The 53,800-nt window shown below is 68.2% G+C and carries 52 protein-coding genes (1 of these 52 cut by a window edge); 37 read left to right on the forward strand and 15 right to left on the reverse strand.

The window, feature by feature from the left end:
• Positions 1-173: the final stretch of a 3-hydroxyacyl-CoA dehydrogenase NAD-binding domain-containing protein gene (locus AB0K08_RS12295; protein ID WP_363354838.1), read on the forward strand. The gene continues 754 nt to the left of window position 1, outside the view; the window shows 173 of its 927 coding nt (coding positions 755-927); its start codon lies beyond the left edge, outside the window; its stop codon occupies positions 171-173.
• A gap of 65 nt (positions 174-238) precedes the next feature.
• Here AB0K08_RS12295 and AB0K08_RS12300 read toward each other — a convergent pair whose 3' ends face one another.
• The 3 genes from AB0K08_RS12300 to AB0K08_RS12310 all read right to left on the reverse strand — a co-directional run bounded on the left by AB0K08_RS12300 (position 239) and on the right by AB0K08_RS12310 (position 5,076).
• Positions 239-1,435 carry an MFS transporter gene (locus AB0K08_RS12300; protein WP_363354840.1) on the reverse strand — a complete coding sequence of 399 codons (1,197 nt, stop codon included), beginning with the start codon at positions 1,433-1,435 and terminating at the stop codon, positions 239-241.
• A 116-nt stretch (positions 1,436-1,551) separates the two neighbouring features.
• Positions 1,552-4,059, reverse strand: a complete 2,508-nt coding sequence (locus AB0K08_RS12305) for an S-layer homology domain-containing protein (protein WP_363354842.1) — start codon at positions 4,057-4,059, stop codon at positions 1,552-1,554.
• Positions 4,060-4,305: 246 nt separating this feature from the next.
• A complete protein-coding gene (locus AB0K08_RS12310) occupies positions 4,306-5,076 on the reverse strand; it encodes an IclR family transcriptional regulator (protein WP_363354844.1) in 771 nt (256 codons plus the stop codon).
• A 90-nt stretch (positions 5,077-5,166) separates the two neighbouring features.
• On the opposite strand from AB0K08_RS12310, the gene AB0K08_RS12315 reads away from it, so the two are divergent.
• Both AB0K08_RS12315 and AB0K08_RS12320 read left to right on the forward strand, forming a co-directional pair.
• Positions 5,167-6,177, forward strand: a complete 1,011-nt coding sequence (locus tag AB0K08_RS12315; protein ID WP_363354846.1) for an ABC transporter substrate-binding protein — start codon at positions 5,167-5,169, stop codon at positions 6,175-6,177.
• A gap of 14 nt (positions 6,178-6,191) precedes the next feature.
• Positions 6,192-7,478, forward strand: coding sequence for a cytochrome P450 (locus AB0K08_RS12320; protein ID WP_363354848.1), 1,287 nt, complete (start codon positions 6,192-6,194; stop codon positions 7,476-7,478).
• Between the two features lie 107 nt (positions 7,479-7,585).
• Here AB0K08_RS12320 and AB0K08_RS12325 read toward each other — a convergent pair whose 3' ends face one another.
• Together AB0K08_RS12325 and AB0K08_RS12330 are read right to left on the reverse strand one after the other, a co-directional pair.
• Complete coding sequence (locus AB0K08_RS12325; protein ID WP_363354850.1) at positions 7,586-8,617, reverse strand: ABC transporter substrate-binding protein; 1,032 nt, start codon at positions 8,615-8,617, stop codon at positions 7,586-7,588.
• A gap of 122 nt (positions 8,618-8,739) precedes the next feature.
• Positions 8,740-9,249, reverse strand: a complete 510-nt coding sequence (locus AB0K08_RS12330; RefSeq protein ID WP_363354852.1) for a MarR family winged helix-turn-helix transcriptional regulator — start codon at positions 9,247-9,249, stop codon at positions 8,740-8,742.
• 50 nt (positions 9,250-9,299) lie between these two features.
• Between AB0K08_RS12330 and AB0K08_RS12335 the strand changes: the two genes are divergently transcribed.
• Positions 9,300-10,985, forward strand: a complete 1,686-nt coding sequence (locus AB0K08_RS12335) for a dihydroxyacetone kinase family protein (RefSeq protein ID WP_363354854.1) — start codon at positions 9,300-9,302, stop codon at positions 10,983-10,985.
• A gap of 36 nt (positions 10,986-11,021) precedes the next feature.
• Here AB0K08_RS12335 and AB0K08_RS12340 read toward each other — a convergent pair whose 3' ends face one another.
• The 3 genes from AB0K08_RS12340 to AB0K08_RS12350 all read right to left on the reverse strand — a co-directional run bounded on the left by AB0K08_RS12340 (position 11,022) and on the right by AB0K08_RS12350 (position 14,990).
• Positions 11,022-12,236 (reverse strand): cytochrome P450, encoded by a 1,215-nt coding sequence (locus AB0K08_RS12340; protein ID WP_363354856.1) that lies wholly within the window; start codon positions 12,234-12,236, stop codon positions 11,022-11,024.
• A 179-nt stretch (positions 12,237-12,415) separates the two neighbouring features.
• The gene (locus AB0K08_RS12345) at positions 12,416-13,756 is read right to left on the reverse strand and encodes an MFS transporter (protein ID WP_363354858.1); all 1,341 of its coding nucleotides are present in this window, start codon (positions 13,754-13,756) and stop codon (positions 12,416-12,418) included.
• Positions 13,757-13,799: 43 nt separating this feature from the next.
• Entirely contained in the window at positions 13,800-14,990 is a 1,191-nt protein-coding gene (locus tag AB0K08_RS12350) for a cytochrome P450 (RefSeq protein ID WP_363354860.1), read from the reverse strand.
• Positions 14,991-15,087: 97 nt separating this feature from the next.
• Here AB0K08_RS12350 and AB0K08_RS12355 point away from each other — a divergent pair, with 97 nt between their 5' ends.
• Complete coding sequence (locus AB0K08_RS12355; protein WP_363354862.1) at positions 15,088-15,855, forward strand: helix-turn-helix domain-containing protein; 768 nt, start codon at positions 15,088-15,090, stop codon at positions 15,853-15,855.
• Here the strand turns inward: AB0K08_RS12355 and AB0K08_RS12360 are convergent.
• Entirely contained in the window at positions 15,852-16,820 is a 969-nt protein-coding gene (locus AB0K08_RS12360; RefSeq protein WP_363354864.1) for a LysR substrate-binding domain-containing protein, read from the reverse strand. The two genes, AB0K08_RS12355 and AB0K08_RS12360, sit on opposite strands and share 4 nt — an antisense overlap.
• A gap of 120 nt (positions 16,821-16,940) precedes the next feature.
• Between AB0K08_RS12360 and AB0K08_RS12365 the strand changes: the two genes are divergently transcribed.
• Entirely contained in the window at positions 16,941-17,270 is a 330-nt protein-coding gene (locus tag AB0K08_RS12365; RefSeq protein WP_363354866.1) for a 2Fe-2S iron-sulfur cluster-binding protein, read from the forward strand.
• Between the two features lie 3 nt (positions 17,271-17,273).
• Entirely contained in the window at positions 17,274-18,545 is a 1,272-nt protein-coding gene (locus AB0K08_RS12370) for an FAD-dependent oxidoreductase (protein WP_363354868.1), read from the forward strand.
• Between the two features lie 101 nt (positions 18,546-18,646).
• On the opposite strand, the gene AB0K08_RS12375 is transcribed toward AB0K08_RS12370, so the two are convergent.
• Positions 18,647-20,137, reverse strand: a complete 1,491-nt coding sequence (locus AB0K08_RS12375) for an aldehyde dehydrogenase family protein (RefSeq protein WP_363354870.1) — start codon at positions 20,135-20,137, stop codon at positions 18,647-18,649.
• A 430-nt stretch (positions 20,138-20,567) separates the two neighbouring features.
• Between AB0K08_RS12375 and AB0K08_RS12380 the strand changes: the two genes are divergently transcribed.
• The 10 genes from AB0K08_RS12380 (at position 20,568) to AB0K08_RS12425 (ending at position 30,312) form a co-directional block, all read left to right on the forward strand.
• Positions 20,568-21,389: a transketolase gene (locus AB0K08_RS12380; RefSeq protein ID WP_363354872.1), complete on the forward strand. Its 822-nt coding sequence runs from the start codon at positions 20,568-20,570 to the stop codon at positions 21,387-21,389.
• Position 21,390: 1 nt separating this feature from the next.
• A complete protein-coding gene (locus AB0K08_RS12385) occupies positions 21,391-22,383 on the forward strand; it encodes a transketolase C-terminal domain-containing protein (RefSeq protein ID WP_363354874.1) in 993 nt (330 codons plus the stop codon).
• On the forward strand, positions 22,380-23,483 hold the full coding sequence (locus AB0K08_RS12390; RefSeq protein WP_363354876.1) for a zinc-binding dehydrogenase: 1,104 nt from the start codon (positions 22,380-22,382) through the stop codon (positions 23,481-23,483). The genes AB0K08_RS12385 and AB0K08_RS12390 overlap by 4 nt, the downstream gene beginning before the upstream one ends.
• Positions 23,480-25,012: a sugar ABC transporter ATP-binding protein gene (locus AB0K08_RS12395; RefSeq protein ID WP_363354878.1), complete on the forward strand. Its 1,533-nt coding sequence runs from the start codon at positions 23,480-23,482 to the stop codon at positions 25,010-25,012. Before AB0K08_RS12390 ends, AB0K08_RS12395 begins: the two co-directional genes overlap by 4 nt.
• 1 nt (position 25,013) lies before the next feature.
• A complete protein-coding gene (locus tag AB0K08_RS12400) occupies positions 25,014-26,006 on the forward strand; it encodes an ABC transporter permease (RefSeq protein WP_363354880.1) in 993 nt (330 codons plus the stop codon).
• Positions 26,007-26,085: 79 nt separating this feature from the next.
• Positions 26,086-27,057: a sugar ABC transporter substrate-binding protein gene (locus tag AB0K08_RS12405; protein WP_363354882.1), complete on the forward strand. Its 972-nt coding sequence runs from the start codon at positions 26,086-26,088 to the stop codon at positions 27,055-27,057.
• 5 nt (positions 27,058-27,062) lie between these two features.
• The gene (locus AB0K08_RS12410; protein WP_363354884.1) at positions 27,063-27,896 is read left to right on the forward strand and encodes an SDR family NAD(P)-dependent oxidoreductase; all 834 of its coding nucleotides are present in this window, start codon (positions 27,063-27,065) and stop codon (positions 27,894-27,896) included.
• Positions 27,897-27,925: 29 nt separating this feature from the next.
• Positions 27,926-28,705: an SDR family oxidoreductase gene (locus AB0K08_RS12415; protein WP_363354886.1), complete on the forward strand. Its 780-nt coding sequence runs from the start codon at positions 27,926-27,928 to the stop codon at positions 28,703-28,705.
• Position 28,706: 1 nt separating this feature from the next.
• Complete coding sequence (locus tag AB0K08_RS12420; protein ID WP_363354888.1) at positions 28,707-29,564, forward strand: sugar phosphate isomerase/epimerase; 858 nt, start codon at positions 28,707-28,709, stop codon at positions 29,562-29,564.
• A gap of 61 nt (positions 29,565-29,625) precedes the next feature.
• Complete coding sequence (locus AB0K08_RS12425; protein ID WP_363354890.1) at positions 29,626-30,312, forward strand: NUDIX hydrolase; 687 nt, start codon at positions 29,626-29,628, stop codon at positions 30,310-30,312.
• A 96-nt stretch (positions 30,313-30,408) separates the two neighbouring features.
• Here the strand turns inward: AB0K08_RS12425 and AB0K08_RS12430 are convergent, their stop codons facing one another.
• Positions 30,409-30,795, reverse strand: a complete 387-nt coding sequence (locus AB0K08_RS12430) for a hypothetical protein (protein WP_363354892.1) — start codon at positions 30,793-30,795, stop codon at positions 30,409-30,411.
• 161 nt (positions 30,796-30,956) lie between these two features.
• On the opposite strand from AB0K08_RS12430, the gene AB0K08_RS12435 reads away from it, so the two are divergent.
• The 11 genes from AB0K08_RS12435 (at position 30,957) to AB0K08_RS12485 (ending at position 42,927) form a co-directional block, all read left to right on the forward strand.
• Positions 30,957-31,331, forward strand: a complete 375-nt coding sequence (locus AB0K08_RS12435) for a DUF6507 family protein (protein ID WP_363354894.1) — start codon at positions 30,957-30,959, stop codon at positions 31,329-31,331.
• Positions 31,332-31,333: 2 nt separating this feature from the next.
• A complete protein-coding gene (locus AB0K08_RS12440; RefSeq protein ID WP_363354896.1) occupies positions 31,334-32,758 on the forward strand; it encodes a hypothetical protein in 1,425 nt (474 codons plus the stop codon).
• Positions 32,759-32,836: 78 nt separating this feature from the next.
• On the forward strand, positions 32,837-34,159 hold the full coding sequence (locus tag AB0K08_RS12445; protein WP_363354898.1) for a hypothetical protein: 1,323 nt from the start codon (positions 32,837-32,839) through the stop codon (positions 34,157-34,159).
• Between the two features lie 136 nt (positions 34,160-34,295).
• Complete coding sequence (locus AB0K08_RS12450) at positions 34,296-35,408, forward strand: NAD(P)-dependent alcohol dehydrogenase (RefSeq protein ID WP_363354900.1); 1,113 nt, start codon at positions 34,296-34,298, stop codon at positions 35,406-35,408.
• A 120-nt stretch (positions 35,409-35,528) separates the two neighbouring features.
• Positions 35,529-36,782 carry an aminotransferase class I/II-fold pyridoxal phosphate-dependent enzyme gene (locus tag AB0K08_RS12455; protein WP_363354902.1) on the forward strand — a complete coding sequence of 418 codons (1,254 nt, stop codon included), beginning with the start codon at positions 35,529-35,531 and terminating at the stop codon, positions 36,780-36,782.
• Between the two features lie 40 nt (positions 36,783-36,822).
• Positions 36,823-39,939, forward strand: coding sequence for a DUF4040 family protein (locus AB0K08_RS12460; RefSeq protein WP_363354904.1), 3,117 nt, complete (start codon positions 36,823-36,825; stop codon positions 39,937-39,939).
• A gap of 1 nt (position 39,940) precedes the next feature.
• Positions 39,941-40,273, forward strand: a complete 333-nt coding sequence (locus AB0K08_RS12465) for a sodium:proton antiporter (RefSeq protein ID WP_363354906.1) — start codon at positions 39,941-39,943, stop codon at positions 40,271-40,273.
• Positions 40,270-41,868, forward strand: coding sequence for a proton-conducting transporter membrane subunit (locus AB0K08_RS12470; protein ID WP_363354908.1), 1,599 nt, complete (start codon positions 40,270-40,272; stop codon positions 41,866-41,868). The genes AB0K08_RS12465 and AB0K08_RS12470 overlap by 4 nt, the downstream gene beginning before the upstream one ends.
• On the forward strand, positions 41,865-42,293 hold the full coding sequence (locus AB0K08_RS12475) for a Na+/H+ antiporter subunit E (protein WP_363354910.1): 429 nt from the start codon (positions 41,865-41,867) through the stop codon (positions 42,291-42,293). Before AB0K08_RS12470 ends, AB0K08_RS12475 begins: the two co-directional genes overlap by 4 nt.
• Positions 42,290-42,568: a monovalent cation/H+ antiporter complex subunit F gene (locus tag AB0K08_RS12480; protein ID WP_363354912.1), complete on the forward strand. Its 279-nt coding sequence runs from the start codon at positions 42,290-42,292 to the stop codon at positions 42,566-42,568. Before AB0K08_RS12475 ends, AB0K08_RS12480 begins: the two co-directional genes overlap by 4 nt.
• On the forward strand, positions 42,568-42,927 hold the full coding sequence (locus AB0K08_RS12485) for a monovalent cation/H(+) antiporter subunit G (RefSeq protein ID WP_363354914.1): 360 nt from the start codon (positions 42,568-42,570) through the stop codon (positions 42,925-42,927). The genes AB0K08_RS12480 and AB0K08_RS12485 overlap by 1 nt, the downstream gene beginning before the upstream one ends.
• Before the next feature lie 156 nt (positions 42,928-43,083).
• On the opposite strand, the gene AB0K08_RS12490 is transcribed toward AB0K08_RS12485, so the two are convergent.
• The 4 genes from AB0K08_RS12490 to AB0K08_RS12505 form a co-directional block, all read right to left on the reverse strand.
• Positions 43,084-44,175, reverse strand: coding sequence for an MBL fold metallo-hydrolase (locus tag AB0K08_RS12490; protein WP_363354916.1), 1,092 nt, complete (start codon positions 44,173-44,175; stop codon positions 43,084-43,086).
• A gap of 171 nt (positions 44,176-44,346) precedes the next feature.
• On the reverse strand, positions 44,347-44,793 hold the full coding sequence (locus AB0K08_RS12495; RefSeq protein WP_363354918.1) for a hypothetical protein: 447 nt from the start codon (positions 44,791-44,793) through the stop codon (positions 44,347-44,349).
• Positions 44,794-44,803: 10 nt separating this feature from the next.
• On the reverse strand, positions 44,804-44,980 hold the full coding sequence (locus tag AB0K08_RS12500; protein WP_363354920.1) for a hypothetical protein: 177 nt from the start codon (positions 44,978-44,980) through the stop codon (positions 44,804-44,806).
• A gap of 128 nt (positions 44,981-45,108) precedes the next feature.
• A complete protein-coding gene (locus tag AB0K08_RS12505) occupies positions 45,109-45,498 on the reverse strand; it encodes a hypothetical protein (protein WP_363354922.1) in 390 nt (129 codons plus the stop codon).
• A 31-nt stretch (positions 45,499-45,529) separates the two neighbouring features.
• Between AB0K08_RS12505 and AB0K08_RS12510 the strand changes: the two genes are divergently transcribed.
• From AB0K08_RS12510 to AB0K08_RS12550, 9 genes are all read left to right on the forward strand, one after another.
• Positions 45,530-45,652 carry a hypothetical protein gene (locus AB0K08_RS12510; RefSeq protein WP_363354924.1) on the forward strand — a complete coding sequence of 41 codons (123 nt, stop codon included), beginning with the start codon at positions 45,530-45,532 and terminating at the stop codon, positions 45,650-45,652.
• Positions 45,653-46,053: 401 nt separating this feature from the next.
• Positions 46,054-46,164, forward strand: coding sequence for a type II toxin-antitoxin system YoeB family toxin (locus tag AB0K08_RS12515; protein ID WP_363354952.1), 111 nt, complete (start codon positions 46,054-46,056; stop codon positions 46,162-46,164).
• A 345-nt stretch (positions 46,165-46,509) separates the two neighbouring features.
• The gene (locus AB0K08_RS12520; RefSeq protein ID WP_363354926.1) at positions 46,510-48,501 is read left to right on the forward strand and encodes an MFS transporter; all 1,992 of its coding nucleotides are present in this window, start codon (positions 46,510-46,512) and stop codon (positions 48,499-48,501) included.
• 136 nt (positions 48,502-48,637) lie between these two features.
• Positions 48,638-49,495 (forward strand): N-acyl homoserine lactonase family protein, encoded by an 858-nt coding sequence (locus AB0K08_RS12525; protein ID WP_363354928.1) that lies wholly within the window; start codon positions 48,638-48,640, stop codon positions 49,493-49,495.
• Positions 49,492-50,463 (forward strand): zinc-binding dehydrogenase, encoded by a 972-nt coding sequence (locus tag AB0K08_RS12530; RefSeq protein ID WP_363354930.1) that lies wholly within the window; start codon positions 49,492-49,494, stop codon positions 50,461-50,463. The genes AB0K08_RS12525 and AB0K08_RS12530 overlap by 4 nt, the downstream gene beginning before the upstream one ends.
• Positions 50,464-50,514: 51 nt before the next feature.
• Complete coding sequence (locus AB0K08_RS12535) at positions 50,515-51,420, forward strand: aldolase/citrate lyase family protein (RefSeq protein ID WP_363354932.1); 906 nt, start codon at positions 50,515-50,517, stop codon at positions 51,418-51,420.
• Positions 51,421-52,209: an enoyl-CoA hydratase-related protein gene (locus AB0K08_RS12540; protein WP_363354934.1), complete on the forward strand. Its 789-nt coding sequence runs from the start codon at positions 51,421-51,423 to the stop codon at positions 52,207-52,209. It begins immediately after the preceding gene.
• A 62-nt stretch (positions 52,210-52,271) separates the two neighbouring features.
• Complete coding sequence (locus AB0K08_RS12545; protein ID WP_363354936.1) at positions 52,272-53,438, forward strand: acyl-CoA dehydrogenase family protein; 1,167 nt, start codon at positions 52,272-52,274, stop codon at positions 53,436-53,438.
• Positions 53,439-53,588: 150 nt separating this feature from the next.
• Positions 53,589-53,800, forward strand: a 212-nt coding sequence (locus tag AB0K08_RS12550; protein WP_363354938.1) for a hypothetical protein, incomplete at its 3' end; no start/stop codon positions are given.

The raw sequence follows: 53,800 nt of genomic DNA on the forward strand, positions 1-53,800 counted from the left end.
CCTCCTTCGCCGCGATCGACCTCCACGAACCGGACCTCTCGGCCGAGGGGATGGAACCCGTGTTCCAACAGGTCGAGGAGGCGTACGGGCCCCGCGGCTCAGCAGAGTCGGCCGAGCGCCGGGACGGCATCCAAGCCGACATCCTCGAACGACGCCCGACCCGGTCCAACTAGCGGTCGATGGGTGACCCAGATTCGCGAATTCCCCGCGATTCGAGTCATCCTTCGACCCCCAGTTGTCAGGGGTGGCGGCGGTGGTAGGCCCGCCGCAGCGCGTAGGCCAGCACCGCCACCAGCCCGGCCACCGCGGCGGTGACGCCGAACAGCGCGGCCCAGCGGCCGGCGTCGGCCAGCGGGCCTGCCACCAGGGCGCCCACCGAGCTGCCGGCGAAGAGCGCGGCGGCGAAGAGGGACACGGCCGTGCCCCGCAGCTGCGGCAGCACCACGGTGGCCCAGGACTGCAGGGCGGTGTGCATCAGCGCCCACGTCCACCCCAGTCCCGCGGCGGCGAACACCACGGTGCCGATCGAGACCTGGAGCGCGACGGCGGCGTACCCGGCCACCATGCCCAGCCCACCGAGCGCGATGAGCCGGTGGGCGGGCCAGCGCCGCGCCAGCGGCTTCACGAGCCGGCTCGCCACCAGGGTGGCGGCACCGTAGGCCGCCACGGCCAGGCCCGCCGTGGCCGCGTCCAGTCCCTGGTCCTGCAGGGCGGGGGCCAGCAGGGTGAGCAGGCCCAGCACCACGGCGCCCTCCACGAACGCCAGGGCGATGATCGCGAGCATCCACCCGTGGGACAGCGTGCGCGCGAGCGAGCGCCACAGCCCCTGGGCGGTGCCGCGCTCGGGCTCGGCCAGGGGGCGCAGGGCGAGCAGGCAGGCCACGGCCAGGAGCACGGGCAGGGCGAACATCACCCGCCAGCCCAGGGTGCTGCCCACCACGCCGGCCACGGCCGTGGCCAGCGCCGTCCCCACGGCGGTGGCGGCCATGTTGTCCGCCAGGGCCGACTGCCGGTGGCGGCCCGGGACGGTGTCCCCGATGAAGGTGATGGCCGTGGGGATGATGCCGCCGAAGAGCGCACCGGTCAGGCCCCGCAGCAAGATGAGCCATCCCAGACCCGGGGCCACGGCGGATGCCGCACCCGCCAGCCCGGCCCCCACCAGGGCGAGGCGCATGACCCGCAGCCGGCCGTAGCGGTCGGAGAGCATGCCCCACAGCGGCTGGGTGAAGCCGTAGGCCAGGAAGTACACGCCGGCCACGGCCACGCTCTGGGCCAGGGACACCCCGAGGTCCAGGGCCAGGAACACCAGCAGCGGGCTGACGGCGAAACGGTCGAAGCTCGAGGTGAAGGAGGCCAAGCCGATGGCGAGCGGCGCGCGGGAGGGGCCCGGGCCGGCGTCGTGGTTCTGCTGGTCTCCCTGGTCCGCTGTGCTCACAACAGGCCAAGCTACGCCACGCAACCCCCGCACCCCTCAAAACACGAGAGCGCCACCTGTCGATGACACCGGCGTTTCTCGACAGGTAGCGCTCTCGTGATGGGGTGGGGCGGGGATCAGTCCAGCATGAACACGTCCAGGACTTCCGGGACCGCGGCCGGGTCCGTGGTGTCCAGGATGAAGGACGTGACCGAGCCGGCTTGGGTGTCCAGGTTGGTGAAGATGCTGTAGTCGTTCGAGGCCACGTACGGGGCCTCGGCGGAGGGGTCCACCAGGGACATGAACGGCCGCTCGGACGGGGCAATCGGCTCCAGGCCGCCCGGGCTGCCCTGCGCCACGTAGTTCTCGGCGTTCCACGGTGCGCCCGGGACTGGGCGGGAATCCCCGGAGAGCTCGTGGAAGGCGCCGTAGGAGTTGCCCACGTTGGAGGTCTCCAGGTAGTTCACGCCGTGCTCGGACTCGAAGCGGTTCCACAGGTGGGAGTGGCCGTTGAAGACCAGGTCCACGGCGGTGCCCTCGGCGTCGATCAGCGGGGTGAGGTCGGTGAGCAGCTTGTTGTTCCGCTCCTCGTACTCGTAGCGGATGCCGGTGACGTTGCCCTCGGCGTCCTTCTCCTCGATCCGGGTGGGCTCGGCGAAGTGCGGGGCCACGTTGTCACCCAGGCCCTGCGGTCCCTCGTGCATCATGACGACCACGTTCTCGGCTTCCGTGGTGGCATCGGAGGACAGCTCGGCCTGCAGCCAGTTGTACTGGTCCGAGTCCACGGCCAGGGTCTCGAAGGGGAAGGAGCCGTGGCCCTGGGCCAGCGGGTCGTCCAGGTTGTCCTGCGCCTCCTGGTACCGCGTGTTCGCCTGGCGGGCGGCCGGGTCCTCGTTGTTGATGTCGGAGCGCCAGATGCGGGTCGAGTACAGGGAGATCAGGCGGGTGTTGCCCACCGTGGCGGCGTAGTACTGCTCGCCGCCGGCCTCGGACTCGGGCAGGGTGAAGAGCTCCTCGTAGGTGGTGGTGGAGAAGGAGTTGTCCTCGATCCACTGCTGCTTGACCTGCTCGTCCCCGGACGGGTTGACCTCGCCGGCCACCTTCTCGTACTCGGCCTCGGCCACCTCGCGCGGCACCGGGGAGTTGAAGGAGTCGTCCAGGGAGTCCATGCCGTCGATCCGGCCCTGGACCTCGTGGTTGCCGATGACCGTGTAGAGCGGGGCGTGCTGGATGATCTCGCCGCCGTCATAGGTCTCGCCGTTCGGGGCCTCGAAGCCGGCGTTGCCCTGCAGGCCGGGGAAGAAGGCCAGGCCGTTCTCGGAGTCGAACCACTCGGAGGCGCGGTCCGGCACGTTGGCCAGGTCGCCGGCCATGAACACGGCGTCGATGCCGCCGGGGCCGAACATGGTCTCGGCCCACTGCAGGTTGGCCGGGGTGTTGTCCTTGGCCTGGTGGTCCGAGGTCAGCAGGATGTTGGCATCCTCCTCGGCGGTCTTGGCGTCCTCGAGGGTGAAGGTGTCCGAGAGCACGGGCGTGCCGCCGAAGACCGAGACCACGCGGTAGTCCACCTCGCCGGACTCCTCGAGGCCGGTCACGGTGGCCTCGTGGCGGAAGATGTCCCGGGCGACGATCCCGTCCTTTTCGGCCGGGGCGTCGGCGAGGACGGAGTCGGCGTCCTCCGCGGTCCGGGACATCTGTGCCGACTCGGCCAGGGTCACGGTGAACTGCACGTTCTGCGCCTCGGACTGGAACACGCCGTTGGTGGAGGCCTCGGCCTTCTTCACCGCGGGGGCCAGGTCCTCGGCGGTCAGTCCGTAGACGTCCCCGGTGACCACGTAGTGGCGCTGGCCCGCCAGCTCGGTGAACCAGGCGACGGTGGTCTGGCCCGCCTGCGGGTCCTGCAGGAAGGGGTCCGTCAGCAGGACGGGCTCACCGGCCGGCATCTCCGGCTCCGGGACCTCCGGGACCTCGGGCTCGCCCGGCTCCTCGCGGGGGTGGTCCTCGTTGTAGCCGTACATCAGCTTGGCGACCTCGCCACGGGTGATGGACCGGTCCGGGCGGAAGGAACCGTCCTCGTAGCCCACGCTGTAGCCCTCGGCGGCCAGCCACGCGATGGCGTCATGATGGGCGTTGGACTCCGGGACGTCCGGGAACTCCAGCTTGGCGTCCTCCAGCGCGGGGTCGAGCGCGCGGTACAGGAAGGAGGCGAACTCGCCGCGGCTGACGTCACGGGCGGGCTTGAACTCGCCGTCCACGTAGCCGGTGGTGATCTCCTCGGCCACGCCCCAGTTGATGGCGTCGAAGTGGGCGTTGTCCTCGGGCACGTCCGGGAAGGACTGGTCGGCGGACTCGAACTCCGGCGCCACGTAGCGGTACACCAGGGACAGCGACTCGCCACGGGTGATGTCCGTGAAGGTGCCGAAGGTGTTGTTGCTGAAGCCCTCGGCCAGGCCGGTGCACTGCATCCAGCGCACGAAGTCGTAGTAGTGGTTGCCCGGCTGGTTGTCCGCGAAGTCCTGCGCGGCGCACTCGGCGGCGGTCGGGCTGGGGGCGGGTTCCCCGGTGTTCGTGGCGGTGGCCGGCGTGGCCAGGAAGCCGATGGTCATGAGTCCGGCCAGGGCGGCCGCGGGAAGCTTGCGCTGCATGTGGGGCTCCGATTTGAGGCGCGAGTGGTGATCGGTGGGGGTTCTCCCACCGTGACCGGTCCAGTCCACCGGGCGCCGTCAACGTCCAGGGGGGCGTTGGGTGAACTCCATGCCAAGAACGGGGGACATCGCCGGAAAGGCCGGGGCACGACGCCGGCCGGGCGGCTCCACGGTCGGCGGCGCCTGCCGCTGTGGTGGGGCTTGGGGGCGGCTTTGGGCCTGCGACACCCCCGCGTCGGGCTCGCGTCAGGCGGGGCGGCCGCGGGTCAGCGCCGCGTAGTCCCGGGCGATCGCCGCGGCGGCGTTCTGCAGCAGGGTCACATAGGGGCGGACGGGGGCGGCGTCGTTGGGGACGATGACGGACAGGGCCCCGAGCAGGTCGTCCTGGTGGCCCCGCAGCGGGACGGCGATGCCGCGGGCCGCGGTGTGGATGAAACCGTCATTGGCCACGAATCCGGCGCGGCGGATCTCGGCGAGCCGCTGCCGGATCTTCTCCGGCTTGGTCACCGTCAGCGGCGTGTAGTGGCGAACCCCGGCGGCGATGGCGGCGTCCTGCTCCGCCTCCGGCAGCCAGGCCAGCTGGACCAGTCCGGACGAGGAGGCCAGTGCGGGCAGGCGCTGGCCGATCACGGAGTAGTTCACCACGGCGTCCGGTGCGGTGAGCCGCTCGATGAACAGGACGTCGTGGCCCACGAGGATCCCGATCTGGGCGTGCTGGCGCACGGCGTGGTGGACCTTCTGCAGGTGGGGCAGCGCCGCGGCCCGCAGGCCGGCCGCCCCCGGCGAGCGGGCCGACCACTCCCAGATCCTCGCCCCGATCCGGTACGTCCGGTCTTCGGACCGCTCCACCAGGCCCAGGGCGGTCAGCTCACCGAGCAGCCGGTGCGTGGTGGAGACGGGGCTGCCGGCGCGGGCCGCCAACTCCGTGGCCGTGAGGTACACGGAGCCGGAGTCGAAGGCGTCCAACAGGTCCACGGCCCGGGACAGGGAGGACCGGCCCGCCGAGGTTCTGGCCACAAGAATCCCTTTCAGAGAGAAGCAGCGTGTGGAACCAGTGTGACACGACTCATAGTGGTCTCTGTCCACCTCGACACCTAGGAGCCACCGATGACGCCACGCCTGACCTCCACCCGCCGGACCCTGACCTCGGCCGGCCTGCTCTCGATCGCGGCCCTGGCCCTGACCGCCTGTGGCTCCGGCTCGCCCAGCGACGCCGGCAGCGCATCCGAGGGCTCCTCCGCCCCGGCGCAGGCCGCCTCCGGGGAGCTGCAGACGGTCAGCATCGGCTACTTCCCGCTCGTGCACACCTCGACCATCGTCAACGCCGATGAGGCGGGCTACCTGGAGGAGTCGGGCATCGACGCCGAGCTGGTCCAGACCCAGGGCGGTGCGGCCGCCATCCCGGCGCTGGCCTCCGGGAACGTGGACATCACCTACGCGAACTACACCTCGGCCCTGCTGGCCGCCCAGCAGGGGCTGCCGATCGTGCTGATCGCGGGCAACGACGTCGGCGCGGACGACCACGGGATCTACGTGGACCCCGACTCCGGGATCGAGGGCATCGAAGACCTGAAGGGCAAGAGCTTCGCCGTGAACAACCTGCAGAACATCGGCACGGTGGCCCTGTACTCCCAGCTGGAGGAGGCCGGCCTCTCGCCGGATGATGTGGAGGTGCTGGAGATGCCCTACCCGGACATGGCCGCGGCCGTGCAGAACGGCAACGTCGACGCCATCTGGCAGGTGGAGCCCTTCCAGGCCGTCTCTGAGCAGGCCGGACTCGTGAAGATCGGCAACCTCTTCGCCGGGCCCGCGGCCGACATGCCGGTAGCCGGATGGATCACCACCCGGGACTACGCCGAGGCCAACCCCGAGGTCATCGCGGGGCTGCGCGACTCCCTGGGCCGGTCGATCGAGGACCTGGACGGCAACCGCGAGGCCTTCGCCGCCCTGGTGCCGGAGTTCACCACCGTGACCGCGGAGGTGGTGCAGGAGATCGACCTGCCCGTCTTCGCCGCAGAGGTGGACGTGGCCAAGGTCCAGGAGGGCGCCGACCTGATGCTCGAGTACGACCTGATCGACGAGGCCCTGGACGTCCAGGGCGCCACCTACACGGACTGAACGGAGAACCTGAGATGACTGACATGACCACGACCCGCCCGGCCCCGGCCACGGGCAACCCTCACGGCGAGCGGCCCACGCCGCCGGCCGGCGTCCCGGCACCGCCCGCCGGGGTGGCGGTGGTGGACCACGACCCGTTCTCGGATGCCACCCTCACCAACCCCTACCCCATGCACGAGGCGCTGCGCGAGGCCGGGCCCGTGGCCTGGATCCCGCAGTACGGCGTCTATGCGGTGGCCCGCTACGAGGAGGTGGTCCACGTGCTGCAGAACCACGAGATCTTCGTCTCCGGACGAGGCGTGGGGCTGGCAGACTACAAGAAGAACAAACCCTGGCGGCCGCCGTCGTTGTTGCTGGAGGCCGACCCGCCCCAGCACACCCGGGCGCGCAAGGTGGCCACCTCGGTGTTCAACCCCAAGACCATGCGCCAGATCCGGGACGAGTTCCAGGAGACGGCGAACCGGATGGTGGAGGCGCTCTTCGCCGAGGGTGACACCGTGGAGATCGACGGGGTCGCCGACCTCGCCGCGGCCTACCCGCTGTCCGTCTTCCCGGACTTCATCGGGCTGTCCGCCGAGGGACGGGAGAACCTGTTGCCCTACGGCAACATGGCCTTCAACGCCTTCGGCCCGCAGAACCGGCTCTACGAGCAGGCCATGGAGGACGGCGGCAAGGCGACCCCGTGGATCGCCGAGCAGTGCGTGGTGGGAACCCCGAAGCCGGGGCGCTTCGGGGCCACCCTGCATGAGAAGGCCGCCGAGGCCGGACTGGACGAGGACGAGGCCGCGCGGCTGCTGCGGTCCTTCCTGACCGCGGGCGTGGACACCACGGTGCACGGGATCGGTGCGGCCCTGCGGGAACTGGCCGAGCACCCCGAGCAGTGGGCCCTGCTGCGCGAGGATCCGTCCAAGGCGCGCGTGGCCTTCGACGAGACCGTCCGGTTCGTCTCCCCGGTGCAGACCTTCTTCCGCACGGTCAACGAGGACACCGAGGTCTCCGGGGTGACCCTCCCGGAGGGCTCCAAGGTGCTGATGTTCCTGGCCGCCGCCAACCGGGACCCCCGCCACTGGGAGGCCCCGGACACCTTCGACCTCACTCGCCAGGCCTCCGGCCACGTGGGCTTCGGCTTCGGCATCCACTCCTGCGTCGGGCAGATCATGGCCCGTCTCGAGGGGGAGTGCCTGCTCGGCGCCCTGGCCCGCAAGGTCGCCACCATCGAGGTGGCCGGTGAGCCGGAGCTGCAGCTGAACAACACCCTGCGCGGCTGGGAGCGGCTGCCCCTGCGGCTCACCGCGGCCTGATCACTCACTCACGCGCAACTGGCGGTCAGATCCGGCCCGATTCTCGTGGTTACTCGAGAGTAGGTGGGCCGGACCTGACCGCCAGTTCTGTCTGGAGGGGGGGCTGGCTACTGCTGGACATCCACCACGAGGCCGTCGAGACCTGCTGCGGCGTCCTCGATGATGCCAGCCTCCTCGGTGGCCTGGGCACCGCGCTGCATGGCCTGTTCCGGGAAGCCCCAGCCGAACTTTGTGAGGATCATTGTCTCCGCGGTCTGCGGATCGATCTCGGTGAAGTTGGAGAGCTCGGTGCGGAACTCGTCCGGATTCTCCGTGGCGTACTCCTGGGACCGCTTCACCACCTCCACGAAGTCCTTGACGAACTGCGGGTCCTCGGCCCACTTCTGCTCCGAGGTCAGGTAGACGGCGGTGACGAACTCGGGGTCCACATCGATGTACGGGTCGGCGATCAATCGGTGCCCGGCGTCCTTGGCGTTGCCGAGGAAGGGCTCGGAGGTGGAGATGGCGTCCACAGAGCCGCGCTCCAGGGCCGGTTGCATGTCCGGCAGGGGCAGCTCCAGGAACTGCACCAGGTCCGGATCGCCGCCGGCCTTCTTGACCGATTGGCGGATGGCCGCCTCGTGCAGGCCCTTGACCGCATTGACGGCCACGGACTTGCCCTCGAGGTCGCCGGCGTCCTGGATCTCCGAGTCCTCGGGTACCACGACCCCGCCGTGGTCCGCCCCGGGCTCCCCGGTGGTGCGCCCGCCCTCGGCCACCGCGATCACGGGCAGGCCCGTCTCGCGGGCCTGGAAGGCATTCACGCTGCCGGTGTACACCACGTCGTACTGGTCCTGCAGCAGGGCCGGGATCGAGATCGAGCTGCCGGGGGTGAACTGGATGTCGATCGTCATGCCCTTCTCCGCGAAGAACCCCTTCTCCTCACCGAGGTAGATGGCGGCCACGTCCACCACGGGGACCGCAGCCACGCGGACCGTTGTCAGCTCGTCGGACGCTGCGCTGCTGGAGCCCTCGGCGCCGGCCTGGTTGCCCGTCTCGCCGCTGGACGATGCCGCGCCGGAGGGGGTGCCGGAACCGCAGCCGGTCAATAGCAACAGGGATGCGGTGGTGGCGGCCAGGGCCGCGGTGATTCTCTTCAAGGTGACCTGCCTGGGTGTTCGGGTGGACTCGGACGTCCCACCAACTTGAGTTGCAATTGCAACGAGTGTGGCATGTCACATACGATCCGACAAGTACCCGCGCTCAAGAATGCGGGGAGGAATCAGGAGTTGCCATGAGACGCAGCGGTCGAACCCACGGACGTGGGGTGGTTCATCAGCGGGATGTTCTCGTACATCCGCCGCAGGAAAGTCTGCAGCTGCGCGCGTTCCTCGTCGGAGAACCCGGTGAGCATGAGCTCGGCCCTTTCCAGGGCCACTGGCAGCACGGCATCGTGCACCCGGGCCCCGGCGGTTGTCAGGTAGAGGCGTCGGCGAGATCCGTCCTGCTCCCAGCAGATGAGGTCTTTGTCCCGCAGCCGTTGCAGCCGCCGGCTCACCACCGACTTGTCCAGCGCCACCTGCTCCGAGATGTCCACAGCCTGGCAGCCCGGTCGGTTGGACAGGGTGGAGAGAATGGCGAAGTCGGGGGAGGTGACACCGAAATGCTCGTTGTAGATCCGGGAGCCGCCCCACACGTGGGCGTTGTCCACCAGGGACAGGTAGGCGGGGGTGAAGGTCTCCCGGTCGATCGTGTGATCGAGCGGGGAGCGGATCGGTTCGGGGGGCGTCATGGTGCCCATCCAACCATTGACAGTGACCATCTGAAGAGACGAAGGACGGCATGAAGAAGCTCATCAACAACCCGCGGAACGCAGTGATCGAGTCCCTGGCCGGAATGGTCCGGTTGAACCCGCGCCTGCGCCTACTGGAGGGCACCCGCACGGTGGTGGATTCTGCGGCCGTCGGGCGCGGCACCGTGGCCGTCCTCTCCGGTGGCGGGGCCGGGCACGAGCCGGCGCACGCGGGGTTCGTGGGACCCGGCATGCTCTCGGGAGCCGTCTCCGGCGAGGTCTTCACCTCGCCCTCAGTGGACGACGTCCTCATGGGGATCCGCGCGGTGGATGCCGGGGCCGGCGTCGTGCTGGTGGTCAAGAACTACACGGGCGACCGGCTGAATTTCGGCCTGGCGGCGGAACTGGCGCGCGCGGACGGGATCGAGGCCCGGATGGTTGTAGTGGCGGATGACGTGGCCCTGACTGGCGTTGCGGAGCACGCCGGAGATCGGGGGATCGCCGGGACCGTGCTGGTGCACAAGATCGCAGGGGCGGCGGCTGCCGCGGGGCGCGACGTTGACGCTGTGGCTGCCGCGGCTCAGCGCGCCGCCGATGCGCTGGCCACCATGGGAGTGGCGCTGGGCTCCTGCATCGTCCCGGCGGCTGGTACTCCCAGCTTCGAGCTGGGTGAGGACGAGGTTGAGTGGGGGCTGGGGATCCACGGTGAACAGGGGGTGGAGCGTTCGGTCGCCGCCTCGTCTGAGGCGACGGTGGATCGGCTGCTCTCCGCCTGCCTGGACGCGGGACGTGTTCCCGACGCCGGCCGGGTGGCACTGCTGGTCAACAACCTCGGTGGAAGCTCGGCCATGGAGGTATCGATTGTGGCCGACTCCGCCCTGACGTGGCTGCGGGCGCGCGGCATCACCGTGGAGCGGGCCTGGTCCGGGACTTTTCTGACAGCCATGGAGATGGCGGGGGTCTCCCTGACCCTGCTGGCCGTGGATGATGGGTTGATTCAGCTGTTGGATGCCCCGGTGCAGACCTCGGCCTGGCCTGCGCTGGATGGCCGGATCAACGCCGACCCGTATGTGGCGGCACCCGCCGCCGACGCGCCGGAGCTGGAGGGGCCGCCGCTCTCCGGGCCGGGTGGCGCTGTTCTGGACCGGACCCTGACCGCGCTCCGGGACGCCGAGCCCGAGCTGACAGCCATGGACCAGCAGGTGGGCGACGGCGACCTGGGCCACAGTCTGGACCGTGGCGCCCGCGCGGTGCTCGAGTCTGCAGCGGACCTGCCGGCCCGCCCGGACCGGCTGCTGCGCCACATGTCCGCGGTGGCCCGGCGGAGCATCGGCGGCACGTCGGGACCGCTCTACGCGGTCTTCCTGCTGAAAGCTTCGGAGGAGCTGGCAGGGCTGGAAACTCCGACGGTGGGGGATTGGGCTCGAGCCCTGGCTGCCGGCCAACAGGGCATCCAAGGCCTCGGCGGAGCTCAGCCGGGGGACCGGACCATGCTCGATGCCCTGAACCCCGCCGCCCGAGCACTCGCCGATGCAGCAGGCGCCCCGCTGGCTGGGGCACTTCGCGCGGCGGCTGACGCGGCACGTGCCGGGGCAGAGGCCACCGCGGACATGGCGCCGCGCCGGGGGAGGTCCAGCTATGCGGGCGATCGGGTCAAAGGGCATCCTGATCCGGGAGCGTGGGCTGTGTACCTCTGGCTGGATGCAGCCGCGGGGGCCCTGGAGGCCGGCGGCTGAGTCGCCTCCGCCGCCGACCGGTGCGGGGCCGCCCGCCTACTTCAGGGTGACCCGCATCGGAAGGGAGGAGTAGCCGCGCAGCCAGTGGTTGATCTTCCGGACCGGTTCGGCCGTGACCTCGAGGGACTGTACCTGCGTGGCGACGGCAGTCAGCAGGCTTTCGGCCTCCATGCGGGCCATCATCTGTCCGACGCAGGCGTGGATGCCGTAGCCGAAGGCCGCATGTCCTCGGACGTCTCGGGTGATGTCGAAGGACTCTGGGTCCTGCCACCGGCGGGGGTCGCGATTGGCGGCGGAGACGCAGTTGACGATCTTCTGCTCAGGCTCGAGCACCACGCCGCCGAGTTCGGTCCGGGTGCCCACGGTCCGACCGATGTAGGGGCTCGGGGCGTAGCAGCGCAAGGTCTCCTCGAAGGCGGTGCGGGCGAGCGAGGGATCCTCCCGCAGGGCACTCCAGGCACCGGGGTTGCGGGAAAGGGCCAGGAGGGCGTTGCCGATCCCGAGCATGGTGGTGTCGAGTCCAGCGGAGAGGAAGGTGCGCACGAGCAGTCCGGCCGTCTCCTCCGTGATCGTCCCGGTGTCCGCGGCGGCGAAGAACTTCCCCGCCAGTCTGGACTCGTCCAGGTTCTCCCGCCGCATCTGCCACTCCACGTACTCCTTGGCCTCGGCGGCCTGGTTCACGGCCTCCTCATACAGTGCGGTGTCCCGCGGTCCCATGGCCTGGAAGTTCAGATTCGCGTACGTCAGGAGGTGCTCGCGCCCCTCGGGGGCCAGGCCGATGGCGTCCGGGAGTACCTGCAGGGGGTAGGCCTCCGCCAGGTCGGTGACGGCGTCGAACTCGCCGCGGCCGCAGACCTCAGCCACGATGGCATGGGCCGCGGCCTGGAAGTCGTCCTTGAGCTGCTTGACCACCTTGAGGGACAGCGCCGAGTTCATCAGTTTACGCGTCACCGTGTGCTGCGGTTGGTCCTGCTCGAGGATCACGCTCGGCTTGCGCCAGTTGTCCTCCAAGGCGGTGTTGGTCAGCCCCGTGCCGTGGGAGGAGATGAACGTCTCCTGGTCCAGGAACACCTGCTGGACCAGATCTGCGCGTCCCGTGGCCCAGATCCCGTGGCTCTCCAACCACACCACCGGTCCAGCCTCACGGATGGCGTCCTCTATCGGGAAGGGATCCTGCAGTGACGGGATGGAGAACGGATCCAAGTCCAGAGTGGGGGCCTGGGCTGGGACGCCGTGGGCAGGCGCGGTCATGGAGTTCTCCTTCGAGGGGGCGAAGCGACATCAAGTTGCTATTGCAACCCATGGTGTCATGGGTCACGCCTGTCGGCAACAGCCTGGCTTGAGGGCATGCACGCGGCGCAACGGGGCACCATGGAAGGAGGCTCGGAAGATGTACTTCCGGGCCTCCTTCCTCTTCAGCTTCTCGCTGGCTACTCCGTCTCGGCGTGCAGGCTCCGGTCCTTGGACTCGGCCATGAACAGCACCGTGACCAGGCTGACGACGGCCAGGGCCATGAGGTACCCCACCACCGGTGTCAGGCTCTGGCCGGCGTAGAGGGTGGCGAGGACCAGCGGCGTGAACCCGCCACCGATCAATGTGGCGATCTGGTATCCCATGGAGGCGCCTGTGTAGCGGTTCTTGGTGCCGAACCGCTCGGCGATGAAGGCCGCCATGGGGCCGTACATAACGGTCTGCACCACGATGCCCAGGGTGAATCCGAGGAAGACCAGCAGCATGTTGTTCTGCCCCACCAGGAACATCACCGCGGGGATGACCAGGATGAAGAGGGCGTTGCCGATGATCAGCAGGGGACGCCGGCCTGTGCGGTCGGAGAGGCGTCCCATGAACAGGGTGGTGGCGATGGAGATGATGCCCGCACCGGCGAACGCCAGCATGACCTGCGGCTGGGGGTTGCCGGCAGACACCGAGTAGGAGATGGCGAACGTGGAGAGCAGGGTCTGCAGGGCGAAGGCGGACACCGAGGCCAGGATCACGAGGATGAGCGTCTTGGGGCGGCGCAGCACCTCGAACAGGGGGATGCTCTGCTTGACGCCGGTGGTGGCCTCCTCCTCTAGCTTCTGCTGGGCCTCGAGGAAGACGGGGCTCTCGGTGACCTTTGCGCGGACGAACAGGCCAAGCAGGAGCAGGACGAAGGACAGCAGGAAGGGCACGCGCCACCCCCAGGACAGGAACTGCTCCTGGGGCATCGTGGCGAAGCCGCTCATGACCAGCAGCCCGAGGACGGACCCTGAGGGGGCGCCCGCGTTGACAAAGGACGCTGCGAATCCCCGGGACTTCTGGTCCGAGTGTTCCAGCGCCATGAGGGCTGCGCCGCCCCATTCGCCGCCGACGGCGATCCCCTGGAGGACGCGGAGGCAGACGAGGATGACTGCACCCCAGGGGCCGATGACGCTGGCATCCGGGACCAGGCCGATGGCGGTGGAGGCCAGACCCATGATCATCATGGACGCGACGAGGAGCTTCTTGCGACCCCAGCGGTCTCCGAGGTGTCCGAAGACGACGCCGCCCAGGGGGCGCGCGATGTAGCCTGCGGCGAAAGTGCCGAAGGAGGCGATGGTGCCGGCCCAGGGGTCCAATCCGGAGAAGAACACGGGGGCGAAGACGACCGCAGAGGCCGTTGCATATAGCAGGAAATCGTAGAACTCGATCGTGGTGCCCAGGTAACTGGACGCGATGACGAGGCGTCGTTCCTTGCGGGAGGGGGCCGCGGTGCTGCCCGACGCCTCCAGTTCGACAGTGGTATGGGTCATGGGGTGCTCTTTCGGGATGGGGGCGGAGTGGGGGTGGGGGATGTCACCAGGTGACGGGTAGGGAGGTCATGCCACGGAAGACCCAGCCGTTCCAGGTTTCCGGGCGGTCCTGGTGCAGGTCCGGCAGGCGTTCGTAGAGCCGCGGGATGGCGATGCGACCGATGGACGACTGGGCGGCCCACTTGCCGGCGCACTGGTGTACGCCGCGACCGAAGGCCAGGGATGTTGTCTCGCTCCGGTGGAGGGAGAATCCGTCGGGATCCGGGAATCGGCCCTCATCCCGGTTGGCGGATGCCAGCAGGGCACCGACCTGAGCGCCCGCCGGGATGTGGAAGCCCTCGAACTCACCCTTAGCCACGGTCTCGCGCGTGATCATGCCGATCGGCGTGTACTTTCGAACCGCCTCGTTGAAGATCGAGTCCCACGTCGTGGGGTCCTGGCGTGCGGCCTCCAGCGTCTCGGGATGGCGGCTGAGCTCGTAGACGATGTTGGTGATCATGTGCTGGGGCTCGTTGATCCCCCCGGAGATCGTCAGCTTCACGTTGTTCCGTACCGCGTCCTCCGGAAGGCCGCCGGCCAGCATCGCGGAGGTGATGGAGGCGTCGGGATGGGCCCGGAGCCGTGGGATGGCCTCGTCCAGGGCGGCGTCGCATTCGGCACGGGAGGTCTCGCATCGCAGCCAGATGTCCGGGTCGTCGGTGACGTTGCCGGAGCCGGCGATGAAGTCGAGGCTCCATCGTGCGATGTCCAGCGGATCCACCCCGTGCAGGCCGAGCATGTCGATCAGGTTCTTGCCGGCGAGCGGCATGGCGAACTCCGTGTTCAGGTCCGCGCCCGGACCGGCCTCCACGAGCCGGTCGAGGTAGGTCTCCGCGTTCTGCTCGAAGAGCGCGTTCCACGCCCCCTGGATATTCCGCGGCCGGAGGGGTCGGTTCATGGACTGGCGTTCGGTGGCGTGGTCCGGGTCGTCCTTGCGGATGAGGGGTCGTCCCCCCAGGGCTTTGACCATGGCTGCCCCCTCCACGTGGGAGCTGAAGATCTCCGGGTGGTTCTCCACGTAGGCGCAGGCCTCGAACGTGGTGAACAGGATCTTGTTGATCGCGGGGGCCCAGACGACCGGTGCAGTCTCCCTCAGGTGCCGATAGGTGGAATAGGGGTCGTCGGCGAGTGCCGAGGTGTCGAGATCGACCACCGGCAGTGCTGAGACGTCCACGGCGGGCTGGGTGATGGTCAAGGGTTCCTCCTTCGACGGTGCGGGTTCGGAATCGACTATGACTCGTGTCACACTGGATCGAGGAAAACTACGAATCATTCGGAATCGGAGGGTGGCGATGGCCAGGAGATCGGACGGGAGGTCCGCCGTGGCGCGGATCTGCCGGGTCCTGGAGGCCTTCACGTCGGACGATTCGGACCTGACTCTGACGGAGATCGCCCGGCGGTCGCGGATGCCGGTCTCGACGGTCCACTCGATCACCGGTCAACTGGTGGATGAGGGTCTGCTCGAGCGGATGGACCAGGGATATGTGCTCGGGGTCCGGCTCTGGGAGCTGGCCATCCGCGCCCCTGGGACCTTCGGCCTCCGGGAGGCGGCGTTGGCACCCATGGAACAGGCCCACGCGGAGATCCGGCATCACGTCCAGCTGAGCGTGTTGACCGGGTTTGAGTCGCTCTACATCGAACGGCTGTCCTGGCCCACGTCCGTGGTCAACTTCACCCAGGTGGGCGGGCGCCTGCCGTGGTACGTGACCTCAAGCGGAATCCTCCTGGCGTCCTTTGCGGACGAGCCCGCCCGGTCCGGGTACGCCACCTCGAGCCGCCCTCCGCGCCCCCCGGCTCCGGACCTGGATGGGACAGCCATGGAACGGCTCATGGCCTCAGCCAGGAATCGGGGCTTCCTCGTGACGGAGGGATTCATCCATCCGGACGCGACGGCCGTGGCCGTTCCGGTCTTCGCCCCCTGGCGGGCGCCGGTGGCCGCGCTGGCCGCCGTGGTGCCGGCCGCCGAGTCAGGGGTGGAGTCCGTGGTCGGATCTCTGCGGCAGGCGGCGCGCCTGACCGGTGAGCGGCTTGCGGGGACATTGACGCGCGGCCGGCCCTAGCGGGGCCTTCCCGCGCTGGCATGCTCCCGTCGCCACGCGTCGATGTCGTTGATGTGTGGGGTGAACCGCTCCTGCGTGAAGGTGACCAGTTCCGTCACTCGGCGAGGGGGCCGGCGTCGTTCCACAGGTTTGAGCCAGGCGACATGCACGCGCACGTCCTCCGCGTCCACGTCGAAGGGGACCTCGACCACGGCGTGGCCGTCCACGGTCCACGGCGAGGCGTCCGGCTGGACCAGCGTGGCGATCCCGAGCCCGGCGCCCACCAGGGCGCGGGTCAGGGGCAGGGAGGAGGTGACCCAGGCGATGCGCGGATCCTGCTCGGTGATGCCCAGGACGCGCAGGGTGTTGACCTTGCTGGGGGTGTTGCCCAACAGGATCAATGGCTCGCCGTCGATGTCAGCCACCGTGAGGCGCTGCCGCCCGGCCAGGCGGTGGCCGGCCGGCAGCAGGACGTGGGGGGAGCGCTGCAGGATGAGCTCGTGGTTGATCTCGGTCGGAACATCGTGGGGGTACGTGAATCCCACGTCGATGGCTCCGGACTGCAGCCCGGACATCAGGCCGGAGTGGTCCGTCTCCACGAAGGACAGCTCGACCAGTGGGTGCGAATCGGCGAAGTCAGTGAGGATCATGGGCAGGATGTAGGGCGCCAGCGTGTCATAGACCCCCACGGTGAGCGGGCCGCGCAAATGGCCGTCCCGCTCCTGCAGGATTCGGCCGGCCTCCAGGGCGGTCCGCAGGACGATGGCCGATTCCCGGTGCAGCTGACGGCCGGCCGCGGTGGGCCATGCGCCCTGCGCCTTGCGGCGGACCAGGAGTCGTTGACCGACCTGCCGCTCCAGCTCGTCGATCGCGGAGGACACCGAGGATTGCGCCGTGGTCAGCTCGCGCGCTGCTGCGGACAGGGAGCCGGCGCGAATCACGGCGTCGAAGATCTCCAGCTGGCGCAGGGTGAAGGGGAGGGCCATGACGTCCTTTATCGAGAAATCCGATGTTGATTGTCTAATCTTCCCCTTTGCTTCGATGTGATGTCCAGCACAGGATGGAGGCAACGCATCACCCCGAACCGCCGAACCCAGGAGCACCGCATGCCCACCATCACCTTCCACCAGCCCGACGGGGCCACCCAGGTCCTGGAGCTGGAGAAGCCCGACCGCATCATGCAGGCCGCTCTGAAGAACAGCGTCCCCGGGATCGTCGGCGAATGCGGCGGCCAGGCCATGTGCGCCACCTGCCACGTCTACGTCCGCGAGGACTACCTCGAGGCCCTGCCGGAGATCGGCGACGACGAGGAGGAGATGCTGGAGGTCACCGCCTCCGAGCGCGACCCGCAGCGCAGCCGGCTCGGCTGCCAGATCGAGGTCGGCGCCCCCGGACTGGAGTCCATCGAGGTCGACGTCCCGGAAGAGCAGGTCTGAGCCATGGCCACCCAGCTGCCAGGAACCGTCATCATCGGCGGCGGTCAGGCCGGGCTGCAAGCCGCCGCATCCCTGCGTGAGGGCGGCTACACCGGCCCCGTGACCCTCGTGGCCGAGGAGGCCGGCCAGCCCTACCAGCGCCCCCCGCTGTCCAAGGACTACCTCAAGGCCTCCGACGGCGGCCACGCTGCCTCCCCGCTGCCGCTGCGCGGGCCGGCCTTCTTCGCCGAGCAGGACCTCGACCTGCGGACCGGCACCGCCGCTACCGGCGTGGACCGGCAGGCGAAGACCGTCACCCTCGCGGACGGCACGGTGCTGCCCTACACCTCGCTGGTCTTCGCCACCGGTGCCCGCAACCGCGAGCTGCCCACCGAGGGCATCGACCTGCCCGGCATCCACGGCCTGCGCACCCTGGCCGACGCCGAACAGCTCGGCGCCGCGCTGGACACCGCACGGAACGTGGTGGTGGTCGGCGCCGGGTTCATCGGCCTGGAGTTCGCCGCCGCGGCCCTGTCCCGCGGCTGCCGCGTCACCGTGCTGGAGTTCGCCCCGCGCCCCATGGGCCGGGCGCTCACCCCGCTGCTGGGTGACTGGTTCGCCGGCGCCCACCAGCAGCTGGGCATGGATCTGCGGTTGAACGAGGGGATCACCTCCTTCGAAGCCGGCGACGACGGCCGGGTCGCCTTCGCCGTCTCGACCACCGGGGACCGGTATCCGGCAGACCTGGTGGTGGCCGGCGTCGGGGTCCAGCCCAACGACCACCTGGCCGCGGAGGCCGGCCTCGAGGTGTCCAACGGGATCGTGGTGGACGCGAACCTGCGCACCGCGGACCCGGACGTCTACGCGATCGGCGATTGCGCGAACTTCCCGTGCGAGCACTTCGGCGGGCCGTTCCGGCTGGAGTCCGTGCAGAACGCCACCGACCACGCCCGCCACGTGGCCAAGGTGATCCTCGGCGAGGACGCCCCGTACCGCGAACTGCCGTGGTTCTGGTCCACCCAGGGCCCGTTCCGGCTGCAGATGGCCAACATCGTGCGCGCCGATGACGAGACCGTGGTGGTGGGGGACGCGGACCCGGCGAACCCGAGGTTCTCCGTGTTCTGCTTCCGGGACGGCATCCTGGCCGCCGTGGAATCCGTCAACCAGCCGGCCGACCACCTCTCCGCGCGGAAGATCCTCTCGGCGGGCCTGGAGATCACCCGCGAGGAGGCGCTCGCGGAGGGGTTCTCGCTGCGCGCGGCCTACAAGGAGCGGATGGCGCTGGTCGGAGTGTAGGCGCCGGACGCCGAACCGCAGGCAGAAAGTGACCCCACCCCGTCACAACGACGGGGGTGGGGTCACTTTGCGCCTGGGGGCGGGGTGGGGTAGGGGTGGGGTCAGGCCTTCGAGAGTCCGAGGGCGTGGGGTTCCATGAAGGCGCGGAGGCCGATGGGGCCCATCTCGCGGCCGATGCCGGACTGCTTGATGCCGCCGAAGGGGGCGCGCTGGTCCAGGAACGGTGCGCCGTGGGTGTTGTGGAAGATGTAGCCGGCTTGCAGGCGTGATCCTACGGTGCGGGCGGTCTCCTCGTTCGAGGTCCAGACGGAGTTGCACAGCCCGTATTGGGTGTCGTTGACCATCCGGATGCCGTCCTCGACGTCGTCGAAGGTGATGATCGGGATGGTCGGGCCGAACTGTTCCTCGGTGACCACGCGCAATGACGGGTCCGGGTCCAGGACGATCGAGGGGCGGATGAAGTTGCCCTCGGCCCACTCGCCGCCGGGCAGCTCGCCGAACTCGCGGACGTCCGCCCCGGAGTCCTTGGCCTCCTGGACGAGGTCGGTGACGAACTGCAGCTGGGCCTTCTGGTGGAACGGGCCCATGGTGGTGGAGGGATCCGTGGCCGGGCCGATCTTCACCTGCTCGAGTCGCTTGCTCAGCGCGGCGACCAGCTCCTCCTTCTTCGAGGAGTGGACGTAGATGCGCTTGGCGTTCATGCAGATCTGCCCGGTGGAGGCGTAGATCCCGCCGAACAGCGCGTCCATGTTGGCCTCGGTGAACTCGGCGTCCTCGAGGATCAGCACGGCGTCGTTGCCGCCGAGTTCGAGGGTGACGTTGGTGAGTGACTGGGCGGCCATGGACATGATCCGCTTGCCGCCGCCGACGGAGCCGGTGAAGCAGACCTTGGCCACGTCCGTGTTGGAGACCAGGGCCTCGCCGATCTCGGCGTCCTCGCCGGTGACCACGTTGAGCACGCCGGCCGGCAGCTTCTCAGCGAAGCGCTGGACCGCGCGGGTGGTGGCCAGCGGGCAGGACGGCGGCGGCTTGACCACCACGGTGTTCCCGGCCATCAGGGCGTAGGGCAGGGCCGCACCGAGGATCGCGATGGGCCAGTTGAACGGGACGATGATGGTCACCACGCCCATGGGCTTGTAGGAGACAACCGTCTCGGTCGGCGGGCCGGGCAGGGTCTCGGCGGCGTCCACGATGTCCGCCAGGCCCACGGCCAGCTCGGTGCGGGCGACCAGGCCCATGTGATCGCCGATGCACTCGCCGACGACCTTGCCGTTCTCCGAGGACAGGATGGCCGCATCGGTCTCGACGTCGGCGGCCACGGTCGCGTTGGCCTCGGTCAGCAGGGCGCCGCGCTCGGTGGGGGACAGTGCCGCCCAGGCGGGGAAGGCCGCCTTCGCGGCGGCCACGGCCTCGAGGGCCTGCGCACGGGTGGCGGAGGCGGCCTCGCCGACGACCTCCGAGGGCCTGGCCGGGTTGGTGATGGTCAGTTTGGCCGTGGTCTGGTGCTCCTGGCCCCCGTAGTACAGCGGGGTGCTGGGCAGGCCCTGCGGGGCAGCGCCCCCAGCCTGGGTGACGGTGCTGGTGTCAGTCATGATGCCTCTTTCAGGGATAGTGAATGCGGCCGAGGAGACGTGAAAATCCATCAGGATCCGGGTGAATGCGGATTGTCCGCGGTGAGACGGGGTGGTCCGTGGATGGGCGCCGAGGGGCGTGATTCACATCACTCTCATCATAGTGAACCAAAGCGGGTCGGGGTGCGTCAAGGATGCGCGCGCCGCCGACCCCGGAATCGCCGCAAGGCATGGCATCGTGAAGGAATTTTGTCGTAGATCCCCTTGTCAGGCTTGATTTGAACAAGTTAACGCAAAAATGAGGGAAATAAGTCTTTACCTCCGGTCGGGTTGCGTCTACTGTCTCTCGGAGACATAGATCACTTCCCAGCAAAGTTGCTGGGGCGCCGCGATTTCCCTGGGGGATCCCTTGACATCCACGATTGTTCGACCGGAGGCCAGTGTCTCCGAGTTGGAAGACCTTTCCTACGAGCTGCGGGAGAAGTTACTGCTTCTCTGCGGCGAATATAACGGTTCAGTCCACATTGGTGGAGACCTTTCCTGCGCAGACATTCTGACTTTGTTGTACCAGTACGGGATGCGAGTGGATCCGCAGGATCTGCGCAACCCGGAGCGGGACCGCTTCGTCCTCAGCAAGGGCCATGCGGCCGTCTGCATGTACATCACCATGGCCATCCGCGGCTTCTTCGACTACCGCGAGATTGTGGACACCTACGGCCAGCTCGACTCCGCGTACGGCATGCATCCCTGCAAGGTTCAGCTGCCCGGGGTGGAGGTCTCCACCGGGTCCCTGGGCCACGGGCTCCCGCTGGCCACCGGCATGGCCCTGCATGCCCGGCGCAACGGCATGAGCCACCGCGTTTTCACCTTGATGGGGGACGGCGAGACCGGCGAGGGATCGGTCTGGGAGGCCGCCCTGGCCGCGAACAGCAACAACCTCGGCAACCTGGTGGCGTTCATCGACCGCAACCGCCAGCTGATGACGAGCTTCGCGGAGGAGCGCGTGAAGCTCGAGCCCTACCCGGACAAGTGGCGGGCCTTCGGCTGGAACGTCATCGAGGTGGACGGTCATGACATGGGTGCCCTCGTGACCGCCTTCGACTCCCTGCCGGAACCGGACTCGGACACCCCCACGGTGATCATCTGCGACACGGTCAAGGGCAAGGGCGTGGACTTCATGGAGGCCAACCTCGCCTGGCACGCCGGCTCCCTCAACGAGACGGACCTGAAGCGGGCCTTGGCCTCGCTGGCCCACGGACGAAAGGCGGCCTGACATGACCAGCACAGCTTCCACCGCAGAAGTCACCTCCTTCACCTTCGGGGAGATGCTCTCTTCCCGCACGGTGATCGGCCAGACGCTCAAGGAATTGGGCGAGGCGAATGACAACCTCTGGGTCCTCACCCCGGACATCGGGGCCACGCTCGTGGAGTTCCGGGACGCTTTCCCGGACCGCTTCGTGGACGTCGGTCTCTCGGAACAGGCCTGCGTGGGCCTCGCGGCGGGCCTGGCCTACGAGGGCAACATCCCAGTGGTCTCCGGAATGCTCCCGTTCCTGAGCATGCGCGCCCTGGAGCAGGTCCGCTCGGACATCTGCTACCCCAACCTGCCCGTGAAGATCGTGGGCACCCACGGCGGGCTGGTCGGCAACGGCGGCTCCACCCACTACGCGGTGGAGGACCTCGGCCTGATGACCTCCCTCGTCAACATGACCGTCACCTCGATCGGCGACCCGCTCATGGTGGGGGAGGTGCTGCGCCAGTCCATGTCCATGACCGGCCCGCTCTACATCCGCCTGGCCGTGGGGAAGAAGGACAAGGTGGTCTACGAGCCCGGCTCCGTCACCGTCGAGATCGGCAAGGGCATCACCGCCCGCGAGGGCACGGACCTGACCCTCTTCGCGCACGGCGAGACCGTCAGCCAGGCCCTGGAGGCCGCTGAGATCCTGGCAGCCGAGCACGGGACCGACGCCCGCGTGGTGGACATGTTCACCCTCAAGCCGATCGACGCCGACCTCATCCAGCGCTGCGCCGAGGAGACCGGCCGCTTCGTGGTGGTGGAGGACCACCTGGCCTACGGCGGCCTGGCCTCCCAGATCTCGGACGTCCTCGTGGACCGCGGCATCCGCCTCGAGGGCTTCCAACGCCTCGGCATCCCCCAGGTCTTCGCCGGCTTCGGCGAGGACACCGAGCTGCGGGACAAGCACGGCTATGGGCTGCAGGCCACCGTGGACGCAGCACGTGACGTGGTCCGGGGGGCGGCGGGATGAGCGCCCCGGCCATCGAGGTCGAGACCGTCGCGGTCACCAAGATCGGCAGCCTGACGGCGCCCGACGCCGGCCAGCGCGGCGCCGTCGGAGTGGTCACCTTCCCTGCGGATCGGGTGGGGCCGGAGGACGTGCGCATCACGGTGGCCTACGCCGCGATCTGCGGCTCCGACCCACACCTGGCCGAGGGCTTCTTCGGCACCGACGTGCCGATCGGGCTGGGCCACGAGATCTCCGGGGTGGTGGCGGAGATCGGCCCCGGTGTCCGCCGCACGGACCTGCGGGTGGGGGACCGGGTGTCCGGCAACTTCGTCCGCTTCTGCGGGGCCTGCCAGCCCTGCCAGGACGGCCGCCAGCAGTTCTGTGCGAACCTGCACGAGTACAACCGCCCGGGGATGGCCCGCTCCGTGGTCTGGCACGAGTCCCAGGTGTACCGGCTGCCCGATTCCGTCTCGCTGCTCAAGGGCTGCCTGCTGGAGCCGACCTCCGTGGCCGTGCGCATCGCGGACAAGACCCGCATCCGCCCGGGGGACCGGGTGGCGGTCTGCGGCGGCGGGCCCATCGGCCAGCTGTCCCTGCAACTCATGCACCGCTACGGAGCCACGGATCTGACGCTCATCGAGCCGATCGCCGAACGGCGGGAGCTGGCCCGGCGCTTCGGCGCCCGTCACGTCATCGACCCGAACAGCGAAACCCTCGCCGAGCGCAACCGCGAGATCACCGGGGGAGGGGGCTTCGACGTCGTGATCGACGCCTCCGGGTCCCGGCACGCCGTGGCGGGCCTGCTGGACCTGGCCGCCCCCGGCGGCACCGTGGTCTACGGGGCCATGTACCCGGAGGAGTACGAACTGCCGCTGAACCTCTCCGACTACCTGTACCGCAAGGAGCTGACGCTGACCGGCGTCTTCGTCTCCCCGTACACGTTCCCGCGGGCCGTACGACTGCTGGAGGAACTGGACCTGGAGCCCTTCCTGGAGTCGGTCTTCGACCTTCAGGACGCCGCCGAGGCCTTCGAGGCCCACCTGGGCGGAGCCCATCCGAAGGTCGTCATCCGGTGCAACCGGCTGCCGGAGGACCCAGGGGCCGGGACGGGGCGGGCATGAGCACCGCCACGGCCGAGCCCCGCGCCGCGCAGACCGAGAGGCTCGTGCTGCAGGCCACCGGGATCTCCAAGAACTTCGACGGGGTGGCCGCCCTGAGCGAGGCCCGCCTCGAGGTCCGCCCCGGCGAGATCCACGCCCTGCTGGGAGAGAACGGGGCCGGCAAGTCCACCTTGATCAAGGTCCTCACCGGCGTCCACCAGCCCGACGCCGGCTCGATCGAGTCCGCGGGCGAGGAGGTCCGGTTCTCCGGGGTGCGGGACGCCCACCACGCCGGTGTGGTGGCCCTGTACCAGGAGACCTCGATCATCCCCACGGTCAGCGTGGCCGAGAACATCCTGCTCGGCGAGCGCACCCCGAGCACCTCTGGACTGGTGCGGTTCAGCGAGCTGCGCCGCGAGGCACGGCGCCAGTTGGACCGTCTCAACCAGGGTCACATCCCCCTGCGCCGGCTGGCCGGACGGCTCTCGCCCGTGCAACAGACCATGGTCTCGGTGGCGCGCGCCCTGGCCGCGGACGCCCGGGTGCTCATCCTGGACGAGCCGACGGCGGCCCTGACGGACACCGAGATCAAGGACCTGTTCACGGTGCTGCGCGGGCTGCGGGCGGACGGGGTCGGGATCGTCTACGTCTCCCACCGCCTGGAGGAGGTCTTCGAGCTCTGCGACCGCGTGACCATCATGCGCAACGGCCAGACCATCGTGACCCGGGACGTCGCGGAGATGACCATCGACGAGGTCATCTCCACCATGGTGGGCCGGCCCGCCGAGGACCTGTTCCCCGAGCGCGGCACGGCCACGGACCGGGTGGTGCTCAGCGTCGAAGACCTGTGCGGCAACAAGGTGCAGGGCATGAGCCTGACCGCCCACGCCGGCGAGGTCCTGGGCGTCGGCGGCCTGGCCGGATCGGGGCGCAGCGAACTGATGCGCCTGCTGGCCGGGGACCAGAAGCGGACCGCGGGGACCATCTCCGTGGACGGGCAGGCCCTGCCGGGAACCGTTGGTGTGGGCCGGGCCCTTAACCATGGGATCGCGCTGGTGCCCGAGGAACGGCGCTCGCAGGGCGTCTCCGTGGGTGCCTCGATCCAGGACAACATCGCCGGGGCCAACCTGGACAAGGTCAGTTCGGCTGGCTGGGTGTCCTCCCGCCGGGTCACCGAACTGGCCCGTCGCGGCATGGAGAACCTGCGCGTCAAGGCCCGCAGCCCGCGTCAGGCTGTGGGGCTGCTCTCCGGCGGCAACCAGCAGAAGGTCGTCCTGGCCAAGATGCTGGCCCGGAACCCCCAGGTGCTGTTGCTCGACGAACCCACCCGCGGCATCGACGTGGGCACCAAGGCCGAGATCTACCGATTGATCCGGCAGCTGGCGGCGCAGGGAACAACCATCGTCGCCGTGAGTTCCGAACTCCCCGAACTGATCGGCCTGTCCGATCGGATCCTCATCATGCATGAGGGACGCGTCTCCGGAGAGGTGCCCGCCGAGGGCGCCGACGAGGAGACACTCCTGTCTTATTGCTACGGAAGGAACGCCTGAGATGGCCACCGTGACTCCCCCCGATACCGTGACCGCGGTGGCCGTGCCCGAGAAGCGTGCGCCCCTGGTCCAGATGGTCTGGCAGGGCGGGACCATCATCGCCCTGGCGGCACTCATCCTGATCTTCGGGGTGATGAGCCCTTCGGCCTTCCTGAGCCTGGGCAACCTGACGAACGTCCTGGCCCAGGTGGCCATCTTGACCATCATCGCGGCCGCCCAAACCATGGTGATGGTCACCGGTCACTTCGACCTGTCTGTGGGGACCACAGCCACCCTGTCCGGGGCCACCGCCTCCGCCCTGATGCTCAGCGGACTGCCGGTGCCGGTGGCGATCGTCCTGGGGCTGCTCGCTGGGCTGGCCGTGGGCATGATCAACGGGCTGCTCGTGGCCTACCTGAACATCTCGGCCATCGTGGCGACCCTTGCGACCATGACCACCGTCGGGGGCCTGGCCTTCATCGTCACGGACGGCACCACGCTCTACGGCATGCCGGAGTCCTTCTTCTGGATTGGCCAGGCCCGGCCGCTGGGCATCCCCATGCCCGTCGTCTTCGCGATCGTGGTGGCGCTCATCGTCTGGGTGGTGCTGCGCTACACCACGGTGGGCCGCCGCTGGTACGCGGTGGGCGGCAGCCCAGAGGTGGCACGGCTGTCCGGCGTCAACGTCCGCGGCAACGTGTTCTGGGCCTTCGCCCTCGCCGGTCTGGCCTCCGGGCTGGGCGGCATCGTGCTGGTGAGTCGGCTCTCCAGCGCCAGCGCCACGAGCGCCAACGACTACATGATGCTCGCCGTGGCGGCCGTGTTCCTCGGCATGACCATCGCCAACTCCGGCCAGGCCAACCTCGGCGGGACCCTAGTTGGCGTGGGCATCATCGGCGTGCTGCAGAACGGGCTGAACATCGTGGGCGTCAACACCTACATCCAGCAGGTGCTCACCGGCGTGATCATCGTCGGGGCGGTCCTGCTCTCCTCCTTCAAGTCCAAACACCGATAGGCCCCTCCCGGCCCCTCACCCCGGATACCCCCATCCACCCACGGCCACCGTCTGGTGGCACCTTCCACAGGAGAAGACCATGCGTACATCACTGAAGATCACCGCAGGCCTGGCCGTCGCCGGGATGTTGGCCCTCACCGGGTGCTCCGGTGACGCCGGAGCCGGTGGCGAGGACACCTTCAAGGTCGCCGCCTTCACCGCCGGGTACGGCACCCCGGCCGGCAAGGAATCCCTCGACGAGCTCGTGGAGAAAGGCAAGGAGAAGGGCTGGGACGTCACCCTGTACACCTCCGACTTCGACTACGACAAGATCAACACCGACGTCCAGTCGGCCATCACCCAGGGGGCCGACGTGATCGTGGCCGGCTTCCCGGACCCCCGTCAGATCGCCCCGCTGGTCAACGCCGCCGAGTCCTCTGAGATCCCCATCTTCTCGATCGACGGCGGCGTGGAGCCCAACGACGACTTCGTCCAGGACATCACCTTCGACCAGCAGCAGATCGCCGACCTCGGCCTCGGCGCCCTGGAGGAGGCCATGGGCGGCCTCGAGGGCAAGGATGTCATGGTGATCGGGCACGATCCCCACGTGGGGATCATGACCCGCAGCAACATCGCCGTGGACGAGCTGGAGGCCGCCGGAGCCAACCTCGCCGGCGGCGAGATGAAGCAGGTCCTGAACCCGGGTACCTCGCAGGAGGAGACCCTGAAGTTCGTCACCGACTTCCTGCAGGCCAACCCGGACGGGCTGGACGGGATCTGGACCGGCTGGGACCACGCCGCACTCGGGGCCGTGCAGGCCATCAACGAATCCGGCCAGGACGACATCTACGTCACCGGCGTGGACGCTCTCGGTGCGGCCGCGGCGGAGATCGAGAAGGACGGCCCCTTCTACGCGTCCGTCCTGCAGGACTGGTCCAAGGTCGTGGACATGACGGTGGACAGCGTCGAGGCCTTCCGCGCGGACGGGACGCTGCCCGAGGAGGACTTCGTGGAGGTCGAAGCGGAGCTGATCGACCGGAGCAACGTGGCCGACTACGAACCGACGATGTGAGGCATATGACCGGTACTGACATCACCACCGGGACCGACCGCCTGCTGGAGATCTTCTCGATGCACCAGGACATCGTGGTCGTCACTGGGGCCTCGAGCGGCATCGGCCGCGCCGCCGCCGAGATCTACGCGGATGCCGGCGCCACCGTCGTCGTCCTGGGCCGGGACCAAGGGCGCCTGGACGAGGTCCGGGACGGCATCACCGCCGCCGGGGGCACAGCCCACGCCTACGCCGCCGAACTCTCCCGGTTCGGGGCCTTCGACGAGGCGCTGGAACGGATCGTCACCGAGGTCGGCCGGCCCACCGTCGTCGTGGCCAATGCCGGGATCGCCGGCGGTGGCAGCTACCGGACCGAGGACGGGGCCATCGCCCGGTACACGGATGAGGAATGGGACCACGTGGTGGACACCAACCTCAGCGGCACCTTCGCCACGGTCCGCGCCGCCGCCCGGGTGCTGCCGGAGAACGGCCGGATCCTGGTCACCTCCTCCACCGCCGGGCTGCGGACGGACCCCATGGTGTCCTACGCCTACGGGGCCACGAAGGCGGGCATCATCAACCTGGCCCGCCAGGTCGCCCTCGAGCTGGCACCCCGCGGCATCCGCGTCAACGTGATCGCCCCCGGCCCGTTCAAGGGCACCCGGATCGGCGGGGACGCCGTGCTGGACGAGGCCGGCGAGCGGATGTGGGAGGAGACCATTCCGCTGGCCCGGATGGGAACCATGGCCGAGATCCAGGCGCCCATGCTCTTCCTCGTGGCGCCGGGCAACTCCTTCGTCACCGGCGCCGTGCTCGCCGTGGACGGCGGGGCGCTGGCCCTCTCGCACACCATGTTCTGACCCACCTCGAGAACTCCCAAGGAGACAATGTGACCACTCTGAAAGACAAAGTCCTGCTGATCACCGGCGGTGCCAGCGGCATCGGCCGCGCCACCGTGCGTCGCTGCGCCGAGAAGGGCGCGAAGGTGATGGTGGCGGACCTCAACCTCCACGGGGCCCAGGCCGTGGCCGAAGAGGTGACGGCCGCCGGCGGGCAGGCGGCCGCGGTGGCGGTGGACGTCTCGGATTTCACCGCCGTTGAGGCCGCCGTGCAGTCCGCCGTGGACACCTACGGGCGGCTGGACGGGATCTTCAACAACGCCGGGATCGCCGGGGGCAAGCCGCTGCTGGAACACGACCCGATCAAGGACTACCACCCGATGATCCGAGTGGACCAGGACGGGGTCTACTACGGCATCCTGGCCGCCGGGCGGCAGTTCGCGAAGCAGGGCGGGGGCGGGGTCATCGTGAACACCTCCTCCATCTACGGCGAGCAGGCCGCGGAGCTGTCCTTCACCTACTCGGCGGCGAAGGCCGCCGTCATCTCCTTCACCCGCTCGGCCGCCTACGAGCTGGCCGAACACGGCACGCGCGTGCTGGCGATCACCCCCGGGCGGGCCAACACCGCGATCATCCAGCAGTTCCCCCAGCAGCTGCGGGACCTCTTCGCCTCCGAGCAGCTGCGCAACAAGATGACCGAGCCGGAGGAGATCGCCAACGTGGTGGCCTTCCTGTTCTCCGAGGAGTCCAATGCCATGAACGGCACCGTGGTGTCCGTGGACGACGGCTACTCGGTGTTCAAGCACCGCTTCGACCTGCCGGAGTTCTGAGGTGCGGGAGGACCTGTCCGCCGGTACGGACCTGGCCTGCCAGAGCGCGGCCTTCACCACGGATCCCTTCGGTGCCGATTTCGCCCGCTGCCTGCCGGTCCTGAGGGACGCCGGGTACCGGCGCGTGGTGCTGGGTCCGCTGGACCCCTCGGCGCGCGGTATCGAGGCGCTCGGCGCGCGGATTCACGACGCCGGCCTGGAACCTATCGCGATGGTGGTCCAGTCCCCGGAGGCGAACGTCATGTCCGGCAGCCCGGACGTCCGGCGGCGGGGATTCGAGCAGTTGCGGCGGATCGTGGAGATGACGCACCGGATGGGCGGGGACCAGCTCAACGGGGTGCCCTACGGGGTCCACGGGGACGCCTCCGCGTTGCCGGCGGAGCAGGACGTGGCCACCACTGCGGCCCTGGTGGGGGACGTGGCGGACGAGGCCGCCGCGGCCGGGATCATGATGACCTTCGAGGTGGTGAACCGTTATGAGACCTCCGTGCTGAACACGGCGGCCCAGGCGGTGCGCTTCGTGGAGCTCTCCGGCTCGAGGAACCTGAAGATCCACCTCGACACCTTCCACATGGCGATCGAGGAACCGGACCTGCTGGGCGCCGTGGCTCACGCCCTGCCCCACCTGGGGTATCTGGAGTTCGGGCAGTCCTCCCGCGGCCTGCTCTCCACCGGCAGCCTCGACCTGGCCGGCATTCTGGGCGCGGTCCGGGAGCTGGGCTACACGGGCAGGTACGGGGTGGAGGGATTCAGCCGCGCCACCATGCAGGAGCCGGTGGCGGACGCCCTGCGGATCTGGGGCACCACCTTCAGCACGGGCGAGGAGTTCGTCCGTGACGCAGCTGCGCTGTTCGCCTGAGCCCCTGCCGGACCGTTCACCCGCCGCGGAACCCCGCACCAGTCTGGATAGATTGGTTGGCATGTCTCCGGAACGCGATGACCTCCTGGCCTATCCCCGCCCCTCGGTGGCGGCCGACGTCGTCCTCCTGACCGTGGCCGACGGCCAGCTGAACGTGGTCCTGCGCCAGCGGGACCAGGGCAGCCATGCCGGGGAGTGGATGCTGCCCGGCACCATGCTGCGCGAGCGCGAACGGCTGGGTGCCGCGGTGCTGCGGTGCCTGGACACCCGGATGCACATCCAGGGACGCTCCCCGCGCCAGCTGCACGTCTTCGACGACCCGGCCCGGGACGAGCGGGGCTGGGTGCTGACCGTGACCCACCTGGACGTGCTGCCGCTGGCCGCCCTGGAGCAGGGGCTGGCCCACGGCCACGGCCAGCTGCGCCCGGTGACCGAGGTGCACGGCCTGCCGTTCAGCCACGACGAGATCATCGCGTGGGCCGTGAAGATGGTGCGCTGGGAGTACGAGCAGGAGCCGGACCCGTGGAACCTGCTGGAGTGTGAGTTCACCATGACCCAGTTGCGCCAGGTCCACGACGCCGTGGCGGGCTCCCCCCACCAGAAGGACACCTTCCGCCGGGCCATGGAGCCGCAGCTCGAGGCGCTGGAGCTGCGGGCCGTGCCGCCGGGCGGCAACGGACTGGGCCGTCCGGCGCGGGTCTACCGCAGACGACCGGACACCGATCAGCCCCTGCTGATCATGACCTGAGCACTCATGGCCGAGGTGGAGACCCCGAACGGGCGATCACGGCCGCGCCAACTGTCGATTCGCCCGGCGATTCTCGACGTGTAGCGCGGCCGTGATCTAGAGCTGCCCCTGAGGGTCCCACAGCGGGGTCTTGTTGCCCATACGCCCGCCGCGCTTGTACCAACGGCGGTACCAGGGCGGGGAGAGGAACAGCGGCCAGTGGATCATCGAGATCAGACCGATCGGCACCGCCAAGACCACCAAGAGGACCGTCAACAGGTCGATCGCTACGGGTGCGTCCTCGAACACGAGGTGAGGGGTCAGCCCCACCAGCAGGAGGCCCAGGGCGAGGTACGTATAGGGCATGAAGTTCCGGGCCAGGTAGTTGAAGATGGACGGCTTCGCACGCGCCCATTCGCGATTGACCCCGGCGATGCACATCAGCGAGGTCACCACCCAGGCGGCGCCGAGGATGAAGAGTCCGATTCCTGCCCATATTTCCACCCGTACAGGCTAACGTGTCAAGGCGGGAAGGGGCGCCGGCCACGCTCCCGCCGGGCATGGGGACTTCTCCCCATCGCGGGGCCGGGAACGACTTCCTAGGATGGTCCAGGTCCGGGGGAGACATGACCACAGTGACCGGACTGAGTGGAAGGAGCCGCAGCATGGCCTTGGAGCACTGGTCCATCGACGTCACGGAAGCACGGGCGGTGGTCACCACCACGAAGGGACACTTCGACAAGATCGACCAGCTCAAGGTGGACGCCCACAGCGCGGTGTTGGACGCCATCTCGGCCACGGACAACTTCGAGATCGGCGAGGCCCTGTCCACCACGAACAACGAGTACCTGGCCGTCATGCTCGGTTCGGCGGAGGCCATCGGGGACAACATCTGCCTGAAGATGCATGAGGCGATCAACGCCTACGTCAACGGGGACGCGGACATGGCCACCGAGGCGGAGGCCTCCACGGCCGGCCTCCCGGATGAGGATCCCGAAGCGGATAAGAGCACGCCGGTGGTCCGGCCGGCAGGGGAGTGATCATGACCGTCACCATTGCGGGGCTGCCGGAGAAGCTGCCGAACACCGGGGACATCGACGCAGCGGCCGGGGACATCAAGACCGCTGGCACCAACGCCGCCAGCTACGCCGAGGACGGCGTCACCTCCTGGTCCGGGCTGTCCGCCCACTACAGCACGCCGGATGCGGAGACCGCGCTGAACGCCGTGAACATGGTGCAGGTCTACGCGGACGAGGCCTCCACCTGTGCCACGTCCGTGAAGACGGCCCTGGGGAACTTCGCCGACGCCATCGAGGCGCTGCGGTCGGAGTACAACCTCGTCAAACAACTGGCCGGTACCCACAACGCGGTGGACACCACGGTGGCGGACTTCGACTACGCCGCCCACGCCACCGAGCGGAACAACCTCCAGAAGCGCATCAATGACGTGGCCACCGACTATGACGATGCGTCCAAGACCTGCGCCGATGCCATCCGGGCCGCCAACACGGGCAAGCTCTTCGAGCTGACCGACGGTGGCCTGCCGGTCGCGGTGGCGACCTTCGTGACGAAGACAGCCCTCGAGGGGTACACCACCAAGGGCAGCACGAAGTACTTCACCTACAACTTCTCCGCCCCGAGGATCGTCAGGCCGGCGGTGCTGGACAAGCTGCCGATCCCCCCGAAGTTCGTGGACCGGATCGATACGTGGGCCGAGGCCGGCAACAACGCGATCAACCAGAAGCACCGGCAACTCCTGCCGGACTTCTCGAAGAGGCAGTTCGCGGAGAGGACCGGTGGGTTCGACCCCGTCAAGAATCCCCATTTCACCGCACTGATGGCCTCTCCCGCGTTCCGGAGGCTGCTGGGCACGGATGGCAAGGCGAAGAACCCGAGCCTGCGGCGGTTGGTGGATCGCCATCACCTGTCCGTGAAGAACGGCACGGTCACCGTGGGGTACGCCGCCACCGATGGAAAGACCAAGGGCACGCCGAAGGCCCCCAAGTGGGCCAAGAACACCCTGCGCGGGATGAACGCCGCCGGCCACGTGGCCGGCTTCGCCTCGGCGACCTCCGCGCAGTACGAGGAACTCCGTCAGAAGCACCCCGACTGGTCCGAGGCGCAACTCAAGTCCGAGGCCGTGGCCGACGGCGTCACCACCCAGGTGGCCACCGCGGTCGGCGAGGAGGTCGGCGCCAAGGTCGGCACCCAGGTGGGTCGCTATGCCGGTGCCGCGATCGGCCAGGCTCTCATCCCCATCCCCGGCGTCGGCGCCGCCATCGGCGGGATCGCCGGCGGATTCGTGGGCAACTTCGTGGGCGGCTGGGTCGGCGGGAAGGTCGGCGGGGCCATCGGCGACTGGGTGGCGGACAACACGGACTTCACGGAAACAGCCAAGGATGTGGGGGAGAGCATCGGCAAGGCGGCCGGCAAGGCCAAGGACTTCATCGGCGGCCTCTTCGGCTAGCCGCCGGCCGGTTCCGGCCACCGCCTAGACTCACTCCGACTCTCACCGACCGATCACCGAGGCGAGGTACGCATCAGCATGTCATCCCCCCACCAGCAGCCAGCGCCGGAGCAGCAGGGCCGGTCCCGCATCCGGGCGCGGATCCCCGGCGGCTGGGCCACGGGCGAGGCGCCCCGCCCGGAGATCGAGTTCTTCGCCTTCCCCCAGATCGAGGGTGACGCCGGGTTCGTCCCCAACATGGTGGGGGTCCTCAACCCCTTCGAGGGCGGGCTCCACGAGTTCTCCGCCCTGGCCCAGGGGAACCTGTTCGCGCAGTTCGAGGACCTCCAGGTCATCGATGTGGGCTGGTGGGAGCGCGACGCCGGCCCGGCCCGGAGCCTGGTCACGTCCCGTTCCGAGAATGGCCGGGTCTTGATCGGCATCGAATACCTGTTCATCGAGGACGGCTGGGCCGTCCAGCTGACGGCCACCCTGACACCACCGGCATACCGGGCCCTCCGTCCGCTGTTCGACGGGATCGCCGCCAGCGCTGCGGTGGCCGACCACACCGGCCCGGCGGCCGGTGGGGCCGTCATGGACCAGGCGATCCGACTCGACGAGGTGGCCAGCGCCGCCGTCGGGCAGCCCTGCGAGCGGCTCGACTCGGTGCGCGGCATGGGCGTCTACCGCTCCGAGGGCCCCGTGCTGTCCACCGAGGCACTGGAGCTGCTGGTGAACCTGGCCCACGGCAACCGGCCCGGCCGGCTGGCCGGCACCACGCCGGCCATGGCGGAACTCCAGGAGGCCGGGCTGATGGCGGACCACCAGCCCACGGAGGAGGCCGGCCCCATCCTGGACCTGCTGGCGGAGCCGGCCGCCCAGATCACCGTGCAGGCCCACCGCGGTGAGACGGCCACGGACTTCCAGGCGTGGTTCGACGGCTCCCACGCCGTGATCGCCGCGGGGCCTCCCGCCGGATACCTCGACCACGACGAGGTGGCCCACGTGGGCCAGTCCGGGTACCGGCAGCTGGACCTGATGAGCACGGAGCAGCTGCCCGCGGCGTTGTTCGCCTGGGCCGGCGCCGGGCCTGCATGGGTCCTGTTCCCGGAGACGGAGACCATGAGCCAGGAACGGCTCATGAGCCACTGGACCGCCGTGGCCCCGGCGCCGAGCGCGGGCGCCGTGGACACCGCGGTGTGGGCGGAGCCCTGGTTCATCTGGACACTCAACGCCACGGGTGCCGCCTCTCGACTGGACGAGGTCGTCCGCGTCACGGCCGGTGACCGGGGCACCTACCGGCTGTTCCAGGCGGAACCGGACGAGGGGGGTTCGCGTCCCGTGAGTCTGCACCCGGAACCGCCGCAGGTGATCTTCGAGCACCTGCTGGGCACCGTCTCCGGGCTCGTGGGGGCGCGGTAGTCCGAGCCCCCCCCGGCCGTCCCCCCGACGGTTCCCCGACGGTTCCCCTGGGCGGAAGTGGCCGGTGCTGGCCAGGTCCTTCGATAGCCTGACGGGTGAACCGGCCGCCCGGACTGACTGATCAGGAGATACCCCCGTGAAGATCGAAGCACTCGTCGTCGAGGAGAAGGACGCCCCGTTCGTCCAGGAGACGCTGGAACTGGCCGAGCCTGGCCCGGGGGAGGCGCTGGTGCGGGTGGTGGCCTCCGGGGTCTGCCACACGGATGCGATCACCCAGGCCGGAGACATGCCCCTGCCGCTGCCCGGGGTGCTGGGCCACGAGGGCGCCGGCGTGGTGGAAGCCCTCGGTGAAGGGGTCACCAACGTGGCGGTGGGGGACCACGTCATCATGGGCTGGCCCTACTGCGGGCAGTGCCGCAACTGCCGCCGCGGCGAGCACCGCTACTGCGACCTGCTCGGCCCCGCCGTGGCCAGCGGACAACGGTTCATCGGGCCGCAGGCCGGGACCTCGGCCTACTCTCGCGCGGACGGCTCCACGCTCTCCGGGCACTTCTTCGGCCAGTCCTCCTTCGCCACGTACTCGCTGGCCAACGCCAACGCGCTGGTGGTGGTGGACCCGGAGGTACCGCTGGAACTGGTGGGCGTGCTGGCCTGCGGCATCACCACCGGCGCCGGGGCCGTGCTGAACACCGCACGGCCCTCCGCCGGTGAGTCCCTGGTCATCTACGGGGCCGGTGCCGTGGGACTCGCGGCGATCATGGCCGCCCGCAACACCGCCGCCACCACGATCATCGCCATCGACCTGCATGACTCCCGGCTCGAGCTGGCCACCCGCTACGGCGCCACCCACGTGATCAACTCCGGGCGCGAGGAGGCCCTGGAGCGGATCCTGCAGATCTGCGGCGGGACAGCCGACTACGTCATCGACTGCACCGGCGTGGTCGCGGTGATCGAGGAGGCCGCCGAGGCGGTGGGCATGCTCGGTACCCTGATTCTCATCGGCGGCGCCCCCGCCGGGGCCCGGTTCAGCCTGGACCACATGCGCACCCTGTGGGGCAAGCACGTGGTCGGCACCCTCGGCGGGTCCGGCACCTCCCAGGACCTGATCCCGGCGCTGATCGCGCTGTACCGGCAGGGCCGTTTCCCGTTCGACGAGCTCGTGCAGTACTACGGCTTCGACCAGGTGGACCAGGCCTTCGCCGACTCGAAGTCCGGCCAGACCATCAAGCCGGTGCTGCGCATCGGCTGACCCCGAACAGGGGATCACGGCCGCGCCAACTGTCGATTCGTTCGGCGATTCTCGACGTGTAGCGCGGCCGTGATGTGTGGGGTAGGCGGGGCATTTCATTGCGGTCGCTACGCTCGGAGCATGGAACCGCACTCCTCCGGCACGCCGCTCGGCCCCTCCTCGCGCTCGCAGGTGCCGGACTTCCAGGTGATGACCATCCTCGGGAGGGTCGCCGAGCTGCGGGCCGCCGGGGCCGACGTCGTGAGCCTGTGCGCCGGGGAACCCGGCGGCGGGGCACCCTCGGGCGTCAACGCGCGGGCCGCCGAGGTGCACGCCTCCGGGCGGGCCCTGAACTACACGCCCACCCTGGGGATCGCGCCGCTGCGGCAGGCCATCGCGGCGCACTACGGCCGCTGGTACGGCCTGGACGTGGACCCCGCGCGGGTGGCCGTGACCACCGGCTCCTCCGGCGCGTTCATGCTCGGCTTCCTCGCCGCCTTCAACCCCGGGGACCGCGTGGCCATGGCCCGCCCCGGCTATGCCGCCTACCGCAACATCCTCACCGCGCTCGGCTGCCAGGTGGTGGAGCTCGACGCCGGCCCGGCCGTGCGCTTCCAGCCCACCCCCGCGCTGCTCGAGGAGGCGGAGGCCGCCCACGGTCCGCTGGCCGGGCTGATCCTGGCGTCCCCGAACAACCCGACGGGCACCATGGCCACCCGCGGGGAGCTGGCCGCGCTGACGGCCTGGTGCTCCGGCCGCGGAGTGCGGCTGGTCTCGGACGAGATCTACCACGGGGTGACTTACGGGTCTCCCGGCACCGAGGGCGCGAGGCCTGCGGGAGGTGACGGGGCCGGCGTCGTGCGCGGGGTCTGCGCCTGGGAGTATTCCACGGAGACGATGGTGATCAGCTCCTTCTCCAAGTACTGGGGCATGCCGGGGTGGCGGATCGGCTGGATGCTGATGCCCGAGGACCTGGCACCGGCGATCGGCGGACTCTCCGGCTCGGTCTCCCTATGCCCGCCGGCGGCCGCACAGTACGCGGCCGTCGAGGCGTTCACGGAGCAGTCCTACGCCGAGTCCGACGCGCAGGTGGCCGGGTTCGCCCGCGCCCGGGAGCTCGTGCTGGCGAACCAGGACCGACTGGGCTGGACGGACGCCGCCCCGGCGGACGGCGCCTTCTACTTCTGGGCGCAGCCGGGGGAGGCCATGCTGGAGAAGTACGGGACCTCAACGGCCTACTGCGAGGCCCTGCTGGAGCAGGCGCACGTGGCCCTGACCCCCGGGACGGACTTCGACACGGCCCACGGGGAGCAATACGTGCGCCTGTCCTTCGCCGCCGGGGAGCGGGACGTGGCCGAGGCGATCGAGCGGATCGTGGGGTTCCAGCGGGGGTGATGGCGCAGGGGAACCCTCCAGGATTGCTAGGCTGGAGCGCATGTCCACCGCCCTGACCCTCGCAGTCCTCGCGGTCGGACTCATCCTCACCCCCCTGTTCTGCCGCTGGTGGGGCCGTCACGCCGGCTGGCCGCTGGCTGCGGTGTACGTGCTCGCGGCCGCCGCGTACGTTCCGGCTCTGGCGCAGGGCTCTGATGCCGCCACCTGGTCCACCCCCTGGATCCCGTCCTGGGGCGGGGAGGGTGGCGAGGGCATCCGGCTGGCGTTCTCCGCCGATCCGGTCTCCAGTGTCTTCACCCTGATCGCCCTGCTCATCGGCGCGGTGGTGCTCGTCTACTCCACCCAGTACCTGGACCCCGGCCCGAACCGGAGCTTCTACCTCGGGATGGCCCTGTTCACGCTCTCGATGGTCGGACTCGTCACGGCGGACGACCTGGCGGTGCTGTTCATCTGCTGGGAACTGACCTCGCTGGCCTCCTTCCTGCTCATCGCCCGGTCCGGCCAGGGGGCCGTCGCCCCCTCGATGCGGACCCTGCTCATCACCTTCCTCGGTGGGCTGGCCCTCCTGGTCGCCGTCGTGCTGATGGCGGCCCGCACCGGGACCACGGACCTGGGCGAGGTCATGGCCTCGGGCGTGTGGGCCGAGGACCCGGCGTTCACCACCCTGATCGGGGTGCTCATCGCCCTAGCCGCCATGACCAAGTCGGCCCAGTTCCCCTTCCACTCCTGGCTCCCGGACGCCATGGCGGCCGCCACCCCCGTCTCGGCGTACCTGCACGCCGCGGCCGTGGTGAAGGCCGGCATCTTCCTGCTGCTCCGGTTCTCCCCGGTGTTCCACGAGGACGCCACCTGGTCAGTGCTGTTGGTCGTCGTCGGCCTGGTGACCTCCGCCGTCGGCGGCTGGCGGGCCCTGCAACAGCATGACCTCAAGAAGCTCATGGCGTACTCGACCGTGAGCCAGCTCGGGCTCATCGTCGCCGCGATCGGCACCGGGACCGAGGCCGGGATCGCCGCCGCACTGATCCACACCATCGCGCACGCCCTGTTCAAGTCCGGCCTGTTCATGATGGTCGGCGTGGTGGACCATGCCACCGGCACCCGTGACCTGCGGCGCCTGCCGGTGCTGTACCGGGCGATGCCGTTCACCTTCGCCGTGACCGTCCTGGGCGCCGGCGCGATGGCCGGCATCCCCCCGTTGCTCGGGTTCATCTCCAAGGAGTCCATCTTCACGGCCCTCAACCAGTGGTCCGCGGACGGCGGGGCCGGCGGCACGCTGGCCTCCTGGGCAGGACCTGCTGCGCTGGTCGGCGCCGCACTCGGCTCCGTGCTGACCTTCGCCTACTGTGCCAAGGTCGTCGTGGGCGGTTTCACCGACCCGGAGCGTCCCGAAGGATCCGGGGACCCGGCGCACCGGGCGCCGGGCCAGGACCACGGGCACGGACAGGGGCAGGGACAGGCCACGCCCCTCCACGCACCCGGCGGCGTGCTCGTGACCGCCACGGCAGTGCCGATCCTCGCCTCCGTCGCGGCTCTGTTCACGCTGCCGCTGCTGGATGCCGCCGTCGGCTCCGCCACCGCCACGGCGCTGCCCGGTGCCACCGCCGAACCGCACTTCGTGCTGTGGCACGGCGTCACGGCCGAGCTGCTGACCACGCTCGCGGTCTTCGCCGTGGGTCTGCTGACCGTCCTGCTGCGCCACCGGCTCTGGCCGGCCCTGGAGTGCAAGGGGCTGCCGTTCAGCGGCGCCTCCATCATCGAGGCCTGCACCCGTGGCCTGACGGTGGCCGGTCACGCCGTCGCCCGTCTCACCGCCCGGGATGCCGCCGCCTCCCACGCGGCCGCCATGGTCGCCGCCCTGACGGCCGTGGTGGTCCCCGGTGTCCTGGTGCTGTCTGCGCAGGGCAGCCTGCCGCCGTTGCGTGAGGGCGTGACCCAGCCGGCGGACGTGGTCCTGCTGGTGCTGATGGCCGTCGCGGCGCTCGGTGTGGCCCTGACCCGTTCACGCCTGGGCGCCACGGTGGCGTTGTCCGCCATCGGCGTGCTCATGACGGTCCAGATCGTCGCCCTCGGCGCGCCCGACGTGGCCCTGACCCAGCTGCTGGTGGAAAGCCTGACCATCATCGTCATCATGCTGGTCCTGCAGAAGCTGCCACGGACCTTCGTGGCACCCAGGGCCAGGCGGGCCCTGCCGGCGGCGGTCATCGCAATCGGGGCCGGGCTCGCCACCGGCCTGGCCACGTGGGGACTGACCGGCCGGCGAGAGAAGTCCGAGGTCGGCACGTACCTGCTGGAGAACGGGCGGGAGATCACCGGCGGTGACAACATCGTCAACGTCATCCTGGTCGAGTTCCGTGCCCTGGACACCCTCGGGGAACTGGCCGTGCTGGGCATGGCCGGCATCGCCCTGGCCGCCGTGCTCTCCACGGTCCGCAACCGGTACATGGACCCGGACCCGGACCGGTTGGCCCACGAGCAGGACGGCGCCGACCGCACCGGCGGCCCGGACCTCGGCAGTCCGACGGCTCACCGCGCCATCCTCAGCTCCTGGGGCAACATCAGCCAGCTGCAGCTGATGCTGCGCTTCCTGATCCCGCTGCTCGCCGTGGTCTCGGCCGTGCTGTTCCTGCGCGGTCACAACGAGCCCGGGGGCGGGTTCATCGCGGCCCTCGTGGGTTCCGCCATCGTTGGCCTGGTCTATCTGTCCACCTCGAGGGACCGGCAGGTCGGCCCACCCCGGCTGCCCGTCTACCTGATTGGTGGCGGCGTGGTGGTCGCCGTGGCCACCGGACTGTGGAACATGGCGGTCACGGGGACGTACATGGAACCCCAGCACGGATACATCCTCGGGCAGCACGTGAGCACCTCCATGGTGTTCGACGCCGGCGTCTACCTGGCGGTCATCGGACTCATCCTGCTCGCGTTCAACGTGCTCGGCACGGCGCGTTCGGTCCACCTCAGCCCCGGCGGAGAGGGTGCCCGGGAACGGATTGACGAGACCGTGACGGGGGAGGTGGACGGTCCGAGGGACAACCCGATCGACAGCCTGCTCTTCGCGGCCGACCGGCGGGCCGGGGCCGACAACGACTCCGGGACACCGGTGAGGCCCACCAGCCAACACATCTCAGCCGGCGACCGACCTGACGAATGGGGGCGGTGACATGTTCGTCCTGGCCGTGACCATCGGCGTGCTGACCGCCGCGGGCGTCTGGCTGCTGCAGCAGCGGAGCATGGTCCACACCGTCTTCGGGCTGACCCTCGTCTCCCACGCCGCCAACCTGTTGCTGCTGGCCTCGGGCGTGCCGGGGTGGCGCACCGAGCCCCTGATGTCCACGGCGGAGGCCGCCGAGGCGGCGGACCCCTTGCCCCAGGCCTTCGTGCTGACCGCCATCGTGATCTCCATGGCCACCACCATCTTCATGCTCGCCCTCGCGGTGATCGGCCGGAACGACGACCAGGAGAAGATACCCGAGACCGGGGAGGAGCACGCATGACCGAACTGACCGCCGGCTCGCTGCTGGCCCTGTTCGTGGCCGTCCCCCTCCTGGGCGCCGGCCTCTCGGTGATCCTCCGCCGCCGCCTGGTGGACCGGGGCCTGCTCGTGGGGGTCCCCGCGCTGGCGGTCGCCGGGGCCGTCGCCCTGATGCTGTTCCACCGGGAGACCCCCGTGGTGGCCACCGCCATCGGCTCCTTCGAGGGCGGCATCGCCATCCCGCTGGTCTCTGACATGCTCGCCGCCCTGATGCTGGCCACCACCGGCCTGGCCACGGCCGCCGCGGGGTGGTTCCTGACCGTCACCGGGGAGGCCCGGCTCCGGTTCGTCCCCGCGCTGGCCCTGTTGCTCATGACCGGCGTCAACGGCGCCCTGCTGACCGGCGACCTGTTCAACCTCTTCGTCTTCGTCGAGGTCATGCTGCTGCCGTCCTACGCGCTCATCGCCGTGACCGGCACCTGGCGGCGTCTCGGCCTGGGCCGCATGTTCGTGATCGTCAACCTGGTGACCAGCCTCATCCTGCTGATGGGGGTCGGCCTGGTCTACGGCTCGGCCGGCACCGTGAACCTGGCCGTCCTGGCCGGGCGGGCCGCCGAGGACCCCCAGGTGGCACTGGCCGTCACCGTGGTCCTGCTGGCCCTGGCCATCAAGGCGGGCGTCGTCCCCGTCCACGGCTGGATGCCCCGGGCCTACGCCGGGACCTCGGCGGGCATCATGGCCCTGTTCTCCGCGCTGCACACCAAGGTTTCGCTCTACGCCATCTTCCGTCTCTACTTCACCGCCTTCGAACCGGGCACGACGCCGGCCGGTGCCTCGGGCGCTTCCGGCGCCTCTGAGCCGGGCACCGGGATGGGCGAGACCGTCGCGGTGGTGATCGCCGTCGTCGTGCTCGTCACCATGGTGCTGGGCGCCCTCGGTTCCCTGGGCGAGCAGCGGTTCCGCGGTGTCCTGGCCTTCCAGATGGTCGCCGGCGTGGGTCACATCCTGATCGGCGTCGCCGTGGCGTCCCCCGCGGCGGTGACAGCAGGACTGTTCTACCTGGTGCACCACGTGATCACGATGGCCTCGCTGCTGACCACCGTCGGCGCGGTCGAGCACACCTACGGCACCGGGGTGCTGGGGCGGCTCTCCGGGGTGATGCACCGGGAGCGGCTGACCGCAGTGCTGGTGGCCCTGGGCCTGCTGTCCCTGGCCGGGCTGCCGCCGACCTCGGGGCTGTGGGGGAAGTTCGGGCTGGGCCTGGCCGTGGCAGACTCCGGGGCGGAGAGCCCGGCGTGGCAGACGCCGCTGTTCCTCATCGCGATCGTCGTCTCCTCCGTGGTCACGCTCGTGGCGCTGCAGCGCCTGTGGGGCGGCAGCTTCGCGGGAGCTCCGCTGCGCCGGTACTGGCCTGCCGCGCGCGGGGGCGGCCGGGATGAGGCCCTGCCGCTGGACAGTACCGTTCGTGTCCCGCTGCGCCTGTTGGCCCCCGGCGTGATGATGATGGGGGTCTCCCTCGCGCTCTTCGTGTGCGCCGGGTTCCTGATGCCCTTCGTCGACAGTGCGACGGCCGGACTCTTCGACACCGGCCCCTACATCGAGGCGGTGCTGCCATGACGGCTGACCAGCCACGCGCGCGCGGGCCCTGGCGGTTCAGTGCCGGATCCATGATCGTCTACCTGGCCTGGCTGATCGGCCAGGTCGTCGCCGGCTCCGTGACGGTGGCCCGGCGCACCCTGAGACCCGGCCGGTTCGCGGAGCCGTCCATCGTGGCCTTCCCACTGCGCTGTGAGACGGATCTGGAGGTGACCTGGATGGCCTCCTCCATCACCATCACGCCGGGCACCCTGGTGGTGGGCACGGCGCACGGCTCGGACGTCGAGCCCGTGACCGTCTTCGTCCATTCCGTCTTCGACCAGGACCGGGAATCCGTGCAGGAGGGGCTGCGGGACATGGAGGACCGCCTGCTGCGGATGACCCGCGGGCCACGGTGGCAGGAGTATGGGGACCACAGGGGCCATGAGGGAAGGGAGACCGGATGAGCATCGACTCCGCCTACGACGTGGTCCTCTCGGGGGTGTTGCTCATCCTGGCCGTGGCCATCCTCGTGGGGCTCTTCCGCATCTATACCTCGGCGGCGGCCGCCGAGCGGGCCGTGGTCGGGGACCTGGTGTTCTTCGCTGGCGTCGGGATCCTGATGATGGTGGGGATCCACTCCGGGTCCGCCATCATCCAGGACGCGGCCATGCTCGCCGCCTTCCTGGGCATCCTGGCCACCGTGGCCCTGGCACGCATCCTGACGAGGGGGGAGCGCTAGTGGCTGGATACGAGATCCTGGCTTCCGTCCTGATGCTGGGTGGCGCACTGCTGGTGCTGCTGTCCGCCGTGGCCATGGTGCGCGCGCGGGACGCCCTGCAGATGATGAACGTGTTCTCCCCTGCCACGGGGATGGGACTGCCCCTCGTGGTCGCCGGCGTGTTCGTGCACCTGACCGGACGGGAAGGGTTCGACTGGTGGGCGCTGGCCGTCAGCCTCGTCACGGTGGCCTCACTGGTGATCGTGTCCTCGCTGGCCTCGAACACCCTCGCCCGCGCGGTGTACCAGTCCGGTGCGCCGGTGGATCCGCGCACCGAACCCCAGGACCTGGCTCGGCCCTCGGGCCCGGGGACACCGTAGGCGAACTCCTCACCGCCATCCCCGGCCAGGCGCTCCCCGAGCCGGGTCCCCAGCCGGCCGCAGTCCACGAGCAGGCCCGGTCCGGGTGCGGTGTGCGTCGGAGGGCGGAACCATCTGGGCAGTCTATCCGCGCGCCCAGTTGGGGCCGGCCCGCCCTCAGACGCTGAACAGCTGCCGGTCCGCCGCCAGGGCGAACGGCCCGTCATAGGTCTCGCTGATGCCGGTCAGGTCGGCCTCGGAGAACACGCCGGCCATGTGGCTGACCACCACCTTCTTGGCCCCGGCCGCGGCGGCGATGCGTCCGATGCCCTCCGGGGAGGTGTGGCTGGACTCCAGGTGGTGCAGGAACTCCTCGGTGAAGTCCTGGTCCCGGTAATAGTCCATGTTGACGACCTCGTGGACGAGCAGGTCCGCATCCCGGCTCAGGGCCACCATGTTCGGTGTCTCGGCGGTGTCCCCGGAGAAGGCGATCACGCCGTGCTCGGACTCGAACCGGAAGCCGAAGGCGGGGAAGACCGGCAGGTGCTCCACGAGCGTGGCCTGGACCCGCACCCGGTCATCCTCGTAGACGGTGAAGGGCTCCATGTCCGGGACGGGGTTCCGGTCCGGATCGGCTCGGGGCCGCCGCGGCAGCTCGATGTCCACGCCCTCGAAGAGCTCATCGAGGGGGATGCGGGCCTCGTCCGTGGTGCGAATGTTGATGTCATAGGCGTTGGCGCGCATCAGGTTCCTGATGACGTCCTGCATGCCGGTCTGGGGCGGGGAGACGACGTTCTTGATGCCCCGGGGCAACCTAGCCCGTCCCGGACCCATGATCCCCACGCGGGAGGTGACGCCCTGCACGGGGGTGTCCCAGTTGTAGAGCATGTAGGCGCTCAGCTCGGAGATGTGGTCCGAGTGCAGGTGTGTCACGAATGCCTGGCGCAGCTTGTTGCCGGTCAGACCGGCCTCGCTGGCCTGGCGCGGCATGCCCAGCCCGAAGTCCACCAGGTAGTGCAGTCCATCCACGACGACGGCGCTCGCGATCCCGTGGCGGGTCCCGCGGATCGCGGGGCCGGCCGCCGTGCCCAGCGTGATCAGGTGCATGCCGGTGTCCGGCACGGTCTGCGGTGAGGCCAGCACCGGTTCAGTGTCATCAGCGGCCACGGCAGCACCGACGCCGAGGAAGGGGGCCGCCAGGGCGGCAGCTCCTCCGGCACCGAGGAGGGTGCGGCGGGACGGGCCGGACGGGCGGGGTGGGGTAGGCATGCTTCCTCCATGGAGTGGAACCGGATCAGGGAGCACCACCGGAGGAGGTGATGTGCCTCACAAGACGGAACCACTATGGACGGAGTGAGGGGTCTCCACAAGCCGTGTTGCCGAGGATAAAGCGGACCGAGGCGGGGTGCCGGACAGGTTCGGGCGAGGTTCAGGTGACGCTCAAGCGGGACGGTCCGGGCCGGCGTCGGGCTTCTTCGATTCGATGACCGGGGGCTCCTGCGCGTGCTGTGCCCGGGTGCCGGCTGTGCCGTCCACCAGGTCGGCGAGCTTGCCCGCGGCCTCGGCCAGGGCGCGCAGGCCCCGGCCGGTCTCCTCGCGGCCGCGTTCGGCGAACAGCCGGGCGGTCTTCTGCAGGTCGGCCGGGCTCTGATTGTGCTGCCGGAACTCGTTGAGCTTCTGGGTGGTGGTCTCGGCCGTGTGGCGGATCTGATCCCAGGCCTCGGAGGGATTGCCGGGCAGGGTCGGCCCGGTGAGGGGCTTGGGCGGCCTGGTCGGCTGGGGCTGCTGGGCCGCCGGGGCCGGATCGGCCGGATCGGCCGGATCGGTCGGATCGGTCGGAGGGTCGGGCGGGGTGCTGGGCAGGTTCTGCTCTGGCTCCGAAGTCATGCCCGTGAGTCTAGGGGGTGGGGTCGGGGCGGCCACAGGGGCCGGCCTCGGATGGTGCGGAGGCGGAACCGGCATCGGTGAGGCGCTGGACCAGGCGGTCGAGGGTGTCGTGGATGGCCTGGCGCCGGTGTGCTGGGTCGTGAGGGGGTTCGGGATGGTGGATGGAATGCGGGGGAAGCAGTTCCACCGTGGTTCTCCTGGGGTGCGGAGGGGGAGGTGACGGGGATGGTGAACGGCGGTGGCGTCCGCAGGGGGATGATGCGGACGCCACCGTCGAAACGTGAGACGGTGCGCTATGGCGCTATGGCCGGACGGTCACTGGATGAGCTCGATCCCGTCCACCAGGAAGGTGGGAACGGTGGTGGATCCGCCGATCTGGGTGTCGTACGAGAACGACGGCCCGACGGTGGCCAGGACGAAGACCTCGTCATCGGCTACGAAGTCACTGAGGGCCTCGCAGCCGGCGGTCCCGTCCTCGCCCATGAACATCGAGTTGTGCTCGTAGTCCCAGGTGTCGGCCATGTTCGTGTACGCCGTGTTGCCGCGGAAGATGCAGTCACCCGTGGCGGCGTCGAACTGCGTGATGTTGGCGTACACCTGCACCTGGCGGCCGAGGTGGCTGTCCGGATTCTTGGTGATCAGGGCCAGATCCCGGGCACCGAGCTTCTCGTAGTCTGCCGGTTCGGCCGGAACGTCGGGCTCCACCGTTGGGGTTGGGGTTGGAGTCGGCGTGGGTGTGGGCGTCGCGGTAACCGAGTTCGCTGACGGCGTCGGTGCGGTCGTGGACCGGGTGGGCGTGGGCGATGGCGTGGTCTCGGCGTCCACGCGCTCAGCACTGCGCGTGGAGGAGGGGGACTAGTCCGCCGTTGCCGTGACGGGGTCCTCGCCGCCACCACTCAGGGCGCTGCCCAGGGGCGGCGACCACGACCGCGATGGCCAGGCCGAAGGCCCACCAGCGCCGGTACCAGGGCTTCTGCGGGTCTGCCGTGCCGGCGGTGTGCTCGGTGCCGTGAGACGGATCGGGGTTCTGGATGGAATGCGGGGGAAGCTGTTCCACAGATGATTCTCCCCGGGGATGGAAGGGTGCCCTCGTCCCGCTGGCCGGAGTGCCAGAGGAGTCAGGTGATGACGAGAAGAAAGCTACGGATAGCCACGGACAAAATAAGGGAATTATAGAAACTACATTGGTGTGATTTAGGGGGCAGTCTTTCAGGGAGGGAACATTCGATTAAGTCTCACGCTGAGGCCCAGGGTTCTTGACTGACCTTCGCCGGATACCGGTCCCGCCGCATCACGGATGAGCACCGGTTGGTCTACAAGGTCGCCGACGGTGAGGTCCGCATTGCTGCCTGCCCCTACCGCTACGGCTGAATCGGCCTCTCTCACCACTGGATCGCCCTCGGAGCTAGGGCTGAGGGGCCTGCGTGCATAGGTGTTGAATCCGGTCGCACGGTTCGGCCCCAACACGGCTACCGAATCCCGCAACTGATCCCGCACCTGGCCCGGTGCTGGCGAATGCGGTGCACTGACGGTATGTTCGTACTATCACATGCCGACTGACCACTGTAGTGGCATGTCACAGATCTAGGAGTTCTTGGTGGTTGTTGAATGGCCAGTGCCGAGTGAAGCGGCCCCGGAACTGGTGGTCGGTCGTGAGTACGGTCGAGGCGGAGGAAGAGTTCGTGGGGAGCCTCCTCAGTTGCGAGATCCTGCGGGGTGCGTGCTGATGAGGCGCCAGAGTCACAGCAGCAGAACATGGATGTGATCGGGGGGCGGCGCATGCCGCTATGGGTGACCACCGCGGTACTCGCCCTGAGTGGGATGGTGACGTCACTGACGTTTACGCTCACCATTGCACTGGTTCCTGCCCTACCCTCCATTCTTGAGGTCTCTTCAAACGACGCATCATGGGTCATCACAATTACGCTGCTGACGAGTTCTGTAGTGACGCCGATCCTCTCAAGGATGGCGGACATGTACGGCAAGAAGAAGATGTTGATCGCGTCGTTGTCCACTCTCGTCATCGGTTCGATCATCGTCGCGACTGGCGACACCTTCTGGACCATGTTGGTGGGACGAAGCTTGCAGGGGTTCGCCCCCTCACTCGTGCCCATCGGAATCAGCCTGCTCCGTGACATCTTGCCGAGAGAGCGGATTTCAAGTGCGGTCGCGATGATGAGCGGGACCGTTGGGGTCGGGACGGCCTTGGGCCTGCCGATCTCAGGATTCCTTTACGAGCACTTTGGCTGGCAGGCGGTGTTCGTCTTCACGGCAGTCCTTGGGGCGGCTCTCGTGGTTGGAATTCTGTTCATCGTTCCCGAGTCGCCGGTCCAGTCGCCCGGCGCGTTCGATTGGACTGGAACTCTGCTCTTCTCGGTAGCGCTGACAGCTTTGCTGTTGGTGATTTCCAAGGCTGGCCAATGGGAGCTCGCGGTCATCCTGGCGATGGTAGGCGTCGTCGCCGCTGGATTTCTCACCTGGGTGCCACAGCAGCTCAAGGCCAATAATCCCATGGTCGATCTACGCACCATGACGCGACGACCGGTACTCCTCACGAATATTTCCTCGTTCTTCGTGACGACCGGGACATTCGCCAACTACTTGATGACCCCGCAGGAGATACAGGCACCGATCGAGAGCGGCTACGGGCTGGGGGAGTCTGCACTCGTTGCTGGACTGGCGATGATTCCAGCCGGTGTCACCCAAGTGGTGATCGCTCCGCTGTCAGGCAGACTGCTCGACGCATGGGGTGGCCGTACCGTTCTGCTCGCGGGTAATGCCTTCATGGTCTTCGCGTACCTCTACCGCATCTTCTTCGCTGATGCACTCTGGATGGTCATCCTGGGCTCAGTACTCGTGTCCATCGGCACGGGGCTATCATTCGCTTCGATGCCTACGCTCATCATGGCGTCGGTCCCGCGTACCGATACGGCGGCTGCGAATGGGATCAACTCATTGATCCGGGCGATGTCGATGTCTGTGACGAGTGCGTTAGTGGCCCTGCTTGCGACAGTCATGGCAGTTTCTGTATCCGGACAGGAGTATTTGTCTTCGAATGCCATGGTGTTCTGCTTTGCCGTTGCGGCTGCGAGCGGGCTGGTGGGAGCTGGCGTGGCGTTCTTCATTCCCGTCGACACCCGCACCCTTGAATCAGACTGCATTCAGTCAGCGAAGACGGACGCGGGTCATGGGGTCGCCCTGATCACTGGTCGAGTGACAGTCGGAGACGGGGTCGGGCTGGTCAGGCCGCCGCTGGTGAATCTGTTGACGCTCGATGGCGCGCAGGTGGACTGGGCCCGAGCTGATCTCCAGGGCAGGTATTCCGCCGTCCTGCCGGGGCCCGGGCGCTACCTCATGGTTGCGAACACGGCAGGCTGGGCGCCTCAGACGCAGCTCATTGACGTACATGGGGCTGAGACCGTCATTGACATCACCGTGACGAAGCAGCTGGTGCTTCGTGGACGGGTGACAGCGGACGGAGGGCCGCTCGAGGGAGCAGTGATTGTCCTGAGTCGCAGTGAGGGGGCGCTAGTTGGATCTGTCCGAACCGACGTCCAGGGCAGGTATGAGGTTCAGCTTCCGCCAGTGGGGCCTCACATCGTGACTGCCATCGACTCTCAAGCCAATCGGGCCCACTCAAGGAAGCTTGTCATCGGGGTCCAGTCGACGGTCTGCGATCTGAAGTTTCAAGGACTTGCGTCACAGTAGTGAAAAAATCACCATCTCGTATTACAGTAAGATGATCAGTTGGCAATCGTGGTTCGGACCATGTGCGCTAGCGGCGAGTGGCTCTACAGAGCGGGAGGTCGGATTGCCGAAGACGACATGCGGAAGCGGAGTGAACATGGCTGAGCGTTTCGAGGTTCTCGCATTCCGGTACGGCCGCCTGCGGACGGAGTGGAATCAACTATTCGTTGATGAGATGGCGTCCCGTTCGGGCCAGACCGAGATGGCGTACTATTTCTGGCTCGCCTTCAATGACGAACGCCTGATCCTGATCGACACGGGATTCCACCCCGCAGTAGGTCAGCGCCGTGGGCGGGAACTGCTGATCGAACCGCTCGCGGCACTCCAACGAGCAGGAGTCCATCCGGATGACATCACCGATGTGATCCTGACGCACTTCCACTACGATCACATCGGCAACGCTCGGGAGTTCAAGAAGGCGCACTTCTACACGTCCGAGGCCGAGTACGACTACTGGGTGACGCAGAATGGCCTGCACAACGGTGAAGCACCCGTTGAATCAGACGAGTTGGCCGTGATCGAAGGCATCCGTGCCGAAGGGCGGCTCACTCTTCTGCCAGCAGAAGCGCCGAGCGCCGTTGTCGGCGGAATCCGGAGCTTGCCGTTGCGCGGTCATACGCCCGGACAAATCGGGCTACAGGTTCCGACTCGCGGCGCTCCGGTCTTCCTCACGTCCGACGCGGCCCACACCCAGGAGGAGATCGAGAGGGACGCACCCTTCCACGTGTTCACGGACCTTCGCCAGATGAAACAGAGCATGGCGGCCGTCCGAGCGATGGTCGATCGACAGGAGCACATTCTGGTTCTCGGGCACGAGAAATCTGTCGCCGAGGATTTCCCACTGTGGCGCAGCACTGACGGCATCTACCAGGTCTCGCCCGTCGTCCCTGAGGTGCAGGGCACGAGCGACCACACCATTCATTCCGCGGAGTCGAGCAAAGGAACTGGCGCATGAAAGCAGCGGTCGTCCACACGTGGGGAGGGCCAGAAGCCCTCAAATACGAAGAAGTAGCCGATCCGATCCCGGGCCCAGGTCAGGTCCTGGTCTCACTCAAGACGGCTTCCGTCAACTATCACGACGTACTCGTCCGGCAAACCGGACGAGGTCTCGATCTCCCGAATATTCTGGGCATCGATGGCGCCGGAACCCGGGAAGACACGGGAGAAGAAGTGGTTCTCTACCCTGCCTTGAATTGGGGAGATGACCCGGAGTTCTTCGGCCCGTCCTTCGAGGTGCTCGGGGACGCATCCGACGGAACCTACGCAGAGAAGATCGTAGTTCCTGAATCCAGCGTCTTTCGCAAGCCCGCTTCCCTTTCATGGGAAGAGGCGGGCGCGTTGCCGATCGCAGGCCTGACTGCCTTCCGGGCCTTGTTCACACGGGGCAAGCTCGAAGCAGGCGAGGCCGTCCTCGTACTCGGTGCTGGCAGCGGCGTTTCAACACTTGCCGTCTCGTTTGCCGTCGCCGCTGGCGCGAGGGTATTCGTGACCTCCTCAAGTAGCGAGAAGATCGAAAAGTCCGTCGAGTTGGGCGCTGAGGGTGGGTTCCTCTACACCGATCCGCAATGGGTAGAGCAGGTCCAAGCCGGGACAGGTGGTGTGGATCTCGTCATCGACGGCGTCGGTAGTTCTCTGCAGGACGCTGTCGACAGCCTCAGGATGGGCGGACGCGTCGTTGTGTTCGGTACATCCGGCGGCGGAGAAGCGACCGTGGGCATCCCGAGCATCTTCTTCGGTCAGAAGTCCGTAATCGGTACGACTTCAGGGAGTCCATCAGAATTCCAGAGAATGCTGAGCTTCGTTGATGCCCAGGGGATCAAACCGGTCATCGACAGCGTGTGGCCCCTGCATGAAACGGCTGCAGCACACAGGCATATGGAGGGGCGAAAGCACTTCGGAAAAATCGTTCTGCAAGTCTCATGATCCATCCCTCGTTCGTGCCGGCACCACCGATCGTCTCCAAGAAGAGGAACCATGACTGAACTCTCAGCACTGCAAGAAGACCCTCGGCTCATTCGAGTCTTCCTTGAGTCACCACTCCTGGAAGAGCGTAAGAGGGCGAAGCTTCCGAGCCTGAGGTTCGACGCCTTGCTGGTCGACTTTGAAGACAGTGTTCCACCACACCGCAAGCGCGAGGTTCGCGAAGTCGCGCGACAGATCCTGTCAGCGCCAGCCGAGGAACGGCTCCATGGAATGTTGATTCCCCGGGTGAACCCCATCGGGTCGGGTTTCTTTGAAGAGGATATTGCGGCCCTGGCTGACCTTGACATCACTCACATCGCCTACCCCATGCTGCAGGACGTGGAAGAACTCGACGCCGCTCTCGAAAAGATGAGTGCGATCGGTATCCAGCCGAAGATCTTCGCGAGCATTGAGACTGCCCGGGGTGTGCAGAACGTTGACGCGATCGCAGCACACCCGAGCGTATGCGCTCTTCTGTTCGGGCCATCGGATCTAGGCCTTGATATGGGAATCCCGTTAGCTGCAGCGAAGGACATCACCGGACCAGCCCTGTATTACCAGCGTGCCAGGGTCATCACGGCCGCAGCGGCAAACGAGATCGCCGCGATCTCGATGGCCTTTCCGGCCCGGCTTAAGGACCTAGAGCAGGTGCGGGAACATGTTATTCACGGCCGGAACCTCGGTCTGACCGGCATGATGGCATTTTATCCGCCGCATCTCGAAATCATCGACGACGCCTTCACGCCGTCGACGGGGCAGGTCGAGAAGGCTCGTGAATCCGTTGAGGTCTATGAATCCGCCGCAGCCCAAGGAAGAGCACAAGCCTATCTTGCGGACGGCGAACTCGTCCTGGCCTTCGACTATGAACAGTCAAAAGAAGTATTGCGTAAGCACGGACTCTTTGAGCGGGGCAATTGAATGAGCAGAGATCTCCTGACGTCTGAAGACGATGAACTGCAGCTCTACCGGCATCCGGACGGAATCCTTGAAATCCGGATGAACCGTCCCGAAGCGCGCAACGCATTGAACCAGAATCTTCGTGACAAACTCTTCGCGGCCTACCGCAAGTTCGAAAGCGAGGACGAATGGAACGTCGCCTTGCTCACCGCGGCCGGAAAGGTCTTCTGTGCGGGGGGTGACCTCAAGGAGATGGCAGAGAATTCCTTGACAATTCCCGGACGAGACTTCGCACCCTGGTTCGGAATCAACATTGACGTGACGAAGCCGCTGATCGCAGCTGTCCAAGGTGCCGCCCTTGCCGGTGGGTTTGCCATGATGCTCAACGCGGATCTCGTCGTGGCGTCAGAATCAGCGAGAATCGGCATCACGGAGGCCAAGGTCGGACGCGGTGCACCATGGTCTATCCCGATGGCGCCCCAGGTACCTCAACGGGTGATGGCCGAGATGCTCATGACAGCCGAACCGATCTCAGGAGCACGGGCGTATGACGTTGGGTTGGTCAATCGGGTCGTTCCAGACGATGACCTCTTTGACACAGCGCTACAACTGGCGACGACGATTGCGCGGAACGCACCGCTCTCGGTTCGTGCAGGAAAAGCAACCGTCCGACTGGCGCACGAGTACAACCGTGAGGAAGCCATCGAGCGGGCCTTCCCCCTTTGGGATCACGTGTATCTGAGCGATGACGCTCAGGAAGGCCCTGCCTCCTTCCGCGCCAAGCGGCGGCCCGTATGGCAGGGACGATAGCCCTCCAGGCCCGGGCAATTCAGGCAGTACAAGTATTTTCGCACCACGAAAGGAACCACACCATGGCATTCGATGAGAACGACATCGACGACGTCCGGTCTGCAGTCCGCGAGCTGTGCACCGAATTTCCGGTGGAGTATTGGGAGGAGAAGGACGCGAAGGGAGAATTTCCGACAGAGTTCCACAAGGCATTCGCGGAGGGCGGGTGGCTGGGGTCGGTTGCGCCGGAAGAGTACGGCGGCGGGGGTGGAGGCGTGCGCGTCGGTGCCACGATTCTCCAGGAGGTTGCCCGCTGCGGGGCGCTCACTGCATGCAGTACGGTCCACATGCCCATGTTCATCATGAGTTCCCTCGCGGAATTCGCGTCTGAAGAGCAGAAGAAGCGGTACATTCCGGAAATCGCTGAGGGCCGCATGCTCGCAAGCTTCGGTGTCACCGAACCCGACGCGGGTACGGACACCACGAAGATCAGCACGCGTGCTGTCAAGGTTGATGGTGGATATATTGTCAACGGTCAGAAGACCTGGAACTCGGGAGCGATCGAGGCCGATCGGATTCTACTTCTGGCGCGTACCAGTCCTCGTGATCCGGAAAAGAAGACCATGGGCATGTCCCTCTTCTTCGCATCATTCGACACGCCGGGCGTGACCATCAAGCCTATTCGCAAGATCGGTCGCAATGCCGTGGCCTCGTGTGATGTCGTGTTCGAGGACTTCTTCGTTCCGGACGAAGATCTCATCGGCGAAGAGGGGCAAGGGTTCCGCTACATCCTGAGCGGCATGAACAGCGAACGGATCTACATTGCCTCCGAGGCTCTGGGCATCGGCAAGTGGGCCTTGGAGCGTTCGGTAAATTACGCGAAGGAACGGATCATCTTCGATCGGGCGATCGGACAGAACCAGGCAGTGCAACACCCGCTCGCACGCAATTACATGTCGCTGGAAGCTGCTCAGCTGGCAGTGAACGCGGCGATCGATGCCTTCGACTCGGGCGTAGACCCCAAGCGTGCTGGTGAACTCGCCAACATCGGCAAATACCTCGCGAGCGAGGCCGCTTTTCAGACGACGGACGATGCCATGCAGACGCATGGCGGATACTCCTTCGCGCGTGAGTACCACGTCGGTAGGTACTGGATCGAGTCGCGACTCATGCGAATCGCTCCGGTGAACAACCAGATGGTGCTCAACTTCATCGCAGAGCATGTGCTCAAGCTTCCCCGTAGCTACTGATTCTGGGGTGAGAGATACGGTCTTCCTGCGGCGACGCGGCGGAAGCAAGAGGTCCTCGCAATACCGGAGTTCTAGGTAGGTGCTAGCAAACGCTCGGCTGGAGATCTCCGGCCGAGCGTTTTGCGTGTCTGGGCTGAGTCTCTGCTAAACGTGATAAAGGCCTTCAACAGGGCAGTAGCTATCGGGATCCTCGTGTGGGGTGTCATCTACGCGCCCAGTCCCGAGTGGACGCCCAAAGGCACGCTCTTCGAGGACGGCGCGGGCAGCTTTGACGGACTGAGGGCAGGTATGGTCGGGGAGCCTCACAGGACGAGTGGCGGATTCGCAGAGCGTGATGATCGTAGTCTGGTGCCGTTCCTGGG

Source organism: Citricoccus sp. NPDC055426, assembly GCF_040677445.1.
GTDB lineage: Bacteria > Actinomycetota > Actinomycetes > Actinomycetales > Micrococcaceae > Citricoccus.

Bases quoted from the DNA above. Each gene is read 5' to 3' on its own strand.
- AB0K08_RS12305 (WP_363354842.1), bottom strand. From the start codon at position 4,059: ATGCAGCGCAAGCTTCCCGCGGCCGCCCTGGCCGGACTCATGACCATC.
- AB0K08_RS12315 (WP_363354846.1), top strand. From the start codon at position 5,167: ATGACGCCACGCCTGACCTCCACCCGCCGGACCCTGACCTCGGCCGGC.
- AB0K08_RS12320 (WP_363354848.1), top strand. From the start codon at position 6,192: ATGACTGACATGACCACGACCCGCCCGGCCCCGGCCACGGGCAACCCT.
- AB0K08_RS12330 (WP_363354852.1), bottom strand. From the start codon at position 9,249: ATGACGCCCCCCGAACCGATCCGCTCCCCGCTCGATCACACGATCGAC.
- AB0K08_RS12335 (WP_363354854.1), top strand. From the start codon at position 9,300: ATGAAGAAGCTCATCAACAACCCGCGGAACGCAGTGATCGAGTCCCTG.
- AB0K08_RS12340 (WP_363354856.1), bottom strand. From the start codon at position 12,236: ATGACCGCGCCTGCCCACGGCGTCCCAGCCCAGGCCCCCACTCTGGAC.
- AB0K08_RS12345 (WP_363354858.1), bottom strand. From the start codon at position 13,756: ATGACCCATACCACTGTCGAACTGGAGGCGTCGGGCAGCACCGCGGCC.
- AB0K08_RS12355 (WP_363354862.1), top strand. From the start codon at position 15,088: ATGGCCAGGAGATCGGACGGGAGGTCCGCCGTGGCGCGGATCTGCCGG.
- AB0K08_RS12360 (WP_363354864.1), bottom strand. From the start codon at position 16,820: ATGGCCCTCCCCTTCACCCTGCGCCAGCTGGAGATCTTCGACGCCGTG.
- AB0K08_RS12365 (WP_363354866.1), top strand. From the start codon at position 16,941: ATGCCCACCATCACCTTCCACCAGCCCGACGGGGCCACCCAGGTCCTG.
- AB0K08_RS12370 (WP_363354868.1), top strand. From the start codon at position 17,274: ATGGCCACCCAGCTGCCAGGAACCGTCATCATCGGCGGCGGTCAGGCC.
- AB0K08_RS12375 (WP_363354870.1), bottom strand. From the start codon at position 20,137: ATGACTGACACCAGCACCGTCACCCAGGCTGGGGGCGCTGCCCCGCAG.
- AB0K08_RS12385 (WP_363354874.1), top strand. From the start codon at position 21,391: ATGACCAGCACAGCTTCCACCGCAGAAGTCACCTCCTTCACCTTCGGG.
- AB0K08_RS12390 (WP_363354876.1), top strand. From the start codon at position 22,380: ATGAGCGCCCCGGCCATCGAGGTCGAGACCGTCGCGGTCACCAAGATC.
- AB0K08_RS12395 (WP_363354878.1), top strand. From the start codon at position 23,480: ATGAGCACCGCCACGGCCGAGCCCCGCGCCGCGCAGACCGAGAGGCTC.
- AB0K08_RS12400 (WP_363354880.1), top strand. From the start codon at position 25,014: ATGGCCACCGTGACTCCCCCCGATACCGTGACCGCGGTGGCCGTGCCC.
- AB0K08_RS12405 (WP_363354882.1), top strand. From the start codon at position 26,086: ATGCGTACATCACTGAAGATCACCGCAGGCCTGGCCGTCGCCGGGATG.
- AB0K08_RS12410 (WP_363354884.1), top strand. From the start codon at position 27,063: ATGACCGGTACTGACATCACCACCGGGACCGACCGCCTGCTGGAGATC.
- AB0K08_RS12425 (WP_363354890.1), top strand. From the start codon at position 29,626: ATGTCTCCGGAACGCGATGACCTCCTGGCCTATCCCCGCCCCTCGGTG.
- AB0K08_RS12435 (WP_363354894.1), top strand. From the start codon at position 30,957: ATGGCCTTGGAGCACTGGTCCATCGACGTCACGGAAGCACGGGCGGTG.
- AB0K08_RS12440 (WP_363354896.1), top strand. From the start codon at position 31,334: ATGACCGTCACCATTGCGGGGCTGCCGGAGAAGCTGCCGAACACCGGG.
- AB0K08_RS12445 (WP_363354898.1), top strand. From the start codon at position 32,837: ATGTCATCCCCCCACCAGCAGCCAGCGCCGGAGCAGCAGGGCCGGTCC.
- AB0K08_RS12455 (WP_363354902.1), top strand. From the start codon at position 35,529: ATGGAACCGCACTCCTCCGGCACGCCGCTCGGCCCCTCCTCGCGCTCG.
- AB0K08_RS12460 (WP_363354904.1), top strand. From the start codon at position 36,823: ATGTCCACCGCCCTGACCCTCGCAGTCCTCGCGGTCGGACTCATCCTC.
- AB0K08_RS12465 (WP_363354906.1), top strand. From the start codon at position 39,941: ATGTTCGTCCTGGCCGTGACCATCGGCGTGCTGACCGCCGCGGGCGTC.
- AB0K08_RS12470 (WP_363354908.1), top strand. From the start codon at position 40,270: ATGACCGAACTGACCGCCGGCTCGCTGCTGGCCCTGTTCGTGGCCGTC.
- AB0K08_RS12475 (WP_363354910.1), top strand. From the start codon at position 41,865: ATGACGGCTGACCAGCCACGCGCGCGCGGGCCCTGGCGGTTCAGTGCC.
- AB0K08_RS12480 (WP_363354912.1), top strand. From the start codon at position 42,290: ATGAGCATCGACTCCGCCTACGACGTGGTCCTCTCGGGGGTGTTGCTC.
- AB0K08_RS12490 (WP_363354916.1), bottom strand. From the start codon at position 44,175: ATGCCTACCCCACCCCGCCCGTCCGGCCCGTCCCGCCGCACCCTCCTC.
- AB0K08_RS12495 (WP_363354918.1), bottom strand. From the start codon at position 44,793: ATGACTTCGGAGCCAGAGCAGAACCTGCCCAGCACCCCGCCCGACCCT.
- AB0K08_RS12525 (WP_363354928.1), top strand. From the start codon at position 48,638: ATGGCTGAGCGTTTCGAGGTTCTCGCATTCCGGTACGGCCGCCTGCGG.
- AB0K08_RS12530 (WP_363354930.1), top strand. From the start codon at position 49,492: ATGAAAGCAGCGGTCGTCCACACGTGGGGAGGGCCAGAAGCCCTCAAA.
- AB0K08_RS12535 (WP_363354932.1), top strand. From the start codon at position 50,515: ATGACTGAACTCTCAGCACTGCAAGAAGACCCTCGGCTCATTCGAGTC.
- AB0K08_RS12540 (WP_363354934.1), top strand. From the start codon at position 51,421: ATGAGCAGAGATCTCCTGACGTCTGAAGACGATGAACTGCAGCTCTAC.
- AB0K08_RS12545 (WP_363354936.1), top strand. From the start codon at position 52,272: ATGGCATTCGATGAGAACGACATCGACGACGTCCGGTCTGCAGTCCGC.